This is a genomic window from Pseudomonas sp. SMV7 (assembly GCF_052041995.1).
Taxonomy (GTDB): Bacteria; Pseudomonadota; Gammaproteobacteria; order Pseudomonadales; family Pseudomonadaceae; genus Aquipseudomonas.
This window is the reverse complement of sequence record NZ_JBKGGT010000017.1, coordinates 1-55,020: the sequence shown is the minus strand read 5'-3', so window position 1 is coordinate 55,020 and position 55,020 is coordinate 1. Positions and strand designations below refer to the sequence as shown.

Here is a 55,020-nt window from a genome sequence, read left to right as displayed (position 1 = left end):
AGGCCGCCAGCCTGGCCGCATCCAGGCCATCGCGGTCGATCACCGAACCGAGGAACAGGTCGGTGACGCCGACGATCTTCAGGGCAAAGCCCAGTTCTCGCTGCCAGCGCGCATTGCGTTCGGCGATCAGTTGCGCCAGGGCACGGTTCACGCCGCCAAAGCCAACGAGTGCGATCTTGTATTCGGTCATGGTTTGCTGTCCTTTCCAGGCGATGGGTCGATGAGGACAAGCCTATGAGCCGGGCAATGCCAGTTGAATATGGCAATCCGCTGTATTTATTGGCCAATCTGGCCACTGCCCGAGCCGCAGCTGGGCGCCCCTCGCAATGCACAACGCCGCCAGGGCGCAAGCCCGGGCGGCGTTGTTGAGTCGCAGGTTGTGGTGCGAAGGTGCGGTTCAGATCACCGTGGCCAGGACGAACGACGTCACCGTGTTCTCGACCCCGGGCATGGCAGCAATTTCCTTCCACACATGATGCACCCGCTCCGGGCTGGAGGCCTCGACACGTAGCAGCAGGTCGAATTCGCCGCTGAGCACCTCGCACTGGATCACCTCGGGGATCTGGCGCAGGGCATCGAGCACCGCTTCACCCCGCATGCGGTCGTAGCGGTAGACGAAGATCACCGCGTTGATCAATGACGTGGGCCGTCGCCCCTCGCCAATGCGCAAGGTGTAGCCCTGGATGGCCCCGTCCCGCTCCAGGCGTTCGATGCGCTGGCGTACCGCATTGCGCGACAGGTTCACTTTCAGCCCCAGCTCGGCATGGGCGATGCGCGCATTGGCGGTGAGCTCGGCGAGAATACGCTCGTCCAGGGGGTCGAGAATGCGCTTCATCGCCGTGCCTGCAATTGGGCCAGCAGTTCATGAACCCCCGCCAGGTCCTCGCGCGCCAACAGCGGCCCGCTGCCTGCGGCACCGGTGACGCTGGCTGGCAGCTCGCCGTGCCAGGCGCCCAGTTCCGCCAGCAGCGCGGCGGACTTTTCCGGGGCAAATTGCCCCAGCGTGACGATCGGCGCGCCAATGTTGCGCCGGTGCAGGCGCCCGGCGAATGCCCCGGTTGCCGCATGCGGGTCTACCGCCGTGCCGGTCTCCTGGAACAGCGTGACGATTTCCTCGCGGATCAGCGCGTCGTCCACGGCATACGAGTCGAACAACATGCGCGCATGCAGCCATTGGCGGTTGCCGATGCTCAGCTCACCGCAATCCTCGAAGTGCTCCATCAACGCCCTGGTCGCCACGCCGTCGCGCTCATACAGCTCCCAGACGAAGCGCTCGAGGTTGGAGAACAGCGAGAAGTCCATCACCGGCGACAAGGTCTGGCTGGTTGAGCCACGGCTGTAGCGGTTGCAGTGGATGAAGCGGTGCAAGGCATCGTTGCGGTTGGTGGAGACAATGATCTGGTTGATCGGCAGGCCCATCTTCTGGGCGATGAAGCCCGCGTAGATCTCGGCAAAACTGGCCGTGGGAATGCTGAAACCGACCGGCCGGATGCCCCCGCCCAACTGCAGCGCCGCATGAAAATAGAACACGATCTGCGCCAGCACACCGACCCAGTTGGTCGAATTGAAGCTGACCGGAATCAGCTCCGGGCACGGCCACGCGCGCAGCAGCGCCGATACCAGCGACTGGCAGTCATCGAAGCTGCCATCGACGGCCACGCAGCTGACGCTTTCACCCGTGGCGTTGCGCATCACCGCGGCCCGGTCGGGCGGCGTCCCGGCGTTGGGGTACAGCGCCAGCAGGCGTGCCGTCGGGCAATGGCGCAAGGCGTCGATGGCTGCCACCGCGGTGTCGCCGTTGCTGGCACCAACCAGCATCACCCGCTCGCAATCGGCGCCGAGGAAATGGCGGATCAGCCGCGCCTGCAACTGCGCGGCAAAGTCCTTGGACGAACGGGTCGGCCCGTGAAACAGCTGCAGGATCCATTGGTTATGGCCAATCTGCTGCAACGGCGCGATACCACGGTGCCTGAACCCTCGGTAGCTGTCGCTGACCAGCGCGCGCAGGGTCGGCTCGTCGAGGGTATCGCCGACAAACGGTGCCATCACCCGCCAGGCCAGTTCATCGAACGGCAGCCAGGACCAGCTGGCGATTTCCTGCTGGCTGAAGGTCGGCACCGCAGTCGGTACGTAAAGGCCGCCATCGGCGGCCAGCCCGGAAAGCAGCGCCGTGCGGAAATCAACCCGTATCTCGTTGCCGCGCGTGGATGTGTACTGCATCGGTGCTCCAGGTGTGTATTGAATTAACGGTGCGCCATCGCCACCAACCAGTGGCTGAAGGCCTGGGCATCGCTGGACAACGCCTCCCCCAGGCCGCGTACCAGGTAGAACGATTCGCTGGCTTCGATACGCTGGGTAAACGGCGCTACCAGCCGCCCCTCCTGCAGCAAGTCCTCGACCAGCGACGAGCGCGCCAGCGCCACGCCGAGCCCGAGCTCCGCCATGCGCAAGGTCGACACCAGGGTGTCGAACTGCAAGCCGCTGGAAGAATCGACCTGATCGGCGCCAACCCGCTCCAGCCAGTAGCCCCAGCCCTCCTCGTAACCCAGCACATGCAGCAACGGCACGCCGGCCAGGTCGCGTGGCTCACGCAACGGCGAGCGGGCGGCCAGCGCAGGCGAGCAGACCGGCACCAGCACGTCGCGGGTCAGGCGCTGTGCCTCCACACCGGCCCATTGGCCGCAGCCCCAGCGGATTTCCAGGTCGTCCTCGGCATCCAGCTCCTTGACCCACAGGTTGCTGATGTAGCGGATATCCACCTGCGGGTGGGCACGGCGGAAATCGGCCAGCCGCGGCGCCAGCCAGAAGTGCAGGAACGACAGGCTGCCGCGCACCTTCAGCGGCCGCCGCTGGCGCTGCCCGAAGATTTCGTTGGTGCCCACTGCCAGGCGGCTGATCGCGTCCTGCACCACCGGCAGGTAGGACTGCCCTTCTTCGGTCAAGCCCAGCCCCCGCGGCAGGCGCTTGAACAGCGCCACCCCCAACTGGCTTTCCAGGTGACGAATCTGCTGGCTCACGGCCCCCTGGGTGAGGTGCAGCTCTTCCGCGGCATGGGTGAAGTTCAGGTAACGCGCCGACACTTCGAAGGCTCTCAGCCAGTTCAAGGGGGGCAGGGTTTTCTGGGTCATCGGCGGTTTCTCGTGGCAACGTTCCGGTGGCCTAGTATCACTCTGCTCAGGCAGGCTCGGAACCTGGCGTCACGGTTTCCAGCGGCAGCGGACGCTGCGCGCGGAACCTGCGGGTCAGCCAGTACGCCAGGTAGCACCAGGCAATGAACGGCAGGCCGAAGTACAGGGCCACGCGCTGGGCCGGGTCGAAGGCGATGCCGACGCTGGCCAGGACGCAGCAGAAGATCGCCGCCAGTGGCACGAACGGGTAGCCGCGCACGCGGAACTTGAGGTCTTCGAGCTTGCCGCCATGGGCGAGGTAATGGCGACGGAAGGCCATCTGGCTGACCGCGATGCTGATCCACACCACCACCACCGCCAGCCCGGAGATGGACACCAGCGCCAGGTAGATGGTGTCGGGCGCAAACACACTGCTCAGCAGCGAGGCCATGCCGCCGGCCATGCTCAGGACGATGGCATTGAACGGCGTGCCCCGGCGGGACAGCGCGGCATAGCGGCGCGGCATGTTGCCTTGGTCGCTGAGGGTCCAGAGCATGCGTGCGGCAGCGTAGAGCCCGGAGTTGGCTGCGGACAGCAGCGCAGTGATGATGACGAAGTTCATGATGTCTGCCGCGTAGGGGATGCCGATCATTTCAAAGGCCATCACGAACGGGCTTTCCACCACCCCGGCCTGCTCTCGCGGCAACAAGGTGGCGAGGACGAAAATGGTGCCGACGAAGAACAGCGCCAGGCGCAGCACCGTGGTGCGGATGGCCTTGGGCACGTTCTTTTCCGGGTCGCGGGTTTCGCCGGCGGCGATGCCGATCAGCTCGGTGCCGGAGAAGGCGAAGGCCACCGCCAGCAGGGTCATGGCAATCGACCAGAAGCCGGTGGGGAACAACCCTTCACGGGTGAAGTTGCCGAGCCCGACACTGTGCGCCTGGGTAATCTCGAACACGCCGAGGATCGCGCCACCACCCACTACCAGGAAGGCGACCACTGCCAGTACCTTGATCAAGGACAACCAGAATTCGGTTTCGGCAAACGAACGCACCGAAATGATATTGCTGATGAACACCGCCAGGCCGAACAGGGCACTCCATAGCCACACCGGTGTGTCAGGGAACCAGCGCACCATGAGGATGCCGGCGGCGGTGAATTCCGAGCCGATGGCCACGGTCCAGGTCAGCCAGTACATCCACGCCACCATGTAGCCGGTGCCCGGCCCGATGTAGCGCGTGGCGTAACTGCTGAACGAGCCGACCTCAGGCATGTGCACCGCCAGTTCGCCCAGGCACATCATCACCAGGTAGACCATGATCGCGCCGAGGATATAGGCGATGACCGCGCCCAGGGGCCCGGCCTGGTTGACTGTATAACCCGACGTCAGGAACAGGCCGGTACCGATGACACCGCCCAGCGCCAGCATGACGATATGGCGGGTTTGCATATCCTGCTTGAAGCTGTGCGCAGAAGCATTTGTCGTTGTAGTTGTCTGCAGGGACATTGTGGTTTTCTCATGAAAGTTGGCGGGCAAGGACGTTGCAACGACCTCGTCTTGGCAGAGCGAAGCGAATTGCCTTGCATATTGTTTTTGTTCGACTTCATGAACTGGCACCCGCCGCAAGGAACGGGCGCCTCGCGCGGGTCTCAGGCCTGTACTTCGGCCAGGCCGGCGTACGCGTCACCGTGCAGTTCCTTTGCTGCGGCCAACTCCTGGCGTACCGACGCACACGCCTGTGCCAGGTCTGCCAGCAGGTCCTCGGTGTCTTCGATGCCCACCGAAATACGCACCAACCCTTCGGAGATGCCCAGGGCCAGGCGTTCTTCGAGGGTGTTTTCCACATGGCTGGTGGTCCGCGCCGGGCCATAGATGGTTTCCACCGCGCCCAGGTTGCCTGCCCGGTGGGCGTACTTCAGGCGCGGCAGCAGCCGCGCCACGGTGGGCATGCCGCCCTTGAGCACGAAGCTGACAATGGCACCGAAACCGCGCATCTGCGCCTTGGCGATCGCGTGGCCCGGGTGCCCGGGCAACCCTGGGTAGTTGACCGCTTCGACCAGCGGCTCGCTGCTCAGGTACTGGGCCAGGGCCTGGGCGCTGGCCTGTTGCTGACGCAGGCGCAAGGCCAGGGTCTTGATCCCGCGAATGATCAGGTAGGCGGAAAACGGGTCCAGCGCCGCACCGTTGATTTCACGGTAGTGACGCACCTGCGCCATCAGCGGCTCGGCACCGCAAACCACCCCGCCCAGCACGTCACCGTGGCCGGACAGGAACTTGGTGGCGCTGTGCACCACCACGTCCACGCCCAGGGCCAGCGGGTTCTGGTTCAGCGGGGTGGCGAAGGTGTTGTCGGCCACCACCACGGCACCCACCCGCCGGGCAGCCGCACACAGGCGCTGGATGTCCAGTACCTTCAAGGTCGGGTTGGTCGGGGTTTCCAGGTACAGCACGTCGCAGCCGGCGGCGATTTCGCGCTCCAGCGCCTCGCTGTCGAGGGTGTCGCACAGGCACACTTGCACGCCCATGCGCGGCAGGAACTCTTCGAAGATCTTGTTGGTGCCACCGTAGCTGTCGCGGGTCGAGACCACGCGCTTGCCGGTGCAGAGGAAGGTATGCAGCACCGCGCTGATGGCTGCCATGCCACTGCTGAAGGCCACGGCCGACTCGGCCCGCTCCAGCTCGCACAGCTTGGCTTCCAGGGTCGCGACCGTCGGGTTGCTCATGCGGCTGTAGATGTAGCCCGGCAGTTTGCCCTGGGCCACGTCATACCAGGCGTCGATATCGTTGTAGCCGTAGGCGGCGCTGACCACGATCGGGGTCTGGGTGGCGTTGTACGGGTGCTGCACCTGCTCGCCGCCCCACACCACGCGCGTACCGACACCGGCCGCTGCATTGCCCTCGAATTTTTCGTTGTTGTTCATATCCGGTTCCCGCACGGCTGAGTTGTGTATGCCGATCGAGCATCGGCTTTCAGCGGACTATAGGGACATGGCGGGGGACTGAAAAACGATGGAATCCGGGTCTGAGTGGCGTTTTTTTTAATGGCTGGAGGCCGGGCGGCTGCGGCAGCCGCCCGGGCCCCTCATGGCTTCACGCCAGATTGCGCTTCAGCTCGGCAATGTGCTCCGGGCCGATGCCACAGCAGCCGCCGACCATGCTGGCGCCACGCTTGCGCCAGTCAGCGGCCCAGGCCAGGTAACCGGGCGGGTCGAGGTCTTCGCGCAGCTCGTCCAGGCCATCATTGGCGGTGGCTTCCTTCGGTTGCGGCGGGAAGGCGTTGGCATAGGCGCCGATGGCCACGTCAGCGTTGTGGCGCTCGATCACCGAGCGCGCCACGTCCACTGCAGCGCCGATGACCTCGGGCTGGCTGCAGTTGAACAGCACCGCCGCCACACCCAGGCCAACCACCGCCTCGATGGCCTCGGCCACAGGCTCGCCGGAACGCAGGCGCGGGGTTTCATCCACTTCCTCGTCCTGCAAGGTGAACGACACCCAGAACGGCTTGCCGTCTTCCGGCAGGTGGGCGTGGATGGCCCGTACTTCGGCAACCGAGCTCTGGGTTTCGGCCAGCCACAGGTCGACATGCGGGGCCAGGCCCTGCAACAGCGGCGACAGCACTTCCTCGACGCGCTCGGGCTGGAACAGGTCCGGGCGGTAGGAGCCGAACAGCGGCGGCAGCGAGCCCGCCACCTTGACCGGGTGCGCGCCAACATCAGCCGCGTGGCGTGCCAGCTGCCCTGCGATATTGGCCAGTTGGCGGCCTTCCTTGGCAAAACGCTCTTCGCCAATGTGGAAGGGCACCACCGCATAACTGTTGCTGGTGATGACCTGGGCACCGGCGGCGATGAATGCGGCATGAACGCCAACCACCGCTTCCGGCGCCTCGCTCAGCGCCAGCGCCGACCATTCAGGCTGGCGAAACGGCGCGCCACTGCGCTGCAGTTCACGGCCCATGCCACCGTCGAGAATCACCATCGCTCGCTGTTTCATATAACTACTCTGCAGGTTCTTATGAATTAAATTCATTATGTGAGTTTCGTTTATAACTATTAAATACACTTTCTCCTCATTGGCCAACATTTCAGGTATGTACATGCGATTTTCTACTGTGCTCGGTGCGGGCCTCGTGCTGCTCGCGACTGCTTCCCAGGCCTTTGCTGGCGCCACGCTGGAGCGGGTTGAATCGCGCAAGGAACTGGTCAACGTGCTGATGGAAAGCTACCCACCGTTCTCGTTCGTCAACGAGCAGAACCAGCTGGCCGGGTTCGACGTGGATGTGGCCAAGGCCGTGGCAGACAAGCTGGGCGTCAAGCTGCGCCTGGAAACCCCATCGTGGGACGTGATCGCCGCTGGCCGCTGGAGTGGCCGCTATGACATCTGCATCTGCTCGATGACCCCGAGCAAGGCCCGCGCCGAGGTGTTCGACTTCCCGGTGGAGTACTACGCCTCGCCTGCGGTGATCGTGGTCAACGCCAAGGATGAGCGCATCCATGGCGCGAAGGACCTGGACGGCCGCAAGGTCGGCCTGACCAGTGCATCGAGCTACGAGAGCTACCTGAACAAGAACCTGGTGATCGAAGGCAAGGAAGAGCAGAAGATCGACTACCCCTTCGACTTCGTGCAGATCGCGCCGTACGACACCGACAATGTCGCCTTCCAGGACCTGGGCCTGGGCGCTGGCGTGCGCCTGGACGCCATCCTCACCAACCTGGTGACCGCGCAGCCGCGCCTGGACCAGGACAAGCGTTTCAAGCTGGCCGGCGCCCCGCTGTATGAAGAGCCCAACTCGGTGGCCATCGAGAAAGGCGACCCGGAGTGGGATGCCAAGGTACGCCAGGTATTTGCCGAGCTGAAGGCTGACGGCACCCTGGCCAAGCTGTCGCAGAAATGGATCGGCGCCGATATCAGCAAATGAGCACCTTCCCACCGTCTCCCAAGCCCGTGGTGAAAGCCACGGGTGCCGGCCTGTTCGGCTTTCGCACCCGGTTACTGCTGACCTGGCTGGCGCTGTTCGGCCTGTTCGTCGCGTTTTTCCTCAGCTTCGACCTGAAGTTTTCGATCATCCTGGAGAAATTCCCGAACCTTGCCGGTTTCAAGCTGGGGCCCAACGGCTTTCTGCAGGGTGCAGCGCTGACCCTGTTCCTGTGCCTGTGTTCGATGCTGGTGTCGGTGCTGTTCGGTTTTGCCGCGGCCTTGGCGCGCCTGTCGAACAGTGCGGTGCTGGTGGGCATCGCCAGCTTCTACACCTCGTTCTTCCGCGGCACGCCGCTGCTGATCCAGATCCTGCTGATCTATCTGGGGCTGCCACAGCTGGGCCTGGTGCCGGGCGCCATCAGCGCCGGCATCATCGCCTTGTCGCTGAACTATGGCGCCTACCTGAGCGAGATCTTCCGCGCCGGCATTCTTGGTGTCGCCCGCGGGCAGCGTGAAGCGGCGCTGGCGCTGGGCATGCGCACGCCGCAAATCTTCTGGCACATCATCCTGCCCCAGGCCATGCGCGTGATCATTCCGCCGACGGCCAACCAGTTCATCTCGATGCTCAAGGACTCGTCGCTGATTTCGGTGATGGGCGTCTGGGAGGTGATGTTCCTGGCGCAGTCGTACGGGCGCTCGAGCTATCGCTACCTGGAGATGCTGACCACGGCAGCGGTGATCTACTGGGTGCTGTCGATTCTGCTGGAGCTGGTGCAGGCGCGGCTGGAGCGGCATTTTGGCCGGGCTTACCAGCGCTGAGGACCAGGCGCGGTAGGCAGCTTTCTGTGGGAGCGGGCGTGCCCGCTCCCGAAGACAGTCACAGCGCTTTCATTTCAGCGATATCCCGCGCCACCTGATCGGCCGACTGGTCGAACATCGCCTGCTCCTGCGCATCCAGCGGCAGCTCGATCACCCGCGCCAGCCCCTGCTCGGCCAGGACGCAAGGCACGCCCATGGCAATCTCCTTGCGCCCATACTCGCCCTGCAGAATCGCCACCGCCGGCAAGATGCGGTTCCGCCCGTTGGCGATTGCGTCCACCATCTGCGCAATGGCCACGCCCGGCGCATCGCAGGCGCTGCCCAGCTTCTTCAAGCCAAGGATCTCGCCGCCACCTTTGCGCGTGCGCTCGACGATCTGCTCGATCTGCTCACTGGACAGGAAGTGCGCCAACGGCACCGAGCCGATCTGGCAGTAGCGCATCAGCGGTACCATGCTGTCGCCATGCCCGCCCAGCACCAGTGCGGTGATATCGCGGGCGGAGAAACCGGTCTGTTCGGCAATGAAGCACTTCATCCGCGCGGTATCCAGCACCCCTGCCTGGCCGAACACCTTGTTGCGCCCCTGCCCGCTGAGGCTCCAGGCGCGGTAGGTGAGCACGTCGACCGGGTTGGACACCACCAGCACGGTCGCCGCCGGCGCATGCTGCTTGATGTCCGCCATGATGCCGTCGAGGATGGGCAGGTTGGTAGCGAGTACATCCTGTCGCGACTGGCCCGGCTTGCGCGGCACGCCTGCAGTAATCACCACCAGCTCGGAGCCCTGCAGCAGCTCGGCATTGCCGCCGCCATGCACGCGGGTATCGGAACCTGATTCGACTGCCGCTTGCCACACGTCCAGCGCCTTGCCCTTGGCCATTTCACCCTGCACGTCCACCAGCACCAGCTCACGGCACAGCTCGTCCCGGGCAATGATTTGCGCCGCCGCCTCGCCGACGATGCCGGCGCCCACGATTGACAGTTTGTTCATCTGACACCTCCCAGCGGCGCGTGCCACCAGGAACACGCCTGCGTATAGAGATGAAGTATTGTCCGCCGGGGCTGAATGACCAGTCGCAGGTCGATAAATGCGTCTTCGATCGCTACAACAGCTGGCCGGTGTGCCGCGCTGCCAGCGGGCAGACGGGGGCCGGCGTCATGGCATGCTCCCGAGCACCACGAGCGCGAGCACCAGGTAACGCCCACCCTTGGCCAGGATGACCAGCAACAGGAACCGCCAGAACGGTTCGCGCATGACCCCGGCCACCAGGGTGATCGGATCGCCGATCAGCGGTACCCAGCTCAGCAGCAGTGACCAGTATCCGTAGCGCCGGTACATGACCTGCGCCTTCGCCAGTTTGGCCTCGCTGACCGGGAACCAGCGCTTGTGGCGCAAATGTTCGATGCCCCGGCCAAGCACCCAGTTCGCCACAGAGCCAAGCACGTTGCCGGCGGTGGCCACCGCGACCAGCGTCACTGGCAGGTAGTGCCCGGACAGGAGCATCGCGACCAGCGCCGCTTCCGATTGCATGGGTAACAAGGTTGCCGCTGCAAACGCGGCCAGGAACAGCCCGAGGTAGCTGGTGAATTCGAACACGGCGCTACAGGTTCCTGGTGATTTGCTTGAATTCGTCGAGGGCCTGACGCTCGCCCTCGCCCATGCTGGCGATGCTATTCACCCCGCAGGGTCGCGTCAAACCTGCGGCATGGCTGCGGAAACGAAATCATCATGACGACAGCGCCCGAGCAGAAATGGCAATACGGTGATTGATATTCAAAGATCCGTTACTTTTGTACCGCCCTGATTTAATGTAGAGACAGATAGGTTTTATGTTGAGTACTCTACTTGATCAACTGGTTGCTATTGATTCTCGGGCTGCCGACGGCCAACGCCACCGAGCGCATGCGCGCCTGGAGAACCCTGAAGGCCTGCGGTGCCGCTGTGCTGCGAGATGGCGTATACCTGCTGCCGGAACAAAGCACGGGGCGCGAAACGTTCGAAGCCGTGGAGCGAGACGTGCTGGCGATCAACGGCACGGCATTTCTGCTGACGCTGGCGGAACGTGAAGAGCGCTTCAGCGGGCTGTTCGACCGCAGTGACGAGTACAGCAAACTCCTCGCAGACATCGCCGGCTGCCGGGCGGGCCTGTCGCCGGACAATGCCCTGCAGACAGCACGGCAGGCGCGCAAGCTCAGGAAGCTGTTCGCCCAGCTGGCCGCCATCGACTTCTTCCCGGGCACCCTGAACGCTCAGGCCGACACGGCGTTGCAGGCGCTTGAGACAGCCATCAGCCGCGCCTTGTCTGCCGATGAGCCGCGTGCCCATGAGCACGCCATCACCCGCCTGGCGCGCGGCGACTACCAAGGCCGGCGCTGGGCGACCCGCAAGCGCCCATGGGTCGATCGCCTGGCCTGTGCCTGGCTTATCCGCCGCTTCATTGATCCCGAGGCCCGGTTCATCTGGCTGGACAGCCCCGGCGACTGCCCGGACGATGCGCTGGGCTTCGATTTCGATGGCGCCAGGTTCAGCCATGTCGGGCAGCGCGTGTCCTTCGAAACGCTTATCGAGAGTTTTGATGTTCAGCAGCCAGGCCTGGCACGCCTGGCAAGTGTGATCCACTACCTGGATGTGGGGGGCTACCAACCCTCCGAAGCACCCGGTATCGAACGCGTCCTCGCCGGCTTGCGAGCAAGCATCGGCGATGATGACCAACTGACAACCGTCGCCGGGGGCATCTTCGATGGGCTGCTGACGGCTTTCGCAAGTGAGGAAATCGAAAATGGTTGATACCCCCTCCGCCGTGAGCGAACAGTCACAGCCGCAGGCTGCCATGCGGCCGATCGGCCTGTTCGAGGCCTTCCTGTTCTGGCTCAAGCTGGGTTTCATCAGCTTTGGCGGGCCTGCCGGGCAGATTTCGATCATGCACCAGGAGCTGGTCGAGCGCCGCCGGTGGATCAGCGAGAAGCGCTTCCTGCACGCACTGAACTACTGCATGCTGCTGCCCGGCCCCGAGGCCCAGCAGCTCGCCACGTACATCGGCTGGCTGATGCACCGCTCATGGGGCGGCGTGATTGCCGGCGCGCTGTTCGTGCTGCCTTCACTGTTCATCCTGATTGGCTTGTCCTGGGTCTACATCGCCTTCGGCGAGGTACCGGTGGTCGCCGGCATCTTCTATGGCATCAAGCCGGCGGTTACCGCCATCGTCGTTCATGCGGCCCACCGGATCGGCTCGCGGGCGCTGAAGAACGGCTGGCTGTGGGCCATGGCCGCGGCCTCGTTCGTGGCCATCTTCGCACTCAACGTGCCATTCCCGCTGATCGTGCTGGCCGCCGCGCTGATCGGCTATGCGGGCGGCCGCTTCGCGCCAGGCAAGTTCGTGATCGGTGGTGGCCATGGGGCTGCGAAGAACAGCTACGGCCCGGCGCTGATCGATGACGACACCCCGACGCCTGAACATGCCCGCTTCAGCTGGGGTCACCTGCTGCGCCTGCTGCTGGTCGGTGCTGCGTTGTGGTGCCTGCCCATAGCGCTACTGACCCTGACGTTCGGCTGGGGTGCGACCCTGACCCAGATGGGCTGGTTCTTCACCAAGGCCGCGCTGTTGACCTTTGGCGGGGCCTACGCCGTGTTGCCCTATGTCTACCAGGGCGCTGTCAGCCATTACGGCTGGCTGTCACCCACACAAATGATCGACGGGCTCGCCCTGGGTGAAACCACGCCAGGGCCGCTGATCATGGTGGTGGCCTTTGTCGGCTTCGTTGGAGGTTACCTGCACCCGATGTTTGGCGCGGCACACCCGTTCCTCGCGGGCGCGGTCGCGGCCAGCCTGGTTACCTGGTTCACCTTCCTGCCGTCGTTCCTGTTCATTCTCGGCGGTGGGCCGTTGGTGGAGTCGACGCATAACGAGGTGAAGTTCACTGCGCCGCTGACCGGGATTACGGCGGCGGTGGTGGGAGTGATCCTGAACCTGGCGATGTTCTTCGGTTACCACGTGCTTTGGCCGAAGGGGTTCGCTGGCGCGTTCGACTGGCCTTCGGCGGTAATTGCGGTTGCGGCGGCGGTCGCCTTGTTCCGCTTCAAGCGGGGGGTGATTCAGGTGCTGATTGGCTGTGCCGTGCTTGGCCTGGTGGTGCATATGGTACGGGTTTGAGGCGCCAGCACGTGGCACGTTGATCAGGAGCGATTGCAGTATGGGTATCGGCCCCAGGTGCACACATATTCCCAGAGCAGCTTTCGCTCCAGGTGCTTGATGTAGGCAGTGGTGTAAGGCTCGCCCATCTCCACAGGGCAAGCCGAAACCCAAAGATGCTCAAGTGGCGTGGTTTCGAGAAGTGTCAGCCTGAACGTATTGCCTCCGGAATGTCCGGGGCGTTCGCTGAACGCTGAAGTGTTGAACTGACGCAACCGGTCAGCCAGCGTCTGCCCCGTCGTTTCGCCGATGTAGATGATGAAATCGTTGTTTACCCGGTAGTTGTCAGGCTTCTTTTTACTGCGCGCGATGAAGTACACGCCCGGTAGATGCTTTCCCTTGAGCTCCGTCCGTTCGGACCAAGGATGCCAATCACAAAACCCTACTTCGCCGATCATACAACGCCCTTCCTGAAAAGATGTCGTTTTAACATCATTGACCGGATAAGGGGATCCATTTTTCGGGCTCATCTGCTCCGGCCGGTAAAGCGCTATTTCGGCTGAATTCAATAGGTATTATTCTTCCAGCGCAGGCCTGCTTCTTGCACCCGGTGCGTACGCTGTGTCTGCCATCCGCTGCTGGAACACTGCCCCGTTTGCCATGGAGCTGATTCGATGAGCACCCTCAAAGCGACCCTGCCGCCGCCTAACATGCTCATCGCCTTCGAGGCCGCGGGGCGGCACTTGAGCTTTACCCGCGCGGCGCTCGAGCTGCATGTCACCCGCGTGGCAGTGAGTCAGCAGATCAATGGGCTGGAGAAGTTTCTGGGGGTCAAGCTGTTTCAGCGGCTCGACCGCACCATACGCTTCACCCCCCACGGCGCCCGTTACCACGCAGCCATCACCGCCTCGCTGGAAATGGCCATGGAAGCCACGTCGGCACTCACCCGCCGCCCTGAGAGCCATGTGGTGACCGTCAGCGCCACGGCCGGGGTTATCACCTATTGGCTGATGCCCAACATGGGCACGCTCAGGGCCCAGCACCCACATGTCGAACTGCGCCTGATCGTGCTAGACCGCACCTCGGTCGATGAGGTCGATGCCGACTTGGTGGTAGCGTACGGCAACCCGCCGTTCTCCGGTGCGCAGTCCACCTTGCTGGTTCGTCAGAGCATCGCCCCCACCTGTTCGGCGGCGTACCTGGAAAACCGCGAACCTCCACGCAGCATCGAGGAGCTCTTCGAGCACCCGCTGATTCACTTGGAAGGGCCCTATGACCGCCTGACGCGCTGGTCGACCTGGTTCGCCTCCAAACATGTCGCGATGACCAAGCCGAAAGCCAGCATTACCGTCGATACCTACACCAATCTGGTGCAGGCCGTGCTGGATGGGCAGGGCTTCGGCCTTATCGGCCCGCCGCTGATGGAGCGCTTCCTGTCCAACCGCCTACTGGTGCAGCCACTGCGCACCGACCCGGTGCCATGTCACGGCTTTCACCTGGTAAAGCCTGCTCGGGCGCGAGAAACCATGGCCGCGGCGCAGGTCGGCGAGTGGATCAGGCAGACCTTCGGCGAACCCCACTGAAGCGGCGAAGCCGGGTATGCGCCGTAAGGGTGCATTACGTCTTTTTGGTTAAGTTTTTCTTACTTAAACGGCACTGAAAATCCTACGTTTACAGGCCTGAACGATCCCGGCAGGATGAGCCTGCCTTCACAGGAAATGCCGCATCAGGAAAAGAACAACGCCGGCCCTTGACCTGAAAACGCAGCCACCCGGCCATTCGCGCCGGGGTGAAGTAACCCAATGAATGTCCAGCCAACCGAACCTTCCCCGCGAGCCATCCGTGGCCTTGCGCGGGCCCGTTCAGCCTGGATTTTGCAACAGACCAGCAGGGGCACACCGGATGAGCAAGAAACAGATCAAACTCGGCCTTTCCATGCGTTACATGGGTTATCACGTGGGGGCCTGGCGCCACCCGGAGCTCAAGGTCGACGCGGCGTCGGACTTCCAGTCGTTCCTGGAAGTGGCCCGTACCGCCGAGCGCAACAAGTTCGACCTGCTGTTTCTTGCCGATGGCATCGGCATCCGCGCCGATGATGTGCCGGCCGGTTCGCTGTGCCGCTCCAGCCACAACGCCGAACTCGAACCGCTGACCCTGCTCTCGGCCATCGCCGCCTGCACCCAGCGTATCGGCCTGGTCGCCACTGCCTCGACCACCTACAACGAGCCTTACCATATCGCCCGCAAGTACGGTTCGCTCGACATGATCAGCGCCGGGCGCGCCGGCTGGAACGTGGTGACCTCGTGGTCGGAACAGGAAGCATGGAACTTCAACCGCGCCAAGCACCTGGACTACGACACCCGTTATGAGCGCGCCGAGGAATTCGTCGAGGTGGTCACCGGCCTGTGGGACAGCTGGGACCAGGATGCCTTCGTCCATGACAAGCAAAGCAGCGTGTTCTATGACGAGAGCAAGCTGCATGTGCTCAACCACGTCGGCAAACACTTCTCGGTGCGCGGCCCGCTGTCGGTCAAGCGCTCGCCCCAGGGCCGGCCGATCCTGGTACAGGCCGGCACGTCCGAAGTCGGTCAGCAGATTGCCGCGCAGCATTGCGACATCGTCTTCGCCGCCAAGCAGCACATCGGCTCGGCCCAGCAATACTACGCCTCGGTCAAGGACCGCCTGGCCGGCTTCGGGCGGCGCCGCGAAGACTTGCTGATGATGGTCGGCCTGACCCCCATCGTCGGCTCCAGCCGTACCCACGCCCAGGAGAAGTACGAGCAGCTGCAGGAAATGATCAACCCGCTGGTGGGGCTGGCGATGCTCAAGCGCTCGTTCGGCGACCTGTCGGCCATGGACCTGGACGGCCCGGTACCGGAACCGAACCTGGAAAACGTGGGGCTGCGCAGCAGCGCGCAGATGTACTACGAGACCGCACAGCGCGAGGGCCTGAGCATTCGCCAGCTGTACAAGCGCATCGGCATGGCCCAGGAGCACCTGACCATCGTCGGCACCGGCCAGGACGTGGCCGATCAGATGGAAGCCTGGATCGACGAAGAGGCCGCCGACGGCTTCAACATCGCCCCCACGCACCTGCCCCATGGCATCGACGACTTCGTCGAACACGTATTACCCGAACTTCGCCGCCGTGGCCGCTTTCGCGAGGAATACGAGGGCGAAACGCTGCGTGAGAACCTTGGCCTGCCCGTGCCGAAAAGCCGCTTCGCCTGACCCTACCGGAGAGACGTCATCATGTCGCAGATCCAGACTCAACTCGTCGCTACCCACGTCGCGCTGGAAGAGGGTGACCCGGCCGCCGACCCGCGCCTGTTCCGCCGCTGCCTGGGGCAATACGCAACCGGTGTCGCGGTGGTGACCGCCAGCAGCGGCCAGGTGCTCAATGGCATGACCATCAACTCGTTCGCTTCCTTGTCGCTGGAGCCCGCGCTGGTGCTCTGGTCGATCGCCCGCAGCTCGCGCAGCTTCGAATTCTTCAGCCAGTGCCAGAGCTTCGCGATCAACGTGCTGTGCGCCGACCAGATGCACCTGTCGCAGCTGTTTTCCAGCAAGCAGGAAGACCGCTTCAGCGCTGCGCAATGGCAGCCCGGCATGCACGGCTCGCCGTTGCTGGCCGGTTGCATCGCGCACCTGGAATGCACCCTGGAACAGACCTTCGAGGGCGGCGACCACCTGGTACTGGTCGGGCGCGTCACCCGCATCGCCCGTTATGCCGGCACGCCGCTGCTGTTCAGCCAGGGCCAGTACAGCATCGCCGACGTGCACCCGGACCTGTCCGGGGAGCCCGAGTCGGCGGGAAGCCTGCCACGCCCCGAGCACAACCTGCTGTCGTCGATCTTCGATGCCCACCATGCGCTGTCAGAAGCCTTCGAAGAGCATCGCCGGGCCGAGGGCGTGAGTGTCGCTGTAGCGCGAGTTCTGGCCTCCTTGTACGCCCGCCCTGGGATCGGCATCGAGGCCCTGGCCAGGGAAACCTACCTGGGCCAGCGCGATGTCGAGGATGCCCTGGCCGAGTTGCAGCGCAAGGCCATGCTGCTGCGCGACAACGACGGCGGCTTGCGCCTGACAGCGCTGGGCGAGCGTTCACGCATCGCTATCCGCGACCGCTGGCACGCCTTCCAGAAGGCCCAGCTGGCCGGCACTTCGGCCCATGATCTGAAGATCACCCTGGCGACCCTGGACCGCTTGCTTGGACGCCAGGCAGTAGCTGGCGTGGCCCATGCATGATCGGATGGCCTGACAACAGGCAAGCCTTGCGCAAGATGGCCGTATAACAAGAGAGGTCGGAGCATGAGTTGGGATTTCATCATCATCGGCGCGGGATCGGCAGGCTGCGTGCTGGCCAACCGGTTGAGCGCCAACCCGCGGCACAAGGTATTGCTGCTGGAGGCCGGTGGCAGCGACAAGCACCCGGTGATCCAGATCCCGGCCCTGGCTATGAAAGCCATGAGCAACCCGAAGACCGACTGGATGTTCCAGGCCGAGCCCGACCCAACCCGCAACAACCGCGCCGAGATTGTGCCGCGTGGCCGCTTGCTGGGCGGTTCGAGCTCGATCAATGCCACCTGGTACGTGCGTGGCAACCGCGGTGACTACGACCATTGGGCCGAACTGGGCAACGCCGGCTGGTCGTATGACGAACTGCTGCCTTACTTTCGCAAGGTCGAAAGCAACCGTGATGGTGTTTCCGACACTTATGGCAAGGATGGCGCCATCGTCATCACCGAGATCCGCGGTGTGCCGAAACTAGCCCAGGTGTACCTCGATGCCATGGAGGAGATCGGCATCCCGCGCAACCCTTCCTATAATGCCGAGGACACCGAAGGGGCGGCGATCTTCCACTCCACCCAACATCGTGGGCTGCGCTTCAGCGCCGCCAAGGGCTACCTGGACCCGATCAGGAAGCGCCGCAATCTGACCATCCTGACCGGGGCACTGGTGCGCCGCGTACTGTTCGAAGGCGACACCGCCTCGGGCGTGGAATTCGACCATCGCGGCGTCACCCGCAGCGAGCGCTGCCACGGTGAGGTGATCCTCAGCGCCAGCGCAATCAACTCGCCGAAACTGCTGATGCTATCGGGCATCGGCCCGGCTGCGCACCTGCAGGCCATGGGTATCCCGGTGGTCAAGGACAGCCCCGGCGTGGGGCGAAACCTCCAGGAACACCCTAGCTGCCAGGTCAAAGCGTTCGTCAACGTGCGTACCGCCAACCAGGAATTCAACCTGCCGGGGATGCTCAAGCATGGCCTGCAGTTTCTGCTGACCCGTACCGGGCAGGCTACCTTCACCTATTGCGGCGTCGGCCTGGTGCGCACCCTGCCCGAGCTGCAGTACCCGGACATCCAGTACCACTTCGGCGCCTTCTCGTCGGCCTACACCCCACAAGGCATCAGCCTGCTCGACGAGGCCTCGATCAACCTGCAACCGAACGTCAACCAGTCGCGCAGCCGTGGCTATCTGGAGTTGCGCTCGGCCGACCCCCTGGCGCCGCCGCGCATCCAATTCAACATGCTCAGCGATCCTTACGACGTCGAAACCCTCATCCGTGGCGGGCGTATGGCACGCCGGGCGTTGCAGTCGAAGGCGTTCGCCCCTTATGTGCTCGGCGAATGCAAACCCGGCAAGGACGTGCAGAGCGATGACGAGTGGCACGCCTACCTCAAGGAGAATGCCAGCCAGAGTTACCACCCCTGCGGCACCTGCAAGATGGGCGTGGACGCCGCCGCAGTGGTGACGCCACAGTTGCAGGTGATCGGTGTGCAGCGCCTGCGGGTGGTGGATTCGTCGATCATTCCGCAGATCCCCAGCGGCAACCTCAACGCGATCAGCCTGGCCATCGGCGAGAAAGGTGCCGAGATGATCCTCGCCACCCATGCCCAGCGCGGCCTGGGTGCGTCACGGGCTGTGCACAAGGCGCCGGCCAAGCGTGCCGAGGTCGCGCCTGCAAAGTAGCGGTACCGGACGTTTGCCCACACTTGCGTGTGCATTACAACAAGAGTCGAGGTTGCCGCAAGGCGCCGCAATGACCGCTGAAGGACCGGGAGGTGATCCTGGCATTACGCGCTTTTCGCTGCCGATTCGACTCACTGACCCGTTGTCATAAGAAGGAATAACCTCATGAGATTGCGTGTGTCCCTTGCTGGCGCTGTTGCCGCAGCACTGATATCGATGAACGCCTCTGCTCAGGCAGAGTGCGGGCAGGTCACCATCACCGAGATGAACTGGGCGTCTGGCGCCGTGGTCACCGCAGTCTCCAGCTTCCTGCTGGAGCAGGGCTATGGCTGCCAGGTACAGAAGGTGCCGACCTCCACGGTTCCGGCCCTGACCTCGCTGGCCGAAACCGGCAAGCCGGACATCCTCACCGAGATTTGGCCGGCGGTGGCGGACGTGTACTTCACCTTGGAAAAGCAGGGCAAGCTGGTCAAGGTCGGCAATGTGCTGTCCGATGGCGGCCAGGATGGCTGGTGGGTACCGAAGTACCTGGTCGAGCAACATCCCGAGGCGGCAACGCTGGCTGGGCTCATGGCCCACCCGGAATGGATCGGCGGCCAGTTCAACAACGGCCCCAGCGGCTGGGGCGGACGCGTGTCCAGTGACAACCTGATCAAGGCCTTCGAGCTGGAGCAGCACGGCATCAAGGTGTTCAACCACGGCTCGGGCGAGACCCTGGCCGCGTCACTGGCGTCGGCCTACGAGAGCAGGAAGCCGTGGTTCGGCTACTACTGGGCGCCGACCGGCCTGCTGGGCAAGTACCCGATGGTCAGCGTCGACATGGGCCCGGTCGATGCCGACAAGGCCAAGTGCAATGCACGCATCGATTGCCCCACGCCGGGCAAGACCAGCTGGCCGACGGCGACCGTGCTGACCACCATGTCCAGGGCCTTCCACGACGGCCATCCGGAGATCGTCGCGCTGATGAGCAGGCTCAGCTTCACCAATACGCAAATGAGCGAGCTGCTGGCCTGGCAGGAAAGCAACAAGGCCACTGCGGACGAGACGGCGGCGTACTTCCTGACCCAGCACAAGGATATCTGGCACACCTGGGTCTCCGACGAGGCCGGAAGCAAGCTGGACGCCATCATTCAGTAACCCGCTGCGTGGCGAAGCGCCCACGCCTGTGCGGGGGCCTTCGCCGAGGACATTGCCATGAGTGGATACAACGCCGTATTCGAGAGCCTGGGCTTGCAGGATTGGTGCACCGCAGGCACGCAGGGCGGGCCGGTGACGCTGGCGCAACTGCTGGCCAAGGCCAAGGCCAACCAGGCGGGCGCGGGGGAGGCCAGCCTGCCATTTCCGTCGCTGGACGCGCTGAATAGTACCTGTCCGGCCATCCCCCGTACACGCGACATGACCTCGGCCATCGAGCATGGCTTCCTGTACGTGCGTGACGGCTTGAAAGTAGTCCTCGACCCCCTGACCCAGCCGTTGTCCTGGCTGCTGGAGCTGTCGCTGAAGCTAGTCGACCTGGTGCCCTGGTGGCTGATGATCCTGGCGCTGCTGGCGCTGACCTGGGGGTTGTCGCGGTCGCTGCGCATCACCGCACTGGCAGGTTCGATCCTGCTGGCCCTGGGACTGGTCGATCACCTGCATTACGCCCTGCAGACGATGGCCATCGTGTTCACCTGCACCTTGATCTGCATCCTCGCCGGGCTGCCCATCGGCATCCTCATGTCCCGCAGCGAGCGCTTCAAGAGCGCCGCCTTGCCGGTGCTGGACATGCTGCAGACCTTGCCGTCGTTCGTTTACCTGATTCCGCTGATCTTCCTGTTCAGCGTCACCGAACCGAAGCTGTACGGGATCGCCATCATCCTCTACGCCATCGTCCCGGTGGTGCGCCTGACCGACCTGGGCATTCGCCAGGTCGATGGCAGCGTCGGCGAGGCTGCCGAATCGTTCGGCATGAGCAACTGGCAGCGCCTGACCAGCGTCGAGCTGCCCCTGGCGCTGCCGAGCATCATGGCCGGGGTCAACCAGACCATCATGATGGCCCTGTCGATGGTGGTGATCGCCTCGCTGGTGTCGGCCCCTGGGCTGGGCGTGCTGGTGCTGCGCGGGATCAACAACCTCGAGTTGGGCGTCGGACTGGTGGCTGGCCTTGCCATCGTCCTGCTTGCGATCGCCTTCGACCGCGTGACCAAGGCCTCCATGGCCCGGCTAAGCGCACAGACCAAGGGGTACAACCCATGAACCAGGCAGTCAAGATGGCGGTTCGCGGCTGCTACAAGATTTTCGGCAGCGCACCGGAGAAGATGGTCGAGCGGGTGCGCGCCGGCATGAGCAAGACCGAGCTGCTGCAAAAACACGCCCATGTTTGCGGGCTGCGCGATATCAACGTCGACATGCGTGCCGGGCAAATCACGGTGATCATGGGCCTGTCCGGCTCTGGTAAGTCCACGCTGATCCGCCACCTCAACGGCCTGATCGCGCCGACCGCGGGGGAAATCCTGCTCGATGGTGTCGACCTCACGGCGCTGTCGGCGAATGAGCTGCGCGAAGTGCGCCGGTCGAGCATTTCCATGGTGTTCCAGAACTTTGCGCTGATGCCGCACCAGACGGTGCTGCAGAATGTCGGCCTGGCCAAGCGCGTGCGCGGCGAGCCGGCTGCGCAGGTGGAGGCCGATGCCCGTCGCTGGCTGGCGCGGCTGGGCCTGGCAGGCTTCGAGGACCGCTACCCGCATCAGCTGTCCGGCGGCATGCAGCAACGGGTGGGCATCGCCCGCGCGCTGTCTTCCGATGCCGACGTGCTGTTGATGGACGAAGCGTTCTCGGCGCTGGACCCGCTGACCCGCAAGGACATGCAGGACCTGCTGCTGGAACTGCAGCGCGAGCTGTTCAAGACCATCGTGTTCATTACCCACGATCTCGACGAAGCGCTGCGCATCGCCGACCACATCGTGATGCTCAAGGACGGTGAGGTGGTGCAGCAGGGGGACCCACAGAGCATCGTGCTGCACCCGGCCAACGAGTACGTCGAGCGCTTCGTCAACGACATCAACCGCGCCCGCCTGTTGCGCGTTGAAAGCCTGGCGCAGCCGGCCTCGGTCGAGGAGCTGCGGCGCCTTGAACGTATCGACGCGGCACAGACGCTTGAGCATGCCCTGACCCAGGCCGGAGGCGACCCGGACCGCGCCTTTGCGGTGATGCGCGAAGGGCACCTGGCGGGAGTGCTGCACCTGCGTGACGTGATCAGGGCGATCCTCCCGGGCCAGCCCGGCAAACCCCAGGCACAACCACCTGCAGCGGCCGCCCGCACAGGGCTCAACATTCACCAAGCGTAACCAGGAGCCAGACATTGAATTACCTCGATCACTTCTACATCGATGGCCGTTTCGTCGAAGCCAACGGTCGGACCCGGCGCCCGGTGATCAATCCGGCCACCCTCAAGGCGGTGGGCAGCATCGCCCTGGGCAACGCTGAGGACGTGGACGCGGCAGTCGCCGCCGCCCGGCGTGCCTTCGGGCCCTGGTCGCACACCACGCGCGAACAGCGCCTGGCCGTGCTCAAGCGCTTCGAGGCCCTGTGCATCGAACACCAAGAGGCGCTTGCCCAGCGCATGACCCTGGAGATGGGCACACCGATCAGCTTCTCGCGCCAGGCCCAGGTGGCCGGCTCGCTCGCGCATATCCGCAACGGCATCGAAATCCTCGAGGGCTTTGCCTTCGAGCGCGAGTCCGATGGCGTGCAGCTGCATTTCGAGCCGGTGGGCGTGTGCGGCCTGATCACGCCGTGGAACTTCCCAGTGTTGCAGGTCATCACCAAGCTCATCCCGGCACTGGCCACCGGCTGCACTGTGGTCCTCAAACCCAGCGAATACGCACCACTGAGCACGATGCTGCTGGCCGAGCTGTTGCACCAGGCCGAATTGCCCGCCGGGGTGTTCAATCTGGTCAATGGCGACGGTGCCGGTGTTGGCCAGGCGCTGTCCAGCCACCCTGACATCGACATGGTGTCGTTCACCGGTTCGACCTGGGCCGGGGTCAGCGTCGCGCAACTGGCGGCGCCGACAGTCAAGCGCGTGCACCAGGAGCTGGGCGGCAACTCGGCCAATATCCTGCTGGCGGATGTGGATCTGGCGACCGCCGTGGCCAGTGGCGTGCACGCCGCCTACCGCAATGCCGGGCAGTCCTGCACGGCGCCTGGGCGCATGCTGGTGCCGGCGCAGTTGCACGACCAGGCCATGGCCATTGCCCGCGAGGCGGCGCAGAGCGTAGTGGTCGGCGATGTGTTCGATGCGCGCACCACCCTCGGCCCGGTGATGAACAAGGCCCAGCATGACCGCGCCCTGGCGTTGATCGCTGAAGCGCTGGCCGACGGCGCGACACTGGTCAGTGGCGGGCTGGGCCTGCCTGATGGCGTCGATCAAGGGTTTTTCATCAAGCCCACGGTGCTGGCCAACGTTACCGAGCACATGCGCATCGCCCGCGAAGAAATCTTCGCCCCGGTGGTGTGCCTGATTCCTTACCAGACGCCAGAGCAGGCGTTGGCCATGGCCAACGACACGCCCTATGGCCTGGCTGCCTACCTGCAAGGCAGTGACCGCAAGGCGCTGTTGCGCATGGCCGGCGAGTTGCGTGTGGGACAGGTGCAGATCAACCAGCCGGCCTGGGTCGCCAGTGCGCCGTTCGGCGGCTACAAGCAGTCCGGCAACGGGCGCGAGTGCGGCGAGTTCGGCTTCGAGGCGTATCTGGAGGTCAAGGCCGTGCTGGTCTGAGGGTCGTTACCGCTGTAGCGATGTTTGTCTTCGTTCATAACAACAAGCCATTTGAGGAAGCGTCATGGCGAGTGCGAAAGTACCGACACAGAAATTCCGGCTGGATGATGAGGTCCATCTGAACTACAGGGCCGACGAGGCCGTGCGAGCACACCCACTGGTGCCGGTGGATAAGAGCATCATCGACGCCTATGCAGTCATCGACCGCAAGGCCCTGCGAGCCTACCGCCTGGCCCGCATCCGCGAGCAGCTGCGCCAGCACGACTACGCCGGCATCCTCCTGGCCGACCCGCTGAACATCCGCTACGCCACCGATACGCTGAGCCTGGGCGTATGGGTGATGCATGCCCCCAGCCGCTACGTGTACATCGCCACCGACGGGCCGGTGGTGCTGTTCGACTTCACCAGCAGCAAGCACAACAGCGAGCATGTCGAGACCATCGACGAGATTCGCCCGACCACGCCGTGGATCTACTTCCTGGCCGGCCCCCGGGTCGATGAAAAGGCTGAGCTGTGGGCGCGGGAGATGGCCGACCTGATCAAGACACATGGCGGTGGCAACACCCGCCTGGCGGTCGACCGCTGCGACCCGTGGGGCGCCGACCGGCTCAAGGCCCAAGGCATCTCGCTGTTCGACGCCCAGCCGTTGATGGAGCAGGCGCGGCTGATCAAGTCCGCCGAGGAAATCGCCAGCCATCGCGTGTCCATGGCGGTGTGCGACCTGGGCGTGGCGCGCATGCGCCAGAACCTGGTGCCGGGCATCAGCGAAAACCAGCTGTGGAGCATCATGCATTCGACCAACGTGGCCCATGGCGGCGAGTGGGCCGAGGCGCGCCTGCTGACTTCGGGGCAGCGGACCAACCCGTGGTTCCAGGACGCCACCGACAAGGTGATCCAGGCGGGCGAGATCGTCGGCTTTGACACCGACATGATCGGGCCGGGCGGTTACCTGTCGGACATCTCGCGCAGCTTCATTTGCCCGGGCAAGGCACCTACCGCGTACCAGCGCGACCTGCTGCAGACGGCGTCCGACCAGCTATGCCATAACATCGACCTAATCCGGCCAGGCCTGACCTTCCGCGAGTTCGCTGAACGTTGCTGGCCAGTGCCCAAGCAGTACGAGCACAACCGCTACATGATGATGGTGCATGGCTGTGGGCTAGCCGACGAGTACCCCAGTGTGGCTTATGCCGTGGATTTCGAGGAGTGGGGTTATGACGGGGTGTTTCAGGAGAACATGGTCATTTCAGTCGAGAGCTACATTGGGGAGCAAGGGGGGGCAGAAGGCGTCAAGCTGGAGGAGCAGCTGCTGGTCACCGCTGAGGGCGCGATAAAGCTGTCGAGTACGCCTTTGGTGGACTTCCCGTAGTACAGATAGTTGCCAAACGAGGTCAGCCCCTCTCGCCCATCCGGCTTCACATACCGGAAGCGCAAGCCTTTGCGGCCATTGGGGTAAACGAGGAGATAAAGACCGTCGCCGTCGAAAAAGCTTGTAGGGGCGGTCAGTTGGTTTGGCTGAGCGGCATGCGGTGTCGGTCAGGGGAGCAGCAGTACGAGCCATAAGGGTAAACCACTTCATCGAATCGACTTTATCCCAAACGTCACCCCTAAATCGGCTGGTAGCTGTCGGATTCCGACGGAACGCCATAACGAAAAAACCCGCCAGAAGGCGGGTTTTACGGGGGGTCCAGAGACTTTGGTAGCCTTCGCTGGGACCTGAATTGGTGCCGGAGACAGGAATCGAACCTGCGACCTTCGCGTTACGAGTGCGCTGCTCTACCGACTGAGCTACACCGGCGTGTAGCGCAACGTACCACTGCTCGCACCCGTTACGCAAACCCCTGTTTCGCCTACCTTATTACCCCACCCTCAAGGCGCCTTGCACCCCTTCGGTGCCAGGTCTTCTTCAATGTCGGTCGTACACGCCCAGCCAGCCGCCGCGCGTGTCAGGGTAATGGCCTTGCCGAGCACGGTAGCCGGCGCGTCCACCAGGGTACAAACGATGCTCCCGGTGCCGTCCGCCGCCTTGCCGCTGGCCGTGATCGCACAATGCGCCGTAGCCGGCTGCCCACCCAGCTCGGCCACCGCCGCCACGTCCTTGCCGTCGTTCAGGCGCAGGTCCATCGCCGTCTTCAGCGCGCTGATCTCCAGCAACCCGGCCGCAGCCTTGGAGCGGGACTGGTGGTTGGTGTACATCGGTAAGGCGATGGTCGCCAGAATGCCGATGATCGCGACAACGATCATCAGTTCGATCAGGGTGATACCGCGTTGCCCTTTCATGAACGGTTTCCTTTTTGATACGCGTACGCGTTGAGGTCTGTCTCGCCCCAACCGGCAGCGGCGCAGTAGGCCTGAACAGACACCTTTTGTCACCCCTGCCCGCTTGGGCGTCATCTTCGCTGAACTACTCTAGTGAGCATCATGGACGCGCGCCCTGGCATGGACGCGGCAAGCTGTTTCCAAGCTTGTCGCACGGGCAGGAAAAAAGGACCTTGGCATGAACCCATCGACTCCTCTCTACACCTGGCACGGCACCGACGCCAACGGCCAGCCGGTCAGCGGCCAGACGCCCGGGCGCAGCCCGGCACACGTGCGCGCCGGGCTGATTCGTCAGGGCATCAAAGTGGCAGGTTTGCGGCCCGCTGGCGGGCTGACCTTCAGCTTGCCGAAACGCCAGGCAAAAGCCGACCCGGCGGGTTTCAGCCGCCAGCTGGCGACCTTGCTCAAGGCCGGGGTACCGCTGCTGCAGGCGTTCGACGTGATGGGGCGCAGTGGCTGCGATGCGGGGCAGGCAGCGTTGCTGGGCAAATTGAAACAGGATGTCGCCTCGGGCCTGGGGCTGGCGGACGCGTTGCAGCGCCACCCAGGCTGGTTCGATGCGCTGTACTGCAACCTGGTGCGGGTGGGTGAGCAATCCGGCACGCTGGACCGCCAGCTGGAACAGCTGGCGAGCACGCTGGAACAACGCCACACGCTGCACCGGAAAGTGCGCAAGGCGATGATCTACCCGCTATTGCTGTTGCTGACCGGGTTGGGGGTATCGGCGATTCTGCTGCTCGAAGTGATACCCGAATTCGAGAACCTGTTTTCAGGCATGGGCGCAGCGCTGCCCGCGTACACCCAATGGGTCATCGATTTGTCCGCGATGCTGAGCCGGTTTGCGCCGCTGTTGGTGCTGCTGGGCACTGCGTTCGCTTTCACCATGCGCCGGCTTTACCGGCAGCACACACCGACGCGCCTGTGGCTATCCCGGCAAGTGCTGGGCTTGCCGGTGTTCGGCAGGTTGCTGGCGCAGGCGGCGCTGGCGCGCTTTGCGCGTAGCCTGGCAACGGCCTATGCCGCCGGGGTGCCGTTGCTGGATGCGTTGGGCACGGTGGCGCGGGTGAGTGGTGGCGACTTGCACGAACAGGCGGTATTGCGGCTGCGCCAGGGCATGGCCAATGGGCAGGGGCTGAACCAGGCGATGGCCGCCGAGCCGCTGTTCCCGGCGTTGCTGGTGCAGCTGACGGCCATCGGTGAAACCAGCGGTACGCTGGACCAGATGCTGGAGAAAGCCGCCAGCCATTACGAGGAACAGGTCAGCCAGGCGCTGGACCAGTTGACCAGCCTGCTGGAGCCGGCCATCGTGCTGATCCTGGGCGTGCTGGTTGGCGGCCTGGTGGTGGCGATGTACCTGCCGATCTTCCAGTTGGGTAGCTTGATCTGAACATGACATCATGGACTTTGCTGGCAGAGCAGCCGGCGTACTTCCTCACCTTGGCCACGCTGCTCGGCCTGCTGGTGGGCAGTTTCCTCAATGTGCTGGTGTACCGCCTGCCGATCATGCTGGAGCAGCAATGGCAGCGAGAGGCGCAGGAAGTGTTGGGGCTGCCGACAACGGCGCACGAGCGCTTCGACCTGTGGCTGCCAGCCTCGCATTGCCCGCATTGCGGCCATCGAATCCGCGCGTGGCAGAACATTCCGCTCATCAGCTACCTGGCCCTGCGCGGGCGCTGTTCAGCCTGCAAGGCCCGCATCAGCCCGCGCTATCCGCTGGTGGAAGTAGCCAGCGCGCTGCTTTCGCTGGTGGTGGCCTGGCACTTTGGTGTTTCGCTCGAGACCGTGCTGGCGCTGCCATTGACCTGGTGCCTGCTGGCCCTGAGCCTGATCGATGCCAGGCACCAACTGTTGCCGGATGTGCTGGTGCTGCCGATGCTGTGGCTGGGGCTGATCGTCAACGCCTTCGGCCTCTATGTGCCCCTGGCCAGTGCGCTGTGGGGGGCGGTGATCGGCTACCTCAGCCTGTGGACGGTGTACTGGCTGTTCAAGCTGGCCACCGGCAAGGAAGGCATGGGCTATGGCGACTTCAAGTTGATGGCGTTGATCGGGGCCTGGGGGGGCTGGCAGGTATTGCCGTTGACGTTGCTGCTGTCGTCGCTGGTCGGGGCGCTGGTGGGGCTGTGCCTGCTGCGCCTGCGCCGGCATGCCTTGGGCACGGCAATGCCGTTTGGGCCCTATCTGGCGATTGCGGGGTGGATTGCTGTGCTCTGGGGTGATGAAATATACGCCTCATACCTGCAACTGCTTGGATTCTGATGACCACTGCGGCCTTTACCCCCTGGATTCTCGGCCTGACCGGCGGCATCGGCAGCGGCAAAAGTGCTGCTGCCGAGCGCTTCGTCGAGCTTGGCGTGCACCTGGTCGATGCCGACCAGGCGGCACGCTGGGTGGTCGAACCTGGCCGCCCGGCGCTGGCCAGCATCGTCGAGCGCTTCGGCCCTGGCGTGCTGCAAGCGGACGGCCAGCTCGACCGCACGGCCCTGCGCCAGCTGATCTTCGCCGACCCGGCGCAACGCAAATGGCTGGAACAATTGCTGCACCCGCTGATCGGCCAGGAAATCTTCACTTACCTGGCCAAGGCCGAGTCGCCGTATGCGGTGTATGTCTCGCCGCTGTTGATCGAGTCGGGGCAATACCAGAAAACCCAGCGGGTGCTGGTGATCGATGCGCCGCAAGCGCTGCAAGTGGCGCGGACCCTGGCGCGGGACAACACCAGTAGCGAGCAGGTGCAGGCCATACTCAAAGCCCAGTTGGCGCGTGAGGAGCGCCTGCGCCATGCCGACGATGTGGTGGTCAATGACGGCGACCTCGCCGCGTTGCATGAACAGATTGACCGCCTGCACCACTTTTACCTGACTTTACGAGGAGGCCAGCCATGAGCCAGCCATTGACCGTCGATTGCCCGACCTGTGGCGCACCTGTGGAATGGAACGAGAAAAGCCCGTTCCGGCCGTTTTGCTCGGACCGTTGCAAACTGATCGACCTGGGTGCCTGGGCGGCGGAGGAACACAAGATCCCGGGTTCGGATGAGGCCGAGGATGAGCTGTATTCGGGGGACCTGGAGCCACGCCACTGAGTCCACCGTACGCCACTGCAGGAGCGGCCTTGTGTCGCGATGGGCCGCAAAGCGGCCCCCCTCCGTGGCTTCATGGCAACGATCGTCCGGAAGCATGTGATTACGCAGCTATCGCTCATCCTCCTTCCACGGCGCCTGCAGATAGCGCGTGCGGTTGAAGGTTTCCAGCCACTCCGGGCAGAACACCACCAGTGCACTGATCACCGTGCCGTTGATGAACGCTTCCGGGAACATCATCAGCCACAGGTAGCCGACAAAGTCGCTGAGCCACTCCGGCATGGCGAAGCGCCCGTTCAGCCACAACAGGCCAAGCCCGGCCGACAGGCAGGCCAGTACGGTCAGTGCTGCGGGGAAGAACCCGGAACAGAAGATGTACACGAACAGGTTGCGCGGCTGGGCACGCTCGACCGCTATCGCGCATGCCTCGGCAATCAGCACCGGCAAGCCAACCAGCAACAAGCCATTGATCCCCAGCGCCGCCAGGTCCTGGCGCCCCAGCACCAGCAAGCCGACCTGCGCCATGCAACCGCCCAGCACCGCCAGCGGCCAGTCCAGCAACAGCGTCACCGCGGTCATGCCGATGAAGTGGTAGGACACCCCAGTATCGAAATCACGCCTTACCAGCCACAGGGCAAACAGGCAGAACACCGTGCCGAACAGCAGGTGCTGGCGGCGCCGGTCGCTGAGCAGTTCCACCCAGCGCACCTGGCTGGCCGCCCAGGCCAGCAACGGCAGGTAACCGAGCCAGCCGAGGGTAAGGGTGGTTCCGGACAACACCTGCGCGCTGATCACCTGAACAATGCCCCTTGCCGCCCTGTGGATAATGGCGAGTCTACACCTATTCTCGGTTTCATTCGGCTGCGCTAGGCTGGCGGACTCATTCGATGCAGGACGCATTGCTCATGCCGGAAGGAACCAACCTCGCCCTGCTGCTGGCAGCAGCGCTCGACGCCACTATCGGCGTGCTTCACCTGGCCATCATCGCCGTCGGGCCACGCTGGTACCGGTTGTTCGGCGCTGGCGAACGCATGGCAGTGGCCGCCGAAAGAGGCCGCTGGTACCCAGGCCTGATCACTGCCGCCATCGCCTGCGTATTGCTGGCCTGGTCGGCCTATGCACTTTCGGCTGCCGGGGCAATCGCGCGGCTGCCCTTGCTGTTGCCGGCCATCTGCCTGATCACCCTGGTGTTCCTGGCGCGCGGCTTGCTGGGGCCGATGCTGCTGGCCGGCACCGGGCGCTCGCGGCGGTTTATCGTGGTCAGTTCGCTGGTGTGCCTGGGCTTTGGCCTGGTGCATTTGCTGGGGCTGGTGCAGCAGTGGCCGGCGCTGCACTGATTTTTCCGCACAAACAGCATCTTACCGTCATCGATTAGGGTCTAAGCTTGCCCCATGGATGACTCAGATTACCTGCGCCTGCTTACCATCCAGGCCGAACAAGCCAATGCCTTTCTGTCCAACGCCCGCAAGTGGGAGCGGGAGCGTTGGGTGTGCCAACGCCTGTTGCAAGGGCTGAACATCCCCTACCGCAGCGAGGACTTCACCCCGGCCGGGCAGGAACCGCCAGACGTGCTGTTCCGCGATGCCGCCTTCGAGGTGTTTTTCGTGCTCGACGAAGGCCGCCGGTTGAACGATGAATGGCGCGAAGAGCTGCAACGCCGGCGCAGTGCGTTTTCCCTGGCGCAGCTGGTACGCCGCGAAGCGCGCCCGCGGCGCATCAGTGCTACCGAGCTGCTGGGGCGCCTGGCGCCGACCTTGCGCAAGAAGGCGCACAATTACCGCGAACGCGGGCTGGAGCTGAACGAGCTGGATATCATCGCCTTCGCCAGCCTCAAGCGCGAGGTGCTCGACCTCAACACCCACTTCCCGCCACCCACCGAATACCTGCGCCAGGGCTGGCGTTCGCTGTCGCTGGTCGGGCCGACCTTCGCCCGGGTGCTGTTCGCCCACCCGGATGCACCGGACTTCCTGCGCGGCAACCTGGGCCGCAGCATCGTGTTCGACGTGGGCATCAGTCTTTGATCCAGTGCAGCGAGTGTTTGCGATGGCGTACACTCGGCGGCAGAGATAGAAGGCATTATCATTTGTTTCAAGCGCCTGCGTGAACGCTGTAGCGTTTGCGCAGTCACAAACGTCTACCTGACGAGGCCCCACCATGACCAGCCGCCTGAATCCGGAAGATCAGCGTCGCGTCGATGAGTATCTGCGAGCCCCCCAGCACCAAGTCGAGCGCAGGCCCTTCCGGCCGTGGCTGCTCCTAGTGCTGGTGGTGGCCGTGACCATCGGGTTGGGTCTCATCAGCCGCCTGCTGAGTGGCCTGGTGCTATGAGCTGCTTCGCGCTCGCCCGCCCCTCGCGCAGTTTGCGGCCGGCCCCCTGGGCCACGAATTCCGTAAACCTTATGAGATATTCCCATGACTCATCGCATCGTGATTGTCGGCGGCGGCGCCGGCGGCCTGGAACTGGCGACCCGCCTGGGTAAAAGCCTGGGCAAGCGCAAGCAGGCCGAGATTACCTTGGTCGACGCCAACCTCACGCATATCTGGAAACCACTGCTGCACGAAGTGGCGGCAGGCTCGCTGAACTCCTCGGAAGACGAACTGAACTACGTGGCCCAGGCCAAGTGGAACCACTTCAACTTCCAGCTGGGCCGCATGAGCGGCCTGGACCGCGAGGGCAAGCAGATTCAGCTGGCCGCCACCCTCGACGAAGAGGGCCGCGAGCTGCTGCCTGCGCGTACCCTGGGCTACGACACCCTGGTGATTGCCGTGGGTTCCAATACCAACGACTTCGGCACCCTGGGCGCGGCGCAGCACTGCCTGTTCCTCGACACCCGCAAGCAGGCCGAGCGTTTCCACCAGCAACTGCTCAACCATTACCTGCGCGCCCATGCCGGTGACGTGGCCAGCGAAAAAATCAGCGTGGCCATCGTCGGCGCGGGTGCCACCGGTGTGGAACTGGCGGCCGAGCTGCACCACGCGGCGCACGAACTGGCGGCCTATGGCCTGGACCGCATCCAGCCCAAGGACATGCACATCACCCTGATCGAAGCCGGCCCGCGCGTGCTGCCGGCACTGCCCGAGCGCATCAGCGTGCCGGTGCACAAGACCCTGGAAAAACTTGGGGTCAAGGTGATGACCAACGCGGCCGTCAGTGAAGTGACCGAGGATGGCCTGAAAACCAAGGATGGCGAAGTGATCCAGGCCAGCCTGAAGGTCTGGGCGGCGGGTATCCGTGCGCCGGGCTTCCTCAAGGACATCGATGGCCTGGAGACCAACCGCATCAACCAGCTGGTGGTGCGCCCTACCCTGCAGACCACGCGCGACGACAACATCTTTGCCTTCGGCGATTGCGCCGCCTGCCCGCAACCCGGCAGCGACCGCAACGTGCCGCCACGGGCGCAGGCCGCGCACCAACAGGCCTCGATGCTGGCGCAGAGCCTGAAGGCACGGCTGGAGAACAAGGCGCTGCCGACCTACGCGTACAAGGACTACGGTTCGCTGGTGTCGCTGTCGCGCTTCTCGGCGGTGGGCAACCTGATGGGTAACCTGATGGGCAGTGTGAAACTGGAAGGCTGGTTGGCGCGCATGTTCTATGTGTCGTTGTACCGGATGCACCAGATGGCACTGTACGGTTTCTTCCGCACCGCACTGATGATGCTCGGCAGCAAGATTGGCCGGGGTACCGAGCCGCGCCTGAAGTTGCACTGACAGGCATCTGGCTCCACCTGCAAGGCTTGCCCGCGAAGAAGGCGTCGCGGTGCCGGGCACGGGTTTCGCCCGTGTTCGCGGGCAAGCCCGCTGCCACAGGGGTATGCCTGCGGTCGGCCTGGACAGGCCGTACTGACGGCACATTCTTTGGGGATTAATTCGAGGCAAAAGAAAAAGGGCATCTCATTCGAGATGCCCTTTTTACATGGTGGGTCGTGTAGGATTCGAACCTACGACCAATTGGTTAAAAGCCAACTGCTCTACCAACTGAGCTAACGACCCGGAAAATGGTCGGGGTGAGGGGATTCGAACTCCTGACATCCTGCTCCCAAAGCAGGCGCGCTACCGGACTGCGCTACACCCCGAGATTGGCTCCGCGACCTGGACTCGAACCAGGGACCCAATGATTAACAGTCATTTGCTCTACCGACTGAGCTATCGCGGAACTGAACTTCGGTACAACCTTTACTACTTCGAAGCTTGTGTTAGCTTCGATCTCTTTGGCTATCCGCTTTCGCGTTGTCGCTGCTGAGGCCGGCTATTCTACATTCTTCGTTTTGCTTGTCAACCACTTTTTTTCGTTCAACTTACTGATTTGTAAGTTGTTTTGCGATCCCCGGTGCTGCTGGTGATTCGCTTAGTGCCTGACAACGCGGCGTATATTAGGGGCACTCGATTTTAGATGCAAGCAAAAATTTCAAAAATTTCAGCAAGTTATCCAGGAAATTCTAAACACCCCGGATTTGCTGGGGCCGCGCCGGCCTCTTCGCGGGCTAGCCCGCTCCCACAGGGACGGCGCAGCCCTCAAAATCTGTGCAATTCCTGTGGGAGCGGGCATGCCCGCGAAGAGGCCAGCACAGGAAAACAGGCAAGAAAAAGCCCCGCAAATGCGGGGCTCATGGAGCAACCAATCAGGCGAAGACGATCTCCTCGCCTTCCACCTTGGCGGTAATCGCCGTACCGGGCATGAACTTGCCTGCCAGGATCAACTGCGCCAACGGGTTTTCGATCCAGCGCTGGATCGCCCGCTTCAGCGGCCGCGCGCCATACACCGGGTCGTAACCCACGGCAATCAGCTTGTCCAAAGCTTCCGGGCTCAGGCTCAGCGACAGTTCGCGCTCCTGCAGACGGCTGCGCAGGCGGCCCAGCTGGATTTCGGTAATACCGGCAATCTGCTCGCGGCCCAACGGCTCGAACACCACCACTTCGTCGATACGGTTGATGAATTCCGGGCGGAAGTGCGAACCCACCGCGTCCATCACCGCTGCCCGCTGTGCCTCGCGGTCACCTACCAGCTCCTGGATCTGCGCCGAGCCCAGGTTGGAGGTCATCACGATCACCGTGTTGCGGAAGTCCACGGTGCGCCCGTGGCTGTCGGTCAGGCGGCCGTCCTCAAGCACCTGCAGCAACACGTTGAACACATCCGGGTGGGCCTTTTCCACCTCGTCCAGCAGCACCACCGAGTAAGGCTTGCGGCGTACCGCCTCGGTCAGGTAACCGCCCTCTTCATAGCCGACATAGCCTGGCGGGGCACCGATCAGGCGCGCTACCGAGTGCTTCTCCATGAACTCGGACATGTCGATGCGCACCATGGCCTCTTCGGTGTCGAACAGGAACTCGGCCAGGGCCTTGCACAGCTCGGTCTTGCCCACACCGGTCGGGCCGAGGAACAGGAACGAGCCACTGGGCCGGTTCGGGTCGGACAGCCCGGCACGCGAGCGGCGCACGGCGTTGGACACGGCGGTTACCGCCTCGCCCTGGCCGATCACGCGCTGGTGCAGCAGCTCTTCCATCTTCAGCAGCTTCTCGCGCTCGCCTTCGAGCATCTTCGCCACCGGGATGCCGGTCCACTTGGACACCACTTCGGCAATTTCTTCCTCGGTGACCTTGTTGCGCAGCAACTGGTTGTCGGCCTTGCCGTGCTGGTCGACCATCTGCAGGCTGCGCTCCAGGTCGGGGATCACCCCGTACTGCAGCTCGGCCATGCGGCTGAGGTCGCCTTTGCGGCGGGCGGCTTCCAGTTCCTGGCGGGCCTGCTCGATCTTTTGCTGGATCTGCGCCGAGCCCTGCACTTCGGCCTTTTCCGACGCCCAGATTTCTTCCAGGTCGGCGTATTCACGCTCCAGCCGGGTAATTTCCTCGGTGAGCTTCTCCAGGCGTTTCTTCGCGGCTTCGTCTTCTTCCTTCTTCAGCGCCTGCGATTCCACCTTGAGCTGGATCAGGCGACGGTCGAGGCGGTCGAGCACTTCCGGCTTGGAGTCGATCTCCATGCGGATGCGGCTGGCCGCTTCGTCGATCAAGTCGATGGCCTTGTCTGGCAACTGACGGTCGGTGATGTAGCGGTGGCTGAGCTTGGCCGCAGCGATGATGGCGCCATCGGTGATGGCCACCTTGTGGTGCACTTCATAGCGCTCCTTCAGGCCACGCAGGATGGCGATGGTGTCTTCCTCGCTCGGCTCCTCGACCAAGACCTTCTGGAAGCGCCGCTCCAGGGCCGCGTCCTTCTCGATGAACTGGCGGTATTCGTTGAGCGTGGTCGCGCCCACACAGTGCAGCTCGCCGCGGGCCAGGGCCGGCTTGAGCATGTTGCCGGCGTCCATGGCGCCCTCGCCCTTGCCGGCACCGACCATGGTGTGCAGTTCGTCGATGAACAGGATGATCTGGCCTTCCTGCTTGGACAGTTCATTGAGCAGGCCTTTGAGGCGCTCCTCGAACTCGCCACGGTACTTGGCGCCGGCGATCAGCGCGCCCATGTCCAGCGCCAGCAGACGCTTGCCCTTGAGGCCGTCCGGCACTTCCCCGTTGATGATGCGCTGCGCCAGGCCTTCGGCGATGGCGGTCTTGCCGACCCCAGGCTCGCCGATCAGCACCGGGTTGTTCTTGGTCCGGCGTTGCAGCACCTGCACGGTACGGCGGATTTCGTCGTCACGGCCGATCACCGGGTCCAGCTTGCCTTCCTCGGCCCGCTTGGTCAGGTCGACGGTGTATTTGTCCAGCGCCTGGCGCGATTCCTCGGCGTTGGCGTCGTTGACAGCCGCACCGCCGCGCAGGTTGTTGATGGCGTTTTCCAGGGCCTTCTTGCTGACGCCCTGGCCGAGCAGCAACTTGCCGAGCTTGCTGTTCTCGTCCATGGCGGCCAGCAACACCAGCTCGCTGGAGATGAACTGGTCACCTTTCTGCTGGGCCAGGCGGTCGGCCTGGTTGAGCAGGCGCGCCAGGTCCTGCGACATGTTGACGTCGCCGGTCGGGTTCTGGATTTTCGGCAGATGGTCGAGTTCTTTCACCAGCGCCTGGCGCAGGCTGTTGATGTCGAAACCTACCTGCATCAGCAGCGGCTTGATCGAACCGCCCTGCTGCTCGAGCAACGCCTGCAGCAGGTGCACGGGCTCGATGGCGGGGTGGTCCATGCCAACGGCCAGGGACTGGGCATCGGATATGGCAAGCTGGAGCTTGCTGGTCAAACGGTCTATTCGCATGGGATACCTTCCTTTAAAGGGCAGGTCGGAGCGATGGACAGCGCCTGTTGATGAAGAAACCTGCCTGAGATGACCTTATAGATAAGGCTGATTGTGGAAGATTCAAGCGTAGCGGGGTTGACCAGAGTCAACCTGTTGGATTGGCGCCAGGGCATTCGCGGGCATGCCCGCTCCCACAGGTACACCAAAAGGTTTCAACGGTTGTGAATTACCTGTGGGAGCGGGCGTGCCCGCGAAGAGGCCCGTGCAGGCTAGCGCGGGTCCAGCCAGACCAGCGAGGCGAAGCGCCCGCCCTGCGGGGTGCGCCGATAGGAGAAGAACCGCTCGTCGCTGACCGTGCACCAGCCACCGCCATAAACGGCAGTCACCCCACGCGCGGCCAGGCGGATGCGTGCCAGCGCATAGATGTCGGCCATCAGCTTGCCCGGCCGCTCGCCATCGACAAACGCTCGCGCCGCTTCGGGATGCACCGCGGTAAAGGCATCGCGCACTTCCAGGCCGACTTCGAAAGCCTGCGGCCCGATCGCCGGCCCCAGCCACACCAGCACCTCTTCAGGCGGCAATGCCAGGCGGTCGAGCGTGGCTTCCAGCACACCCCCGGCCAGCCCGCGCCAGCCGGCATGCGCCGCCGCCACGCGGGTGCCGGCACGGTCGCAGAACAGCGCCGGCAGGCAATCGGCAGTCATCACCGCACAGGCAATGCCTGGCCGGTCGGTCCAGCTGGCGTCGGCCTCGGCGACCACGCCCGGGTCGGCATCGGCCACCATCAGGCCGTGCACCTGCTTGAGCCAGGCCGGCTGGATGGCGAATTCTTCGCTCAGGCGGCGACGGTTCTCGGCCACCGCAGCCGGGTCATCGCCAACGTGGTCGCCAAGGTTGAAGGTTTCATAGGGCGGCAGGCTGACACCGCCCTGGCGCGTGGTGACGCAGGCGCGCACCGAGGCCGGGGCCGGCCAGTCGGGATATAGCAGCGTCTGCGTCAGGCCACTCATCCGATAAAGCTCTCGCGGTCCTGGTTCAGCAGCGACAGCAACCAGACGAAGTCGTCCGGCAGTGGCGATTCCCACTTCATGACTTCACCGGTAATCGGGTGGGCCAACGCGAGGAAGCGCGCATGCAGTGCCTGACGCGGGAAGGTTTTCACCGCCTCGACCATGGTCGGGCTGGCAGCTGGCGGAATCCGGAAGCGGCCACCGTAGGTCTGGTCGCCGACCAGCGGGAACCCCACATGCGCCATGTGCACGCGAATCTGGTGGGTACGACCGGTTTCCAGCTTGACCCGCACGTGGGTGTGCGAGCGGAAGCGCTTGAGCACACGGTAGTGGCTGACCGCCGGCTTGCCGCCGTCGGTAACCGCCATGCGCTGGCGCATGCCGCCATGGCGGCCGATCGGGGCATCGATCTTGCCGCCAGCGGTGACCACGCCAATCACGATGCACTCGTAGATGCGGCTGACCTTGCGCGCCTGCATCTGCTCGACCAGCCTGGTCTGCGCCTGCAAGGTCTTGGCCACCACCATCAGGCCGGTGGTGTCCTTGTCCAGGCGGTGAACGATACCGGCGCGCGGTACGTTGACGATGTCCGGCACGTGGTGCAGCAAGGCATTGAGCAGGGTGCCACTGGCATGCCCGGCGGCCGGGTGCACAACCAGCCCGGCAGGCTTGTTGATCACCATGATGTGGTCGTCTTCGTAGACGATATCCAGTTCGATATCTTCTGCTACCCACTCACCCTGGGCCTCCTGCTCGGCCTCCAGGATAAGCTGCGAGCCACCATGGACGAGGTCCCGAGGGCGCACTACCGCGCCATCGACCGTCAGGCGGCCTTCTTTGATCCACGAAGTTAGCCGCGAACGCGAGTACTCGGCGAACAATTGGGCGGCGACCTGGTCGAGGCGTTGACCGCCCAGTTCGGACGGCACCTCTGCGCTAAGTTGAATGATCTCGGACATGCTCGATTCGGCGGGCGCACAGCCTTTGGTTTCGGCTGCGAGCTTGTGGTTAAATACGGCTTCTTTTGTCCCGGGGTTGGCCGGGGCGCTCATCATAACAGGACGGCACCGCCCAAGACAGCGGCCGTCAAAGGGACGCAAGCCGCCATGCAAGTGAAACACCTGCTGCTGATCGCCATCCTCGGGCTCACCGCGGCCTGTTCCTCCAATAAGGAAGTCATTGACGAGAACCTCAGCGAAGCCGAGCTGTACCAGCAGGCGCAGGCTGATCTGGACAATTCCAGCTACACCAGCGCCGTGAACAAGCTCAAGGCCCTGGAGTCGCGTTACCCGTTCGGCCGCTATGCCGACCAGGCGCAGCTCGAGCTGATCTACGCCAACTACAAGAACTCGGAGCCCGAAGCTGCCAAGTCGGCCGCCGAGCGCTTCATCCGCCTGCACCCGCAGCACCCGAACGTCGACTACGCCTACTACCTCAAGGGCCTGACCTCGTTCGACCAGGACCGTGGCCTGCTGGCGCGCTTCCTGCCGCTGGACATGACCAAGCGTGACCCGGGTGCCGCGCGCGACTCGTACAACGAGTTCGCCCAGCTGACCAGCCGTTTCCCCAACAGCCGCTACGCGCCTGATGCCAAGCAGCGCATGATCTACCTGCGCAACCTGCTGGCCGCGTATGAAATCCATGTGGCCGACTACTACCTGAGCCGCCAGGCCTATGTCGCTGCAGCCAACCGTGGCCGCTACGTGGTGGAAAACTTCCAGGAAACCCCGTCGGTCGGTGATGGCCTGGCGGTAATGGTCGAGTCGTACCAGAAGATGCACCTGGACGAACTGGCGGCCACCAGCCTGGAAACCCTCAAGCTCAACTACCCGGACCACCCGAGCCTGGTCGATGGCCAGTTCCAGCCCAAGCAGACCGAGTCTGACGGCCGTGGCTGGCTGTCCAAGGCCACCCTGGGCCTGATCGAAACCGACACCCCGCTGCCGCCGGGCGAAACCCGCGCCAACCAGGACGTGGTCAAGCAGTTCCAGGACGCGCGTGACGAGATGCCGCAAGAGTTGCTGCCGAAGGACGAGAACGGTGACCCGATCGTGCCGGAAGGGCCGAAGGAAGCCGAGCAGGACCGCTCCTGGTTCAGCTACATGACCTTTGGTCTGTTCGACTGATCTGCTGCGCTAGGTGAAAGGGAGGCCATGGGCCTCCCTTTTTTATTGGCCGCGCCCTAGACTGTCGGCTTCTTCAACCGACAAGCTGGACACCATGGTTCGCCTACTTTTCTGGATCGCCCTGATCGCCGCCGCGTTCTGGCTGTGGCGCAAATTCAAAGTCAGCCAGCAATCGCGCCCCGAGGCCAAGCTGGATGCGCCGCTGAAGATGGTGCGCTGTGCCCATTGTGGCGTGCACCTGCCCAATGACCGGGCGCTGCAGCAAGGCAACGAATGGTATTGCAGCCAGGCGCACCTGCAGCAGGGGCCGGGGCAATCCCGCTAGGCCCCGTGGGGCTGCTTTGCAGCCCCGATAATGTCAGCCCAACCGCCCAGCCGGTGCATACGGCACCGGGTCGATGATCGGCTCCGCCCCGGTCAACAGGTCGGTAAACAGCTGGCACGAAGCCGGCGCCAGCACCAGCCCGTTGCGGTAATGCCCGCAGTTCAGCCACAACCCGTTGTGCCCCGGCACCGGCCCGATGTAGGGGATGCCTTCCGGCGAGCCCGGCCGCAGCCCGGCCCAATGCGCTACCACCTCGGCCCCTTCGAGCCCGGGCAGCAACTCCACCGCCGACGCCTTCAGGCTCTCCAGCGCATCCACCGTCGGCGTCTTGTCAAACCCGGCATGCTCCAGCGTACTGCCCACCAGAATGTGGCCGTCGCGCCGCGGGATCGCATACCGCCCTTTCGCCAGCACCATGCTGGGCAGGAAATCTTCGGCGCACTTGAACAGGATCATCTGCCCTTTCACTGGTTCAACCGGCAGCGCCAGGCCAAGCGTACGCAGCAGCTCGCCACTCCAGGCTCCGGCGCTGAGCACCACCTCATCCGCCGCCAGCACGCCGTCGCCCGTCTGCACACCGGTCACCCGGCCGTCGCGCTCGACGAAGCCGGTTATCTTGCAATGCTCACGCAAGGTCACGTTGGGCAGCGCCAGCAAGGCCGCCTTGAGTGATTTCACCAGGCGCGGATTGCGCACGTTGGCCACGCCGGCCATGTAGATGGCCCGGCGGAAGCCTGGGCCCAGTACCGGCACCGCGTCATAGGCCGCGGAAATGTCCACCGCGCTCAGCGGCCGCCGTTCGCGCGCGGCCCAGGCCAGCGCTTCGGCTTCGTCGTCCAGGTCGAGCCAGTACAGCCCGGTGGTGTGTACTTCCGGGTCGACGCCAGTGCTGGCGCACAGGCGCTCGCCCAGCTGTGGGTAAAAGTCCTGCGACCAGTGCGCCAGGGCCGTTACTGCCGGGCTGTAGCGCCACGGGTACAGCGGCGAAACGATGCCACCGCCGGCCCAGGACGACTCGCGGCCGACCTCGCCCTGGTCGCACACCACCACCTGCCCGACTTTGGCGGCCAGGTTGAATGCCGTCAGCAGGCCGATCACCCCGCCGCCAACCACCACTACTTGCTTGCTCATCTGTCGATCCAACACCTGAAGTAATTCCGCGATGCCCCCGGCATCATCCAACCTTCAGCTTCCCCAGCAGTGTGCACTGTCGCCAACGGCGCCCGGATTGCTCCTTACGCCAGCCTGGTCGAGCTGGAAGTCACCACAGCGGTCCTGCGCCATCAGTCCGCCCGGCAGCCGTCGGGCGCGCAAGGTGAAAATGTCCTTGTCGCGCTGGGCCTGCAGAGCGTAGTAGCGGTTACCAACGGGCAAGGCCGGCTCGCCCTCGGCGTACTGGCCGGTGAGCGCGCGGTGGCGCTCCAGGCGCAGAGCGGCATCGTGCAACAGGCCGACCGCCTCGCTGCGGGCAGCGCGCCGGAGCTGGTCGTGGTAACTGGGGTAGGCAATGGCTGCCAGAATGCCGGTGACCGTTAGCACAATCAACATTTCAATCAGGCTCAGGCCTTGCTGCATGTCAGTCTCCTCGCAATCTTTGCCGCCAGGTGACACGGCGGGTTGTGTCGTCAACCACGGCATAGACCGCTTCCAGTACATATCGCGGCTCGGTGTGCAAGCTGACCGCAGTGACCCTGAACAGGGTGGTCTGCTGCCCTTCTGGCATATGCGCGGCACGATCACTGGTGCCCAGGTTCTGTACCTGGAAAAAACCGTCCCCGCCACGCTGCCAGAGCCCGACCAGCTCGTGCGGTCGGCTTGGCGGCAGGCACGCTGAACAAAGCGCTGGGGGCGCCCGCCGAAGCTCGCCCTCCCCTGCCAGCAAGGTTGCCTCAGCCTGCTCCAGCGCCAGCAAGCCATCGCGCAGCTCGCCGGTCAGCCGTGTTTCCACCAACGCTTCACGCAGGGCCGATGCCGCAAGCAGGCCGAGCAACAGGCTGAGCACCAGGGCCAACAGCAGAACCACGCCACGCTGGCGGCTCATGGCGACGCTACCGGGTTGCGAATTGCCACGCTCAACGCGTGCTGCTGGCGGATGCCCAGGGATGGTTCATGCAACGTCAGGGCGATATCGACCCGCTCCCCGCCCGGCGTTTGTACGCGTTCGATATGCATGCTCTGCACATGCTCCACGAGCGGCTGCAGGCGGCCTGCTGCCCGCTTGAATCTGAGGGTGTTGCCCTGCAGCTGGTAGACGTATGTGCTGATGGGGTAGGCCAGCGGGTAGAACTTGCCCTCGTTGCGTTCTTTTTCCACTATCACCTCCTCGACGCAATCGGTCTGCACGAACCATTCCGGCGCCCCGGGGTGGCCGGGCAACTCTGCCACCACCAGGCGAAGTGTGGCCCCCTCGATTTCCAGCGGGCGGGCAAACGCCTGTCGTGCTGACAGACTCCTGATATCGCCAGGCTGCAAGCGCAGGCAACCGAACATCCCTGCCATGCGGATGTCCTGGGCCATGCGCAGCAGCGCCAGACGGGCCTCACTGTGCATGCGCACCGCAGTACTTTGCAGGCGCCAGTTCTGGTGGGCAGAGACGAACAGCTGGCCGACCGCTGCCATCAGCATCAAGCCGAGGGCCAGCGCCAACGTCACCTCCAACAGGCCGAACCCGTCCTGGCGGCGCTTCACCGTCGCCCCCGTTCATGTTCGCTATGCGCCGCCATGGCGGCCTGGCCGTCGCGGCGCGCGCCCTCCACGGCCTGCAATGCCTGCAGTTGCAGGCCTGCCGCTGCAAACAGGCCGACCGCCACTACCACCACCGCCAAGAGCACTTCCAGCAGTGTCATGCCCCGTTGAACTACCTGCATCCCTGCACCTCCTGAGACTTTTCCTGCAATTGCCTTGAACTCGGGCGACTGGTGCTCCTGTCCAACGACCGAGAAGCTATAGCCAAGCACTTCCATGGAGGAATGCACGGTGAAGCAACGAGGCGTAACACTGATTCAAATGTTGTCGGCCTTGGCCGTGGCGGTATTGCTGGCCCAGCTCGGCATGCCGGCCTATGCACGGTTGAGCGACGACTTGCACAGGGCTGCTGCCGCCCGCGACCTGGCGCAGGCCCTGCGCAGTGCGCGCAGCCACGCCATGTTGCAAGGCCAGACGGTGCTGGTGCAGCCGCTGGACGGCAAGTGGGGGAACGGTTGGCGGGTACTGCTGGAACATAACCAGCAACTGTTGCGTGAACAGCGTCTTTCACGGCCGCTGGAGATTGCTGGCAATAGTGGCGGGCAGGTGAAATTCAGTGCGCAGGGGGTTCCGCTGGGGCCGAGCAACCAGTTTCTGGCTGCCACCCTGCGTGTTTGTGAACGCTCGTCAGGCGACAGCCGCTATAACGTGGTACTGGCATCGACCGGCAGAGTCAGGCTGGATACAGAAGCCGCCCCAAGCACCCAGTGCCCGGCGGCCGCCCAGCCCTGAACCGGGCGTAGCCGCCTATCGCTGGCAAGCCAGCGATAGGCCGGGACAGGGTCAGGTCAAATCAGCGAACGAACCCGCAGCTCTTTGGGCATGGAGAAGGTGATGTTTTCTTCACGCCCATCCAGTTCTTCAGCGCCGGTAGCGCCCCAGGCCTTGAGCTGCTCGATCACGCCACGCACCAGCACCTCGGGGGCCGAAGCGCCGGCAGTAATGCCGATTCGCGCCTTCTGCTCGAACCAGCCACGTTGCAGGTCTTCGGCGCCGTCGATCAGGTAGGCCGGCGTGCCCATGCGCTCGGCCAGCTCGCGCAGGCGGTTGGAGTTGGAGCTGTTCGGGCTGCCGACCACCAGCACCACGTCGCACTCGTCCGCCAGTTGCTTCACCGCATCCTGGCGGTTCTGGGTGGCGTAGCAGATGTCGTCCTTGCGCGGGCCGCCGATGTTCGGGAAACGTGCGCGCAGGGCATCGATGACGCGGCTGGTGTCGTCCATCGACAGCGTGGTCTGGGTGACGAAGGCCAGGTGGTCCGGGTCTTTCACCTGCAGGTTGGCGACATCCTCCTCGTCCTCGACGAGATAGATGGCGCCACCGTTGCTGGCGTCGTACTGGCCCATGGTGCCTTCGACTTCCGGGTGCCCTTCATGGCCGATAAGGATGCACTCACGGCCATCGCGGCTGTACTTGGCCACCTCGATGTGCACCTTGGTCACCAGCGGGCAGGTAGCGTCGAACACTTTCAGACCACGGCCCGCGGCTTCCTGGCGCACGGCCTGGGAAACCCCGTGGGCACTGAAGATGACGATGACGTCGTCCGGCACCTGGTCCAGCTCCTCGACGAAGATGGCGCCACGGTTGCGCAGGTCTTCCACCACGAACTTGTTGTGCACCACTTCGTGACGCACATAGATCGGCGGGCCGAAGACTTCCAGCGCGCGATTGACGATCTCGATCGCCCGGTCGACCCCCGCGCAGAAGCCGCGAGGGTTGGCGAGTTTGATTTGCATGTTCGGCTCCAGGCTTACAGGGCCTTGACCTCGAGGATCTCCACCTCGAAGGTCAGGGTCTTGCCAGCCAGTGGGTGATTGAAGTCGATGGTCACCTGCTCGTCATCGAACGCCTTGACCACACCCGGCAGCTCGGTGTTGGCGGCGTCGTTGAAGATGATCAGCAACCCTTCGGACAGCTCCATGCCCTCGAACTGGGACCGCGGCATGACTTGCACGTTCTGTGGGTTGGGCTGGCCGAAGGCGTTCTCCGGGGCCACCACCACGTTGCGCTTGTCACCGGCCTTGAAGCCGAACAAGGCATTCTCGAAGCCTGGCAGCAGGTTGCCATCGCCCACCTTGAACGTGGCCGGGGCCTTGTCGAAGGTGCTGTCGACGGTATCGCCGTTTTCCAGGTGCAGCGCGAAGTGCAGGGTGACTTCGGTGTTCTGGCCGATACGGGTGTCAGTCATGGACCGGATCCTCGGACTTCTTGCTCTTGAACATATCCAGCGCCAGCATCACCGCACCAACGGTGATGGCGCTGTCGGCCAGGTTGAAGGCCGGGAAGTAATGGCGGTTCTGCCAGTGCACCAGGATGAAGTCGACCACATGGCCGAGCACGACACGGTCGTACAGGTTGCCGATCGCCCCCCCCAGCACCAGCGCCAGCGCCACGGCCAGCCAGGTCTCGTTGCGCCCCAGGCGCTTGAGCCACACCACCAGCACGGCGCTGACCACCACGGCGATCAGGGCGAACAGCCAGCGCTGCCAGCCGGAGCTTTCCGCCAGGAAGCTGAAGGCCGCGCCGGTGTTGTAGGCCAGGGTCCAGCTGAAGTAGTCGGGAATCACGACGATCTGCTGGTACATGGTCAGGGCGTTGTTGAAATACAGCTTGGTGGCCTGGTCGAGGACCAGGACCAACAGGCTCAGCCACAGCCATGCAAGGCGCCCGAAGCGCCCCGCTGCAGGGTTAGGCATAGTGGCGCACCTCACCCGAGCCGCTCAGGTTGTCGACGCAACGGCCGCAGATTTCCGGATGCTCCGGATGGCTGCCGACGTCGGCGCGGAAGTGCCAGCAACGGCCGCACTTGGCGTGGCCGGACTTGACCACCTTCAGCTTGAGGCCCTCGACTTCAGTGGCCACGGCGTCGGCCGGCGCCTGGACGAACGGCACCACGCTGGCGGCCGAGGTGATCAGCACGAAGCGCAGCTCGTCGCCCAGCTTGCCCAGGTCGGCGCTCAGGCCTTCATCGGCATACAGGGTAACTTCGGCCTGCAGGTTGCCGCCGATGACCTTGGCGGTACGCTGGTTCTCCAGCTCCTTGTTGACCGATGCCTTCACCGCCATCACGCGGTCCCAGTAGGCGCGGTCCAGCTCGGTGCCTTCCGGCAGCTCGCTCAGGCCCTCGTACCAGCCATTGAGCATCACCGACTCGTTGCGCTCGCCCGGCAGGTATTGCCAGATTTCGTCAGCGGTGAACGCCAGGATCGGGGCGATCCAGCGCACCAGCGCTTCGCTGATGTGGTACAGCGCGGTCTGGCAGGAACGGCGGGCGACACTGTTGGCGCCGGTGGTGTACTGGCGATCCTTGATGATATCGAGGTAGAAGCCACCCAGTTCCTGCACGCAGAAGTTGTGCACCTTGGAGTAGACGTTCCAGAAACGGTACTCGCTGTAGTGCTCTTCCAGTTCGCGTTGCAGCAGCAGGGTGCGGTCCACCGCCCAGCGGTCCAGCGCCAGCATGTCTTGCGGGGCCAGCAGGTCACGGGCGGGGTCGAAGCCGGACAGGTTGGACAGCAGGAAGCGTGCAGTATTGCGGATACGGCGGTAGGCGTCGGCGCTACGCTGCAGGATCTGCTCGGAAACGGCCATCTCGCCGGAGTAGTCGGTGGCGGCGACCCACAGGCGCAGGATGTCGGCACCCAGGGTGTTGTTGACCTTTTCCGGCTCGATGGTGTTACCCAGCGACTTGGACATCTTGCGGCCGTTCTCGTCCACGGTGAAGCCGTGGGTCAGCAGTTCGCGATACGGCGCATGGCCGTCGATAGCGCAGCCGGTCAGCAGCGAAGAGTGGAACCAGCCGCGGTGCTGGTCGGAGCCTTCCAGGTACAGGTCGGCACGCGGGCCGGTGGCGTGACCGATGTCGTGCGAACCACGCAGTACATGCCAGTGGGTGGTACCGGAGTCGAACCAGACGTCGAGGGTATCGGCGATCTTGTCGTACTGCTCGGCCTCGGCGCCCAGCAGTTCGGCAGCGTCCAGCTTGAACCAGGCCTCGATGCCCTGCTGCTCGACGCGCTTGGCCACTTCTTCCATCAGCTCGACGGTGCGCGGGTGCAGCTCACCGGTCTGCTTGTGCAGGAAGAACGGGATCGGCACGCCCCAGTTGCGCTGACGCGAGATGCACCAGTCCGGGCGGTTGGCGATCATCGCGTGCAGGCGCGCCTGGCCCCAGGCCGGCACGAACTTGGTGTCCTCGATGGCTTTCAGCGCGCGCTCACGCAGCGGCTCGCCAGTGGACGGCTGCTTGTCCATGCCCACGAACCACTGCGCGGTGGCGCGGTAGATCAGCGGGGTCTTGTGGCGCCAGCAGTGCATGTAGCTGTGGCTGATGGTTTCGGTGTGCATCAGCGCACCGACTTCGCTCAGCTTGTCGACGATGGCCGGGTTGGCCTTCCAGATGAACTGGCCGCCGAAGAATGGCAGCGAATCCACATACACGCCGTTGCTCTGCACCGGGGTGAGGATGTCGTCGTTGACCATGCCGTAGCGCTTGCAGGTGACGAAGTCGTCTTCACCGTAGGCTGGCGAAGAGTGCACCACGCCGGTACCGGCGCCCAGTTCGACGTAGTCGGCCAGGTACACCGGCGACAGGCGGTCGTAGAACGGGTGACGGAAGTTGATCAGCTCCAGTGCCGAACCCTGGGCGGTGGCGATCACCGAGCCTTCCAGGTTGTAGCGTTTCAGGCACGCTTCGACCAGTTCTTCGGCCAGCACCAGCAGGCGCGCGCCGGTATCGACCAGGGCGTACTTGAACTCGGGGTGGATGTTCAGCGCCTGGTTGGCCGGGATGGTCCACGGGGTGGTGGTCCAGATCACGATGGCGGCCGGCTTGGCCAGCGTATCAAGGCCGAACGCGGCGGCCAGCTTGGCCTCGTCGGCAACCGGGAAGGCCACGTCGATGGTCTGCGATTTCTTATCAGCGTACTCGACCTCGGCTTCGGCCAGCGCCGAGCCGCAATCGAAGCACCAGTTCACCGGCTTCAGGCCCTTGAACACGAAGCCTTGCTTGACCATCTCGGCCAGGGCGCGGATTTCACCGGCCTCGTTGGCAAAGTTCATGGTCTTGTACGGGTTGTCCCAGTCACCCAGCACGCCCAGGCGAATGAACTCGGTCTTCTGCCCTTCGATCTGCTCGGCGGCATACTCGCGGCACAGCTCGCGGGTGCGGTCGGCGGACAGGTGCTTGCCGTGGGTGACCTCGACCTTGTGCTCGATCGGCAGGCCATGGCAGTCCCAGCCCGGCACGTACGGCGCATCGAAGCCGGCCAGGGTCTTGGAACGGACGATCATGTCCTTGAGGATCTTGTTCAGCGCATGACCGATGTGAATCTTGCCGTTGGCATAGGGCGGGCCGTCGTGCAGGACGAACTTGGGACGATCCTTGCCAATTTCGCGCAGCTTCTGGTACAGGCCAATGCTGTCCCAGCGCTGCAGGATCTGCGGTTCGCGCTGAGGCAGGCCGGCCTTCATGGGGAAGGCGGTGTCCGGAAGGTTTAGCGTGGCTTTGTAGTCGGTCATTTCAGGCTCTTCGTTAGCGGTTGAGCGTGCCAATGTGCACGTGCGGCGGCGATATCCGCATCGATCGCCGACTTGAGCGCCTCCAGGGAGGCGAAACGCTGCTCTTCACGCAGCTTGTGGTGGAACTCCACCGTCAGGCGCCGGCCATACAGGTCACCGGCATAGTCCAGCAGATGAATTTCCAGGTGCGGGCGCCCGTCACCGGCAACGGTCGGACGCACGCCGATATTGCCGACACCCGGCCAGGCCTTGCCGTCAATCTCGATGCTGGCCAGGTAGACCCCGGACAGCGGCACGCGGCGGCGCTTGAGCTGGATGTTGGCAGTGGGTGTACCGAGCTGGCGGGCCAGCTTCTGGCCGTGCAGCACGCGGCCGCTGATACTGTAGGGGCGGCCCAGCAGGTGCTCGGCAAGTTCGAAGTTGCCTTCGGACAGCGCCTTGCGTATTTCGGTGCTGCTGACCCGCAGGCCGTCCTGGACCACCGTATTGGCGGCCTCGACGGTGAAGCCGTACTGCTTGCCGGCATCGACCAGGAAGGCAAAGTCGCCGGCGCGGTCGCAGCCGAAGCGGAAGTCATCGCCGACTTCGAGGTGGCGTACACCCAGGCCGTCGACGAGGATGGTCTTGACGAAGGCATCGGCGCCGAGCTGGCTCAGGCGCTGGTTGAATGCCAGGCACAGGACCTGGTCGATGCCTTCGGCCGCCAGCAGTTCGATCTTGTCACGCAGGCGGGCCAGGCGCGCCGGTGCGGTATCGGGGGCGAAGTATTCGCGTGGTTGGGGTTCGAAGATCACCACGCAGGTGGGCAGGCCCAAGGCCTGGCCGCGCTCGCGCAGACGCCCCAGGATCGCCTGGTGGCCGCGGTGAACCCCGTCGAAGTTGCCAATGGTGGCGACACAGCCCCGGTGCTCGGGGCGCAGGTTGTGAAGACCTCGAACCAGCTGCATAACGCGCTTCTTGCTCATAAAGTGGCCGATTATAACCACACCCGGGCGCCGGTGACAGGCAGCAGCGCCCAAGAGCGGCGTGGAATGCGAAAAACCGACGCCTGACCCGCCCGATGCCTCAGTGCAAGGCCTTGCGGGCAAAATGCCGAGGCCGGAAACCACACAGGTACAGGCAGCCGAAATAGCTCACCACACCTGCCAGTACCAGCGCCCCCAGGCGAACCAGGCGCGCCAGCATGTTGCCCTGCTCCCAGGCCGGCAGGTAGTGCATGCCGGCCAGCAACACCGCCGACATCAGCCCCACCGCCAACAGCAGCTTGAGCAGGAACATCGCCCACCCAGGCTGTGGCTGGAACAGCTGCTGGCTGCGCAGTTTCCAGAACAGCAGGCCGGCATTCAGGCAGGCCCCCAGGCTGATCGCCAGGGCCAGGCCGGCATGCGCCAACGGGCCGATCAGGGCCAGGTTGAACAGCTGCGTGCAGACCAGGGTGAACACCGCGATCTTCACCGGCGTGCGGATATTCTGCTGCGCATAGAAGCCCGGGGCCAGCACCTTGACCAGAATGATCGCCAGCAAGCCCACGGAATAGGCAATCAATGCCCGCTGGGTCATGGCCGCGTCGGTGGCAGTGAACTTGCCGTACTGGAACAGCGCCACGGTCAGCGGCTCGGCGAGGATGGCCAGGGCCAGGGTGCACGGCAGTACCAGCAGGAAGCACAGGCGCAGGCCCCAGTCGAGAATCCGCGAGTACTCTTCACGGTCCTTGTTGGCGTAGGTCTTGGCCAGGGTCGGCAGGAGGATGGTGCCCAGGGCCACGCCCAGCACGCCTGAAGGCAGCTCCATGAGACGGTCGGCGTAGTACATCCAGGACACCGAGCCGGCTACCAGGAACGAGGCAAAGATGGTGTTGATGATCAGCGAGATCTGGCTCACCGACACCCCGAGAATCGCCGGCAGCATCTGCTTGAGCACCCGCCAGACGCCGGCGTCGCGCAGGTTCAGGCGCGGCAGCACGAGCATGCCGATCCGTTTCAGCGCTGGCAGCTGGTACAGCAGCTGCGCCAGGCCGCCGGCCAGCACGCCCCAGGCCAGGGCCATGATCGGCGGGTCGAAGTACGGCGTGAGCAGCACGGCGAAGACGATCATTGCCACGTTCAACAGGGTCGGGGTGAAGGCCGGCACCGAGAAACGGTTCCAGGTATTGAGGATGGCCCCGACCAGCGAAGACAGCGAGATCAGCAATATATAAGGAAAAGTCACCCGCAGCAGGGCGGTGGTCAGCTGGTACTTTTCGGCACTGTCGACAAAGCCGGGGGCGGTCGCCCAGACCACCCACGGTGCGGCCAGGATGCCGATGGCGGTGACCAGTGCCAGGACCAGGGTCAGCAGGCCGCTGACATAGGCGATGAAGGTCCGGGTGGCCTCCTCGCCTTGCTGGGTCTTGTATTCCGCCAGGATCGGCACGAACGCCTGGGAAAACGCACCTTCGGCAAAGATGCGCCGCAGCAGGTTGGGCAGCTTGAAGGCGATGAAGAAGGCATCGGTGGCGATGCCGGCGCCGAAGATGCGCGCCAGGATGGTGTCGCGGACAAAGCCCAGCACCCGCGAAATCATGGTGATCGAGCTTACCGCAGCCAGGGATTTGAGCAGGTTCATCGAAAAGATTCACGCCAGGGGCAGAGGACGCTGCCAGACAGCGTCCGAATGTGCGATACTCCCGCGCCTTCGCAGGGGAGCCAAAAATTCCCGAGTTTACAGGTCGCGCAGCAGAAAGGAATCTTTCCCTCCTGTTGGCGCACCGCTCGGCGGAACCTTGCAGGTGGCCTTGACATCCGCTCGACTGATCGGCATGATTCGCGGCCTATTTTGTTTGCTATTTACCTAAAGTCTTTCGAGGAGCTCGACGGTGGCCAACACACCTTCCGCCAAGAAACGTGCAAAACAGGCTGAGAAGCGTCGCAGCCACAACGCCAGCCTGCGTTCCATGGTCCGCACCTACATCAAGAATGTAGTCAAAGCCATCGACGCAAAAGACGCCGAAAAAGCGCAAGCCGCTTACGTTCTGGCTGTGCCTGTAATCGACCGTATGGCCGACAAGGGCATCATCCACAAGAACAAGGCTGCTCGTCACAAAGGCCGTCTGAATGGCCACATCAAGGCGCTGAAAGAAGCTGCAGCTGCCTAAGCGACGCGCTAGTCGAAAAACCGACCCTAGGGTCGGTTTTTTGTTGCCTGCGATTTGTGCTTCAGTACTACCCCATCGCCGCACCGCTTCTGGCAGCAGCGGCCTTGCATCGCGATCGGGCTGCAAGGCGGCCCCAACGGTATCTGCGTTGCAGTTGCAATCGAGGGGCTGCCATGCAGCCCGCTCGCGATGCAAGGCCGCTCCTGCAAAGAAGCGAGCCTGAGTTGGCCTGGTATTACTTGGCTATCTGAATCTTCGGCGCCCACTTCAGCCATTCTTCTTCGGCCTGGTCGAACAAGGCGAAGGTCTGCTGCGGCCGCGCCGGGTTACCCATCTGCTCGCCATCCGGTGTGGCGAAGGCGATACCACCGTCGATCAGGGTTTCCACCGACTCGGTACGCACCGTAGCCCCCTTGAACAGCCCCCAGTCGAAACCGAAGCCACTGCTGTTCCAGAAGCGACTGCCGCTGCGTACCAGTGCCGCATAGCGCGGCTCGATGAGGATATGGATCAGCACCCGGTCAGCACTCTGGCCCAGCTCGAAACCCGTCACCTTGCCCACCGCGACTTCGCGGTAGGTCACCGGTACACCCGGCTTGATCGAACCACGACGCGGGGCACTGAGCGTCAACGGCAGGCCGACTTCCGGCCCTGCCACTTGCGGGGCTTCGGCCAGCGCGATGAAGTCATGCTGCGGGCCACGGTCCTTGGTTGCCGGTTGCACTTCCAGGTATTGCCCGCCAACCAGGGTATCGAGGTTCTGTGTACGCACCAGGCCAAAGGCCGGCTTGACTACCCAGAACTGCGTGCCGACCCGGGCAATACGGTTCGCTGCCTCGGTAATGCGCGCCCGCAGCAACACCGCCTGCAGGTCATCGGTGAGGTCGACGCTCTCGATGCTGCCTACATCCAGGCCGCGGAAGCGGATTGCCGTACCCGGCTTCAAGCCATCGGCACGGTCCACGCGGATGGTGACCAACGTGCCTGCACGGTTGGCCGCCTCCTGGCTGTCGTGCAGACGGAAGCGCGGAATGTGACGCTTGAGCGCCACATCGGCTCGCGGCGTGTCGAAGGCAATACCACCGGCCATCAGCGTCTGCAGCGACTCGCTCTTGATCTTGATGCCCGACAGGCCCCCGGTCAGGGTGATACCACTGACGTTCCAGAAGCGCGACGAGCCGTTGACCAGTTTTTCGTATTCCTTCTCGATATGCACGCCGATCAGGATGCGGTTGCTGTTACGCGCAAACTGGTAGCTCTGTACGCTACCCACCTTCACCTGGCGGTACATCACCGGGCTACCGATCTCCAGCGAACCCAGGGTATCAGCGAACAGCACCATGTGCAGGCCAGGCGCCTTGAGGTCGAGTGGCGGCGCCTTGGCACGGGCCTCGAACTCGCGCTCGGGGCGTGCGCCCTTCTCGCCGGGACGAATAGCGATGTAGTTGCCTTTGACCAGTGCTTCCAGGCCGGTGATACCCGCCAGCGAAATCGAGGGTTTGACCACCCAGAACTGCGTGCCCTCGACCAGGTAGTCCTCGGTCAATGGGTCCAGGGTCAATTCGGCCGAGGCGCTGGCCAGGTTGTCTTCCATCTTCAGGGTTTTCAACGAGCCGACCTGGATCCCCTTGTACATGACCGGCGTACGGCCCGCCTGCAGGCCCTCATAATCGCTCAGCTTCAGCTTCACGCGGATACCGGCCTGGGCTGCGTCGAAGTCCTCATACAGGCGGAACGGCAGGCTGGAGTCGGTGGGCGGGCTGTCCTTGCGGTGTTCCGGCGTGGCAAAGGCGATACCACCGGCGACGATGCTCGACAGCGACTCGCTGCGCACCTTCACCCCCGACAGCGAAGCATCGATGCTGACGCCGCTGGCATTCCAGAAACGCGTGTGCTTGCGCACCAGGCTGGCGTATGCCGGCTCGATGAAGACCTTGATTTCGACAGTGCTCTGGTCGTCGGAAAGGCGATAGCTTTTCACCCGGCCAACCTGGATCTGCTTGTAGAACACCGGGCTGTCACGGTTGAGTGAACCGAGCCGGTCAGCCTTGAGGGTCAGGTGCAGGCCCGGCTCGGTGTCCGACAACGGCGGCGCCACCTTCAACGCAGTGAAGCGCTTGGTACGCTCCCCTTCCCCCGGGCTGACGGCGATGTAGTTACCGGACACCAGTGTTTCAAGACCGGAGATACCCGCCAGGCTGACACTTGGCTTGACCAGCCAGAAGCGCGTGCCTTTGGTCAGGTGCGGTTCAGCGGCCTTGTTCATCTCGATGGTGGCGATCACCCCCTGGTTCTCGCCCTTGGCATCCAGCACCAAGCGGGTCACCTTGCCGACCGGCATGCCCTTGTAGATGACCTCGGTCTTGTTGGCGACGATGCCCTCGCCCGACTCGAAGCGGACTTCAATTTCCACGCCAGCATCACGGTAAGCCTGCCACGCCAGCCAGCCGCCGATCATCAAGGCGATCAAAGGCAGGATCCAGATGGCCGACCAGTTCGAGGCAGGGCGGGTTTTAGCCGTTGGCAGGTCACTCATGGTCGTCATCCGACTCCGTGTTATCCCAGATCAGTCGGGGATCGAAAGTTAAAGCAGCAAGCATTGTCAGGATCACCACAGTTGCAAAGGCGACAGCGCCCAGGTTGGCTTCGACACTGGCGATTCGGCCGAAATTCACCACCGCCACCAGGATGGCGATGACAAAGATATCCAGCATGGACCAGCGTCCGATGAATTCGATGAAGCGGTACATCAAGATCCGTTGCCGCGCCGAAAGCGGCTGCCGACGCTGAACGGAATACAACAGCAGGCCGATCCCCACCAGCTTGAAGGTGGGCACCAGGATGCTGGCAATGAAGACCACGGCAGCAATGGGCACCATGCCATGCTTGAGCAAGGTGATGACGCCGGACATGATCGTGTCGGGGCTGCCTTGGCCGAGCGTACTCACGGTCATGATCGGCAACATGTTGGCCGGGATGTACAGGATCGATGCAGCGATCAGTAGCGCCCAGGTACGCACGATGCTGTTCGGGCGACGGGCATGCACGATGGCACCGCAGCGCGTGCAGGTTTGTGAAGTGCTGCCCGGCTCTTGCCGATTCAGCTCGTGACATTCATTGCAGACCAGAATGCCCGCATCAATCGCCCGCATGCAGATCTTCCCCCGATAGCGCACTCCAGATCTGGTGCGGCGACATCACCACTTCGAGCCATACCTGGATCAACAGCAGACTGATGAAGCAGAACAGCCCCAGGCCCACGGTGAGCTCGGCCAGGTCCACAAGCTTGACGATGGCCACCAGCACGCCCATGAAATAGACCTCGAGCATGCCCCAGTCACGCAAGTGGTGATAGATGCGGTAGAACAGCAGGCCATAATCGCGCCCGATGTTCAGCCGGATGCTCAACAGTACGGCCAGTTGGCAGAGTAGCTTTGCCAAGGGTATGGCCATGCTGCAGAGAAACACCACCACGGCCACGCCACGCATTTCCGAGTTGTACAGGCCCAGCACGCCGCTCCAGACGGTATCGTCCGATGTCTGGCCCAGCAGGTGCAGCTGCATGATTGGCAGGAAATTGGCCGGCACGAACAGCAGCAGTGCCGTCAGTACCAGCGCCAGGCTACGGTTGACCACATTGTGTCGATGGGCGTACAGCTCGTAGCCGCAGCGCGGGCACAGGGCCTTTTCATCATGCTGGAGTACCGGCTTGCGTAGCAGCAGGTCGCATTCATGGCAGGCAACCAACTCGTCCAACGGCAAGCGTGCCAATGATTCGGGTTCGACAGGATTGGGCATATAGCGCTTCTGAATAGGTGCGTGGGGCTATTCTAGTGTTCTTGCCCGGATTGTGGGAGATGTGGGGGCAGGCGCACCTGCCCCACATGGGACCGTGCATGCCTGGCT

54 protein-coding genes, 4 tRNA genes and 1 pseudogene (1 of these 59 only partly in view) are annotated in these 55,020 nt (G+C 63.8%); 25 read left to right on the top strand and 34 right to left on the bottom strand.

Features of this window, described 5'->3' with window-relative positions:
- The 7 genes from ACLEJP_RS19500 to ACLEJP_RS19470 all read right to left on the bottom strand — a co-directional run.
- Positions 1-190, bottom strand: the start of a protein-coding gene (locus ACLEJP_RS19500; protein ID WP_440808970.1) for a homoserine dehydrogenase. It extends 854 nt beyond the left edge of the window; the window shows 190 of its 1,044 coding nt (coding positions 1-190); the start codon lies at positions 188-190; its stop codon lies off the left edge, out of view.
- A gap of 207 nt (positions 191-397) precedes the next feature.
- A complete protein-coding gene (locus tag ACLEJP_RS19495; protein ID WP_015268886.1) occupies positions 398-835 on the bottom strand; it encodes an Lrp/AsnC family transcriptional regulator in 438 nt (145 codons plus the stop codon).
- The gene (locus ACLEJP_RS19490) at positions 832-2,220 is read right to left on the bottom strand and encodes a threonine synthase (RefSeq protein ID WP_440808968.1); all 1,389 of its coding nucleotides are present in this window, start codon (positions 2,218-2,220) and stop codon (positions 832-834) included. Before ACLEJP_RS19490 ends, ACLEJP_RS19495 begins: the two co-directional genes overlap by 4 nt.
- A gap of 23 nt (positions 2,221-2,243) precedes the next feature.
- On the bottom strand, positions 2,244-3,128 hold the full coding sequence (locus ACLEJP_RS19485; protein ID WP_440808966.1) for a LysR substrate-binding domain-containing protein: 885 nt from the start codon (positions 3,126-3,128) through the stop codon (positions 2,244-2,246).
- A 46-nt stretch (positions 3,129-3,174) separates the two neighbouring features.
- Positions 3,175-4,614: an amino acid permease gene (locus tag ACLEJP_RS19480; protein WP_440808965.1), complete on the bottom strand. Its 1,440-nt coding sequence runs from the start codon at positions 4,612-4,614 to the stop codon at positions 3,175-3,177.
- A gap of 143 nt (positions 4,615-4,757) precedes the next feature.
- Positions 4,758-6,029: a cystathionine gamma-synthase family protein gene (locus ACLEJP_RS19475; protein ID WP_440808964.1), complete on the bottom strand. Its 1,272-nt coding sequence runs from the start codon at positions 6,027-6,029 to the stop codon at positions 4,758-4,760.
- Positions 6,030-6,198: 169 nt separating this feature from the next.
- Complete coding sequence (locus ACLEJP_RS19470) at positions 6,199-7,083, bottom strand: homocysteine S-methyltransferase family protein (RefSeq protein WP_225780785.1); 885 nt, start codon at positions 7,081-7,083, stop codon at positions 6,199-6,201.
- A gap of 118 nt (positions 7,084-7,201) precedes the next feature.
- On the opposite strand from ACLEJP_RS19470, the gene ACLEJP_RS19465 reads away from it, so the two are divergent.
- Together ACLEJP_RS19465 and ACLEJP_RS19460 are read left to right on the top strand one after the other, a co-directional pair.
- A complete protein-coding gene (locus ACLEJP_RS19465) occupies positions 7,202-8,023 on the top strand; it encodes an ABC transporter substrate-binding protein (RefSeq protein WP_186673913.1) in 822 nt (273 codons plus the stop codon).
- Positions 8,020-8,841: an amino acid ABC transporter permease gene (locus tag ACLEJP_RS19460; protein WP_440808961.1), complete on the top strand. Its 822-nt coding sequence runs from the start codon at positions 8,020-8,022 to the stop codon at positions 8,839-8,841. The genes ACLEJP_RS19465 and ACLEJP_RS19460 overlap by 4 nt, the downstream gene beginning before the upstream one ends.
- Positions 8,842-8,899: 58 nt before the next feature.
- Here ACLEJP_RS19460 and ACLEJP_RS19455 read toward each other — a convergent pair whose 3' ends face one another.
- Entirely contained in the window at positions 8,900-9,829 is a 930-nt protein-coding gene (locus tag ACLEJP_RS19455) for a malate dehydrogenase (protein WP_440808960.1), read from the bottom strand.
- Positions 9,830-9,994: 165 nt separating this feature from the next.
- Positions 9,995-10,435 (bottom strand): YqaA family protein, encoded by a 441-nt coding sequence (locus ACLEJP_RS19450; protein ID WP_440808957.1) that lies wholly within the window; start codon positions 10,433-10,435, stop codon positions 9,995-9,997.
- Between the two features lie 249 nt (positions 10,436-10,684).
- Between ACLEJP_RS19450 and ACLEJP_RS19445 the strand changes: the two genes are divergently transcribed.
- Both ACLEJP_RS19445 and chrA read left to right on the top strand, forming a co-directional pair.
- Complete coding sequence (locus ACLEJP_RS19445) at positions 10,685-11,626, top strand: chromate resistance protein ChrB domain-containing protein (RefSeq protein WP_440808954.1); 942 nt, start codon at positions 10,685-10,687, stop codon at positions 11,624-11,626.
- Positions 11,619-12,989 (top strand): chromate efflux transporter, encoded by a 1,371-nt coding sequence (gene chrA, locus ACLEJP_RS19440; protein WP_440808952.1) that lies wholly within the window; start codon positions 11,619-11,621, stop codon positions 12,987-12,989. The genes ACLEJP_RS19445 and chrA overlap by 8 nt, the downstream gene beginning before the upstream one ends.
- Before the next feature lie 23 nt (positions 12,990-13,012).
- Here chrA and ACLEJP_RS19435 read toward each other — a convergent pair whose 3' ends face one another.
- Positions 13,013-13,426, bottom strand: a complete 414-nt coding sequence (locus ACLEJP_RS19435) for a hypothetical protein (protein ID WP_440808949.1) — start codon at positions 13,424-13,426, stop codon at positions 13,013-13,015.
- A 216-nt stretch (positions 13,427-13,642) separates the two neighbouring features.
- On the opposite strand from ACLEJP_RS19435, the gene ACLEJP_RS19430 reads away from it, so the two are divergent.
- From ACLEJP_RS19430 to ACLEJP_RS19390, 9 genes are all read left to right on the top strand, one after another.
- Complete coding sequence (locus ACLEJP_RS19430; protein WP_440808947.1) at positions 13,643-14,551, top strand: LysR substrate-binding domain-containing protein; 909 nt, start codon at positions 13,643-13,645, stop codon at positions 14,549-14,551.
- A gap of 319 nt (positions 14,552-14,870) precedes the next feature.
- Positions 14,871-16,199, top strand: coding sequence for an LLM class flavin-dependent oxidoreductase (locus ACLEJP_RS19425; protein WP_440808945.1), 1,329 nt, complete (start codon positions 14,871-14,873; stop codon positions 16,197-16,199).
- Between the two features lie 21 nt (positions 16,200-16,220).
- The gene (locus tag ACLEJP_RS19420; protein WP_440808942.1) at positions 16,221-17,213 is read left to right on the top strand and encodes a flavin reductase; all 993 of its coding nucleotides are present in this window, start codon (positions 16,221-16,223) and stop codon (positions 17,211-17,213) included.
- Positions 17,214-17,276: 63 nt separating this feature from the next.
- Positions 17,277-18,938 (top strand): GMC family oxidoreductase, encoded by a 1,662-nt coding sequence (locus ACLEJP_RS19415; protein ID WP_440808940.1) that lies wholly within the window; start codon positions 17,277-17,279, stop codon positions 18,936-18,938.
- Positions 18,939-19,103: 165 nt separating this feature from the next.
- Complete coding sequence (locus ACLEJP_RS19410; RefSeq protein ID WP_440808938.1) at positions 19,104-20,075, top strand: ABC transporter substrate-binding protein; 972 nt, start codon at positions 19,104-19,106, stop codon at positions 20,073-20,075.
- 57 nt (positions 20,076-20,132) lie between these two features.
- On the top strand, positions 20,133-21,173 hold the full coding sequence (locus ACLEJP_RS19405) for an ABC transporter permease (RefSeq protein ID WP_440808935.1): 1,041 nt from the start codon (positions 20,133-20,135) through the stop codon (positions 21,171-21,173).
- Positions 21,170-22,264: a quaternary amine ABC transporter ATP-binding protein gene (locus tag ACLEJP_RS19400; protein WP_440808932.1), complete on the top strand. Its 1,095-nt coding sequence runs from the start codon at positions 21,170-21,172 to the stop codon at positions 22,262-22,264. Before ACLEJP_RS19405 ends, ACLEJP_RS19400 begins: the two co-directional genes overlap by 4 nt.
- Before the next feature lie 14 nt (positions 22,265-22,278).
- Positions 22,279-23,697: an aldehyde dehydrogenase family protein gene (locus tag ACLEJP_RS19395; protein ID WP_440808929.1), complete on the top strand. Its 1,419-nt coding sequence runs from the start codon at positions 22,279-22,281 to the stop codon at positions 23,695-23,697.
- 64 nt (positions 23,698-23,761) lie between these two features.
- Positions 23,762-25,066, top strand: a complete 1,305-nt coding sequence (locus ACLEJP_RS19390) for a M24 family metallopeptidase (RefSeq protein ID WP_440808928.1) — start codon at positions 23,762-23,764, stop codon at positions 25,064-25,066.
- Here the strand turns inward: ACLEJP_RS19390 and ACLEJP_RS19385 are convergent.
- From ACLEJP_RS19385 to ACLEJP_RS19375, 3 genes and pseudogenes are all read right to left on the bottom strand, one after another.
- Positions 25,060-25,258, bottom strand: a pseudogene (locus ACLEJP_RS19385) (integrase arm-type DNA-binding domain-containing protein); the annotation flags it as partial. The gene ACLEJP_RS19390 and the pseudogene ACLEJP_RS19385 overlap by 7 nt on opposite strands.
- A gap of 161 nt (positions 25,259-25,419) precedes the next feature.
- Positions 25,420-25,495: transfer RNA gene (locus ACLEJP_RS19380), tRNA-Thr, on the bottom strand.
- A 71-nt stretch (positions 25,496-25,566) separates the two neighbouring features.
- Positions 25,567-25,977 (bottom strand): pilin, encoded by a 411-nt coding sequence (locus ACLEJP_RS19375; protein ID WP_225780306.1) that lies wholly within the window; start codon positions 25,975-25,977, stop codon positions 25,567-25,569.
- Positions 25,978-26,194: 217 nt separating this feature from the next.
- On the opposite strand from ACLEJP_RS19375, the gene ACLEJP_RS19370 reads away from it, so the two are divergent.
- The 4 genes from ACLEJP_RS19370 to yacG are packed head-to-tail and all read left to right on the top strand — an operon-like array spanning position 26,195 to position 29,092.
- On the top strand, positions 26,195-27,403 hold the full coding sequence (locus tag ACLEJP_RS19370) for a type II secretion system F family protein (protein ID WP_440808925.1): 1,209 nt from the start codon (positions 26,195-26,197) through the stop codon (positions 27,401-27,403).
- A 2-nt stretch (positions 27,404-27,405) separates the two neighbouring features.
- Entirely contained in the window at positions 27,406-28,272 is an 867-nt protein-coding gene (locus tag ACLEJP_RS19365; protein ID WP_440808924.1) for a prepilin peptidase, read from the top strand.
- Entirely contained in the window at positions 28,272-28,895 is a 624-nt protein-coding gene (gene coaE, locus ACLEJP_RS19360) for a dephospho-CoA kinase (RefSeq protein WP_440808922.1), read from the top strand. Before ACLEJP_RS19365 ends, coaE begins: the two co-directional genes overlap by 1 nt.
- The gene (gene yacG / locus ACLEJP_RS19355) at positions 28,892-29,092 is read left to right on the top strand and encodes a DNA gyrase inhibitor YacG (RefSeq protein WP_225780302.1); all 201 of its coding nucleotides are present in this window, start codon (positions 28,892-28,894) and stop codon (positions 29,090-29,092) included. The genes coaE and yacG overlap by 4 nt, the downstream gene beginning before the upstream one ends.
- Positions 29,093-29,200: 108 nt before the next feature.
- Here the strand turns inward: yacG and ACLEJP_RS19350 are convergent, their stop codons facing one another.
- Positions 29,201-29,884 carry an energy-coupling factor ABC transporter permease gene (locus ACLEJP_RS19350; protein WP_225780301.1) on the bottom strand — a complete coding sequence of 228 codons (684 nt, stop codon included), beginning with the start codon at positions 29,882-29,884 and terminating at the stop codon, positions 29,201-29,203.
- A 110-nt stretch (positions 29,885-29,994) separates the two neighbouring features.
- Between ACLEJP_RS19350 and ACLEJP_RS19345 the strand changes: the two genes are divergently transcribed.
- From ACLEJP_RS19345 to ACLEJP_RS19330, 4 genes are all read left to right on the top strand, one after another.
- Positions 29,995-30,426, top strand: coding sequence for a hypothetical protein (locus tag ACLEJP_RS19345; RefSeq protein ID WP_440808919.1), 432 nt, complete (start codon positions 29,995-29,997; stop codon positions 30,424-30,426).
- Positions 30,427-30,480: 54 nt separating this feature from the next.
- Positions 30,481-31,110: a DUF1780 domain-containing protein gene (locus ACLEJP_RS19340; RefSeq protein WP_013970766.1), complete on the top strand. Its 630-nt coding sequence runs from the start codon at positions 30,481-30,483 to the stop codon at positions 31,108-31,110.
- Positions 31,111-31,243: 133 nt separating this feature from the next.
- Positions 31,244-31,417, top strand: a complete 174-nt coding sequence (locus tag ACLEJP_RS19335) for a DUF3094 family protein (RefSeq protein ID WP_013970765.1) — start codon at positions 31,244-31,246, stop codon at positions 31,415-31,417.
- An 84-nt stretch (positions 31,418-31,501) separates the two neighbouring features.
- Positions 31,502-32,797: an NAD(P)/FAD-dependent oxidoreductase gene (locus ACLEJP_RS19330; protein ID WP_225780299.1), complete on the top strand. Its 1,296-nt coding sequence runs from the start codon at positions 31,502-31,504 to the stop codon at positions 32,795-32,797.
- A gap of 206 nt (positions 32,798-33,003) precedes the next feature.
- Here the strand turns inward: ACLEJP_RS19330 and ACLEJP_RS19325 are convergent.
- From ACLEJP_RS19325 to rluD, 6 genes are all read right to left on the bottom strand, one after another.
- Positions 33,004-33,079 (bottom strand) — tRNA-Lys (locus ACLEJP_RS19325).
- 6 nt (positions 33,080-33,085) lie between these two features.
- A tRNA-Pro gene (locus ACLEJP_RS19320) sits at positions 33,086-33,162 on the bottom strand.
- A gap of 4 nt (positions 33,163-33,166) precedes the next feature.
- Positions 33,167-33,242, bottom strand: a tRNA-Asn gene (locus tag ACLEJP_RS19315).
- 466 nt (positions 33,243-33,708) lie between these two features.
- Entirely contained in the window at positions 33,709-36,273 is a 2,565-nt protein-coding gene (gene clpB / locus ACLEJP_RS19310; protein ID WP_186689392.1) for an ATP-dependent chaperone ClpB, read from the bottom strand.
- A gap of 251 nt (positions 36,274-36,524) precedes the next feature.
- The gene (gene pgeF / locus ACLEJP_RS19305) at positions 36,525-37,265 is read right to left on the bottom strand and encodes a peptidoglycan editing factor PgeF (protein ID WP_440808913.1); all 741 of its coding nucleotides are present in this window, start codon (positions 37,263-37,265) and stop codon (positions 36,525-36,527) included.
- On the bottom strand, positions 37,262-38,224 hold the full coding sequence (rluD, locus tag ACLEJP_RS19300) for a 23S rRNA pseudouridine(1911/1915/1917) synthase RluD (protein ID WP_170028155.1): 963 nt from the start codon (positions 38,222-38,224) through the stop codon (positions 37,262-37,264). Before rluD ends, pgeF begins: the two co-directional genes overlap by 4 nt.
- 147 nt (positions 38,225-38,371) lie before the next feature.
- Between rluD and ACLEJP_RS19295 the strand changes: the two genes are divergently transcribed.
- Both ACLEJP_RS19295 and ACLEJP_RS19290 read left to right on the top strand, forming a co-directional pair.
- A complete protein-coding gene (locus ACLEJP_RS19295) occupies positions 38,372-39,391 on the top strand; it encodes an outer membrane protein assembly factor BamD (RefSeq protein WP_225780296.1) in 1,020 nt (339 codons plus the stop codon).
- A gap of 94 nt (positions 39,392-39,485) precedes the next feature.
- Positions 39,486-39,716, top strand: a complete 231-nt coding sequence (locus tag ACLEJP_RS19290) for a PP0621 family protein (RefSeq protein WP_289133731.1) — start codon at positions 39,486-39,488, stop codon at positions 39,714-39,716.
- A gap of 33 nt (positions 39,717-39,749) precedes the next feature.
- On the opposite strand, the gene thiO is transcribed toward ACLEJP_RS19290, so the two are convergent.
- The 5 genes from thiO to ACLEJP_RS19265 are packed head-to-tail and all read right to left on the bottom strand — an operon-like array spanning position 39,750 to position 42,583.
- Positions 39,750-40,847 carry a glycine oxidase ThiO gene (gene thiO / locus ACLEJP_RS19285; RefSeq protein ID WP_440808908.1) on the bottom strand — a complete coding sequence of 366 codons (1,098 nt, stop codon included), beginning with the start codon at positions 40,845-40,847 and terminating at the stop codon, positions 39,750-39,752.
- Between the two features lie 54 nt (positions 40,848-40,901).
- Positions 40,902-41,291 (bottom strand): type IV pilin protein, encoded by a 390-nt coding sequence (locus ACLEJP_RS19280; protein ID WP_440808906.1) that lies wholly within the window; start codon positions 41,289-41,291, stop codon positions 40,902-40,904.
- 1 nt (position 41,292) lies between these two features.
- A complete protein-coding gene (locus ACLEJP_RS19275) occupies positions 41,293-41,757 on the bottom strand; it encodes a hypothetical protein (protein ID WP_440808904.1) in 465 nt (154 codons plus the stop codon).
- Positions 41,754-42,404: a PilW family protein gene (locus tag ACLEJP_RS19270; RefSeq protein WP_440808902.1), complete on the bottom strand. Its 651-nt coding sequence runs from the start codon at positions 42,402-42,404 to the stop codon at positions 41,754-41,756. Before ACLEJP_RS19270 ends, ACLEJP_RS19275 begins: the two co-directional genes overlap by 4 nt.
- Entirely contained in the window at positions 42,401-42,583 is a 183-nt protein-coding gene (locus ACLEJP_RS19265) for a prepilin-type N-terminal cleavage/methylation domain-containing protein (RefSeq protein ID WP_225780283.1), read from the bottom strand. The genes ACLEJP_RS19270 and ACLEJP_RS19265 overlap by 4 nt, the downstream gene beginning before the upstream one ends.
- A gap of 109 nt (positions 42,584-42,692) precedes the next feature.
- Here ACLEJP_RS19265 and ACLEJP_RS19260 point away from each other — a divergent pair, with 109 nt between their 5' ends.
- Entirely contained in the window at positions 42,693-43,193 is a 501-nt protein-coding gene (locus tag ACLEJP_RS19260) for a GspH/FimT family pseudopilin (protein WP_440808900.1), read from the top strand.
- Between the two features lie 56 nt (positions 43,194-43,249).
- Here the strand turns inward: ACLEJP_RS19260 and ispH are convergent, their stop codons facing one another.
- The 6 genes from ispH to murJ form a co-directional block, all read right to left on the bottom strand.
- Complete coding sequence (gene ispH / locus ACLEJP_RS19255) at positions 43,250-44,197, bottom strand: 4-hydroxy-3-methylbut-2-enyl diphosphate reductase (protein ID WP_186674026.1); 948 nt, start codon at positions 44,195-44,197, stop codon at positions 43,250-43,252.
- Positions 44,198-44,211: 14 nt separating this feature from the next.
- The gene (gene fkpB / locus ACLEJP_RS19250) at positions 44,212-44,649 is read right to left on the bottom strand and encodes an FKBP-type peptidyl-prolyl cis-trans isomerase (RefSeq protein ID WP_440808897.1); all 438 of its coding nucleotides are present in this window, start codon (positions 44,647-44,649) and stop codon (positions 44,212-44,214) included.
- Entirely contained in the window at positions 44,642-45,157 is a 516-nt protein-coding gene (lspA, locus tag ACLEJP_RS19245) for a signal peptidase II (protein WP_170028137.1), read from the bottom strand. The genes fkpB and lspA overlap by 8 nt, the downstream gene beginning before the upstream one ends.
- The gene (gene ileS / locus ACLEJP_RS19240) at positions 45,150-47,981 is read right to left on the bottom strand and encodes an isoleucine--tRNA ligase (protein WP_440808895.1); all 2,832 of its coding nucleotides are present in this window, start codon (positions 47,979-47,981) and stop codon (positions 45,150-45,152) included. Before ileS ends, lspA begins: the two co-directional genes overlap by 8 nt.
- Entirely contained in the window at positions 47,978-48,928 is a 951-nt protein-coding gene (ribF, locus tag ACLEJP_RS19235; protein WP_225780279.1) for a bifunctional riboflavin kinase/FAD synthetase, read from the bottom strand. The genes ileS and ribF overlap by 4 nt, the downstream gene beginning before the upstream one ends.
- Positions 48,929-49,046: 118 nt before the next feature.
- Entirely contained in the window at positions 49,047-50,585 is a 1,539-nt protein-coding gene (gene murJ, locus ACLEJP_RS19230) for a murein biosynthesis integral membrane protein MurJ (RefSeq protein WP_225780278.1), read from the bottom strand.
- 250 nt (positions 50,586-50,835) lie between these two features.
- On the opposite strand from murJ, the gene rpsT reads away from it, so the two are divergent.
- Positions 50,836-51,114 (top strand): 30S ribosomal protein S20, encoded by a 279-nt coding sequence (rpsT, locus tag ACLEJP_RS19225; RefSeq protein ID WP_003247625.1) that lies wholly within the window; start codon positions 50,836-50,838, stop codon positions 51,112-51,114.
- A 235-nt stretch (positions 51,115-51,349) separates the two neighbouring features.
- Here rpsT and ACLEJP_RS19220 read toward each other — a convergent pair whose 3' ends face one another.
- Genes ACLEJP_RS19220 through ACLEJP_RS19210 form a run of 3 tightly spaced genes read right to left on the bottom strand, consistent with a single transcriptional unit; the run spans position 51,350 to position 54,912 of the window.
- Positions 51,350-53,650, bottom strand: coding sequence for an MlaD family protein (locus ACLEJP_RS19220; RefSeq protein ID WP_440808891.1), 2,301 nt, complete (start codon positions 53,648-53,650; stop codon positions 51,350-51,352).
- Entirely contained in the window at positions 53,643-54,266 is a 624-nt protein-coding gene (locus ACLEJP_RS19215) for a paraquat-inducible protein A (RefSeq protein ID WP_186689420.1), read from the bottom strand. The genes ACLEJP_RS19220 and ACLEJP_RS19215 overlap by 8 nt, the downstream gene beginning before the upstream one ends.
- The gene (locus ACLEJP_RS19210) at positions 54,253-54,912 is read right to left on the bottom strand and encodes a paraquat-inducible protein A (protein WP_225780276.1); all 660 of its coding nucleotides are present in this window, start codon (positions 54,910-54,912) and stop codon (positions 54,253-54,255) included. The genes ACLEJP_RS19215 and ACLEJP_RS19210 overlap by 14 nt, the downstream gene beginning before the upstream one ends.
- Positions 54,913-55,020: the final 108 nt, after the last annotated feature.

Coding starts and splice junctions, on each gene's coding strand:
- ACLEJP_RS19495 (WP_015268886.1), bottom strand. CDS start 835: ATGAAGCGCATTCTCGACCCCCTGGACGAGCGTATTCTCGCCGAGCTC.
- ACLEJP_RS19490 (WP_440808968.1), bottom strand. CDS start 2,220: ATGCAGTACACATCCACGCGCGGCAACGAGATACGGGTTGATTTCCGC.
- ACLEJP_RS19485 (WP_440808966.1), bottom strand. CDS start 3,128: ATGACCCAGAAAACCCTGCCCCCCTTGAACTGGCTGAGAGCCTTCGAA.
- ACLEJP_RS19480 (WP_440808965.1), bottom strand. CDS start 4,614: ATGTCCCTGCAGACAACTACAACGACAAATGCTTCTGCGCACAGCTTC.
- ACLEJP_RS19475 (WP_440808964.1), bottom strand. CDS start 6,029: ATGAACAACAACGAAAAATTCGAGGGCAATGCAGCGGCCGGTGTCGGT.
- ACLEJP_RS19470 (WP_225780785.1), bottom strand. CDS start 7,083: ATGGTGATTCTCGACGGTGGCATGGGCCGTGAACTGCAGCGCAGTGGC.
- ACLEJP_RS19465 (WP_186673913.1), top strand. CDS start 7,202: ATGCGATTTTCTACTGTGCTCGGTGCGGGCCTCGTGCTGCTCGCGACT.
- ACLEJP_RS19460 (WP_440808961.1), top strand. CDS start 8,020: ATGAGCACCTTCCCACCGTCTCCCAAGCCCGTGGTGAAAGCCACGGGT.
- ACLEJP_RS19455 (WP_440808960.1), bottom strand. CDS start 9,829: ATGAACAAACTGTCAATCGTGGGCGCCGGCATCGTCGGCGAGGCGGCG.
- chrA (WP_440808952.1), top strand. CDS start 11,619: ATGGTTGATACCCCCTCCGCCGTGAGCGAACAGTCACAGCCGCAGGCT.
- ACLEJP_RS19435 (WP_440808949.1), bottom strand. CDS start 13,426: ATGATCGGCGAAGTAGGGTTTTGTGATTGGCATCCTTGGTCCGAACGG.
- ACLEJP_RS19430 (WP_440808947.1), top strand. CDS start 13,643: ATGAGCACCCTCAAAGCGACCCTGCCGCCGCCTAACATGCTCATCGCC.
- ACLEJP_RS19425 (WP_440808945.1), top strand. CDS start 14,871: ATGAGCAAGAAACAGATCAAACTCGGCCTTTCCATGCGTTACATGGGT.
- ACLEJP_RS19420 (WP_440808942.1), top strand. CDS start 16,221: ATGTCGCAGATCCAGACTCAACTCGTCGCTACCCACGTCGCGCTGGAA.
- ACLEJP_RS19415 (WP_440808940.1), top strand. CDS start 17,277: ATGAGTTGGGATTTCATCATCATCGGCGCGGGATCGGCAGGCTGCGTG.
- ACLEJP_RS19410 (WP_440808938.1), top strand. CDS start 19,104: ATGAGATTGCGTGTGTCCCTTGCTGGCGCTGTTGCCGCAGCACTGATA.
- ACLEJP_RS19405 (WP_440808935.1), top strand. CDS start 20,133: ATGAGTGGATACAACGCCGTATTCGAGAGCCTGGGCTTGCAGGATTGG.
- ACLEJP_RS19400 (WP_440808932.1), top strand. CDS start 21,170: ATGAACCAGGCAGTCAAGATGGCGGTTCGCGGCTGCTACAAGATTTTC.
- ACLEJP_RS19390 (WP_440808928.1), top strand. CDS start 23,762: ATGGCGAGTGCGAAAGTACCGACACAGAAATTCCGGCTGGATGATGAG.
- ACLEJP_RS19375 (WP_225780306.1), bottom strand. CDS start 25,977: ATGAAAGGGCAACGCGGTATCACCCTGATCGAACTGATGATCGTTGTC.
- ACLEJP_RS19370 (WP_440808925.1), top strand. CDS start 26,195: ATGAACCCATCGACTCCTCTCTACACCTGGCACGGCACCGACGCCAAC.
- ACLEJP_RS19365 (WP_440808924.1), top strand. CDS start 27,406: ATGACATCATGGACTTTGCTGGCAGAGCAGCCGGCGTACTTCCTCACC.
- coaE (WP_440808922.1), top strand. CDS start 28,272: ATGACCACTGCGGCCTTTACCCCCTGGATTCTCGGCCTGACCGGCGGC.
- yacG (WP_225780302.1), top strand. CDS start 28,892: ATGAGCCAGCCATTGACCGTCGATTGCCCGACCTGTGGCGCACCTGTG.
- ACLEJP_RS19345 (WP_440808919.1), top strand. CDS start 29,995: ATGCCGGAAGGAACCAACCTCGCCCTGCTGCTGGCAGCAGCGCTCGAC.
- ACLEJP_RS19340 (WP_013970766.1), top strand. CDS start 30,481: ATGGATGACTCAGATTACCTGCGCCTGCTTACCATCCAGGCCGAACAA.
- ACLEJP_RS19335 (WP_013970765.1), top strand. CDS start 31,244: ATGACCAGCCGCCTGAATCCGGAAGATCAGCGTCGCGTCGATGAGTAT.
- ACLEJP_RS19330 (WP_225780299.1), top strand. CDS start 31,502: ATGACTCATCGCATCGTGATTGTCGGCGGCGGCGCCGGCGGCCTGGAA.
- clpB (WP_186689392.1), bottom strand. CDS start 36,273: ATGCGAATAGACCGTTTGACCAGCAAGCTCCAGCTTGCCATATCCGAT.
- pgeF (WP_440808913.1), bottom strand. CDS start 37,265: ATGAGTGGCCTGACGCAGACGCTGCTATATCCCGACTGGCCGGCCCCG.
- rluD (WP_170028155.1), bottom strand. CDS start 38,224: ATGTCCGAGATCATTCAACTTAGCGCAGAGGTGCCGTCCGAACTGGGC.
- ACLEJP_RS19295 (WP_225780296.1), top strand. CDS start 38,372: ATGCAAGTGAAACACCTGCTGCTGATCGCCATCCTCGGGCTCACCGCG.
- ACLEJP_RS19290 (WP_289133731.1), top strand. CDS start 39,486: ATGGTTCGCCTACTTTTCTGGATCGCCCTGATCGCCGCCGCGTTCTGG.
- thiO (WP_440808908.1), bottom strand. CDS start 40,847: ATGAGCAAGCAAGTAGTGGTGGTTGGCGGCGGGGTGATCGGCCTGCTG.
- ACLEJP_RS19280 (WP_440808906.1), bottom strand. CDS start 41,291: ATGCAGCAAGGCCTGAGCCTGATTGAAATGTTGATTGTGCTAACGGTC.
- ACLEJP_RS19275 (WP_440808904.1), bottom strand. CDS start 41,757: ATGAGCCGCCAGCGTGGCGTGGTTCTGCTGTTGGCCCTGGTGCTCAGC.
- ACLEJP_RS19265 (WP_225780283.1), bottom strand. CDS start 42,583: ATGCAGGTAGTTCAACGGGGCATGACACTGCTGGAAGTGCTCTTGGCG.
- ispH (WP_186674026.1), bottom strand. CDS start 44,197: ATGCAAATCAAACTCGCCAACCCTCGCGGCTTCTGCGCGGGGGTCGAC.
- fkpB (WP_440808897.1), bottom strand. CDS start 44,649: ATGACTGACACCCGTATCGGCCAGAACACCGAAGTCACCCTGCACTTC.
- lspA (WP_170028137.1), bottom strand. CDS start 45,157: ATGCCTAACCCTGCAGCGGGGCGCTTCGGGCGCCTTGCATGGCTGTGG.
- ileS (WP_440808895.1), bottom strand. CDS start 47,981: ATGACCGACTACAAAGCCACGCTAAACCTTCCGGACACCGCCTTCCCC.
- ribF (WP_225780279.1), bottom strand. CDS start 48,928: ATGCAGCTGGTTCGAGGTCTTCACAACCTGCGCCCCGAGCACCGGGGC.
- murJ (WP_225780278.1), bottom strand. CDS start 50,585: ATGAACCTGCTCAAATCCCTGGCTGCGGTAAGCTCGATCACCATGATT.
- ACLEJP_RS19220 (WP_440808891.1), bottom strand. CDS start 53,650: ATGAGTGACCTGCCAACGGCTAAAACCCGCCCTGCCTCGAACTGGTCG.
- ACLEJP_RS19215 (WP_186689420.1), bottom strand. CDS start 54,266: ATGCGGGCGATTGATGCGGGCATTCTGGTCTGCAATGAATGTCACGAG.
- ACLEJP_RS19210 (WP_225780276.1), bottom strand. CDS start 54,912: ATGCCCAATCCTGTCGAACCCGAATCATTGGCACGCTTGCCGTTGGAC.